The organism is Microbacterium sp. UBA1097 (genome assembly GCF_002313585.1).
Taxonomy (GTDB): domain Bacteria; phylum Actinomycetota; class Actinomycetes; order Actinomycetales; family Microbacteriaceae; genus Microbacterium.
In genome coordinates this window covers 1-43,976 of sequence record NZ_DCBW01000049.1, presented here as the reverse complement: position 1 = coordinate 43,976, position 43,976 = coordinate 1, and the positions used below count along the sequence as shown (strand labels likewise).

45 protein-coding genes and 1 pseudogene are annotated in these 43,976 nt (G+C 67.8%); 20 read left to right on the top strand and 26 right to left on the bottom strand.

Features of this window, described 5'->3' with window-relative positions; all coding sequences use genetic code 11:
- From B4F19_RS12510 to B4F19_RS12500, 3 genes are all read right to left on the bottom strand, one after another.
- Positions 1 to 454 (bottom strand): hypothetical protein (locus tag B4F19_RS12510; protein ID WP_292735409.1); only part of this gene is annotated, 454 nt, incomplete at its 3' end.
- A gap of 889 nt (positions 455 to 1,343) precedes the next feature.
- Positions 1,344 to 2,228, bottom strand: coding sequence for a DNA-processing protein DprA (locus tag B4F19_RS12505; protein ID WP_292735407.1), 885 nt, complete (start codon positions 2,226 to 2,228; stop codon positions 1,344 to 1,346).
- Between the two features lie 85 nt (positions 2,229 to 2,313).
- On the bottom strand, positions 2,314 to 4,002 hold the full coding sequence (locus B4F19_RS12500; RefSeq protein ID WP_292735404.1) for a ParB/RepB/Spo0J family partition protein: 1,689 nt from the start codon (positions 4,000 to 4,002) through the stop codon (positions 2,314 to 2,316).
- Between the two features lie 593 nt (positions 4,003 to 4,595).
- Between B4F19_RS12500 and B4F19_RS12495 the strand changes: the two genes are divergently transcribed.
- The 5 genes and pseudogenes from B4F19_RS12495 (at position 4,596) to B4F19_RS12475 (ending at position 7,455) form a co-directional block, all read left to right on the top strand.
- Complete coding sequence (locus B4F19_RS12495) at positions 4,596 to 5,684, top strand: ArdC-like ssDNA-binding domain-containing protein (protein WP_292735402.1); 1,089 nt, start codon at positions 4,596 to 4,598, stop codon at positions 5,682 to 5,684.
- Between the two features lie 32 nt (positions 5,685 to 5,716).
- Complete coding sequence (locus tag B4F19_RS12490; protein WP_292735400.1) at positions 5,717 to 6,442, top strand: DUF2637 domain-containing protein; 726 nt, start codon at positions 5,717 to 5,719, stop codon at positions 6,440 to 6,442.
- Entirely contained in the window at positions 6,439 to 6,873 is a 435-nt protein-coding gene (locus B4F19_RS12485; RefSeq protein ID WP_292735397.1) for a hypothetical protein, read from the top strand. Before B4F19_RS12490 ends, B4F19_RS12485 begins: the two co-directional genes overlap by 4 nt.
- A 74-nt stretch (positions 6,874 to 6,947) precedes the next feature.
- Positions 6,948 to 7,226 (top strand): annotated as a pseudogene (locus B4F19_RS12480) (zinc-binding dehydrogenase); the annotation flags it as partial.
- Between the two features lie 49 nt (positions 7,227 to 7,275).
- On the top strand, positions 7,276 to 7,455 hold the full coding sequence (locus B4F19_RS12475; RefSeq protein WP_292735422.1) for a hypothetical protein: 180 nt from the start codon (positions 7,276 to 7,278) through the stop codon (positions 7,453 to 7,455).
- A 96-nt stretch (positions 7,456 to 7,551) separates the two neighbouring features.
- Here B4F19_RS12475 and B4F19_RS12470 read toward each other — a convergent pair whose 3' ends face one another.
- Positions 7,552 to 7,881 (bottom strand): ArsR/SmtB family transcription factor, encoded by a 330-nt coding sequence (locus B4F19_RS12470; protein ID WP_292735394.1) that lies wholly within the window; start codon positions 7,879 to 7,881, stop codon positions 7,552 to 7,554.
- A 79-nt stretch (positions 7,882 to 7,960) separates the two neighbouring features.
- On the opposite strand from B4F19_RS12470, the gene B4F19_RS12465 reads away from it, so the two are divergent.
- The gene (locus tag B4F19_RS12465; protein WP_292735392.1) at positions 7,961 to 9,991 is read left to right on the top strand and encodes a heavy metal translocating P-type ATPase; all 2,031 of its coding nucleotides are present in this window, start codon (positions 7,961 to 7,963) and stop codon (positions 9,989 to 9,991) included.
- Between the two features lie 38 nt (positions 9,992 to 10,029).
- Here B4F19_RS12465 and B4F19_RS12460 read toward each other — a convergent pair whose 3' ends face one another.
- From B4F19_RS12460 to cmtR, 5 genes are all read right to left on the bottom strand, one after another.
- Positions 10,030 to 10,410: a hypothetical protein gene (locus B4F19_RS12460; protein ID WP_292735389.1), complete on the bottom strand. Its 381-nt coding sequence runs from the start codon at positions 10,408 to 10,410 to the stop codon at positions 10,030 to 10,032.
- Positions 10,411 to 10,425: 15 nt separating this feature from the next.
- The gene (locus B4F19_RS12455) at positions 10,426 to 11,706 is read right to left on the bottom strand and encodes an Nramp family divalent metal transporter (protein ID WP_292735420.1); all 1,281 of its coding nucleotides are present in this window, start codon (positions 11,704 to 11,706) and stop codon (positions 10,426 to 10,428) included.
- A gap of 87 nt (positions 11,707 to 11,793) precedes the next feature.
- Positions 11,794 to 12,450, bottom strand: coding sequence for a DsbA family protein (locus B4F19_RS12450; RefSeq protein ID WP_292735386.1), 657 nt, complete (start codon positions 12,448 to 12,450; stop codon positions 11,794 to 11,796).
- Between the two features lie 192 nt (positions 12,451 to 12,642).
- Positions 12,643 to 14,637, bottom strand: coding sequence for a heavy metal translocating P-type ATPase (locus B4F19_RS12445; RefSeq protein WP_414683165.1), 1,995 nt, complete (start codon positions 14,635 to 14,637; stop codon positions 12,643 to 12,645).
- 116 nt (positions 14,638 to 14,753) lie between these two features.
- Positions 14,754 to 15,131 carry a Cd(II)/Pb(II)-sensing metalloregulatory transcriptional regulator CmtR gene (gene cmtR / locus B4F19_RS12440; RefSeq protein WP_292735383.1) on the bottom strand — a complete coding sequence of 126 codons (378 nt, stop codon included), beginning with the start codon at positions 15,129 to 15,131 and terminating at the stop codon, positions 14,754 to 14,756.
- A 98-nt stretch (positions 15,132 to 15,229) separates the two neighbouring features.
- Between cmtR and B4F19_RS12435 the strand changes: the two genes are divergently transcribed.
- From B4F19_RS12435 to B4F19_RS12425, 3 genes are read left to right on the top strand one after another with little or no spacing between them, the layout of a single operon-like run.
- Positions 15,230 to 15,847: a DUF5134 domain-containing protein gene (locus B4F19_RS12435; RefSeq protein WP_292735380.1), complete on the top strand. Its 618-nt coding sequence runs from the start codon at positions 15,230 to 15,232 to the stop codon at positions 15,845 to 15,847.
- A gap of 59 nt (positions 15,848 to 15,906) precedes the next feature.
- Complete coding sequence (locus tag B4F19_RS12430) at positions 15,907 to 16,290, top strand: BlaI/MecI/CopY family transcriptional regulator (protein WP_292735377.1); 384 nt, start codon at positions 15,907 to 15,909, stop codon at positions 16,288 to 16,290.
- 4 nt (positions 16,291 to 16,294) lie between these two features.
- Positions 16,295 to 17,101: a M48 family metalloprotease gene (locus B4F19_RS12425; RefSeq protein WP_292735374.1), complete on the top strand. Its 807-nt coding sequence runs from the start codon at positions 16,295 to 16,297 to the stop codon at positions 17,099 to 17,101.
- A gap of 47 nt (positions 17,102 to 17,148) precedes the next feature.
- On the opposite strand, the gene B4F19_RS12420 is transcribed toward B4F19_RS12425, so the two are convergent.
- Positions 17,149 to 17,766, bottom strand: a complete 618-nt coding sequence (locus B4F19_RS12420; protein WP_292735371.1) for a methyltransferase family protein — start codon at positions 17,764 to 17,766, stop codon at positions 17,149 to 17,151.
- A gap of 156 nt (positions 17,767 to 17,922) precedes the next feature.
- Here B4F19_RS12420 and B4F19_RS12415 point away from each other — a divergent pair, with 156 nt between their 5' ends.
- The 3 genes from B4F19_RS12415 to B4F19_RS12405 are packed head-to-tail and all read left to right on the top strand — an operon-like array spanning position 17,923 to position 22,494.
- A complete protein-coding gene (locus B4F19_RS12415) occupies positions 17,923 to 18,150 on the top strand; it encodes a heavy-metal-associated domain-containing protein (protein WP_292735368.1) in 228 nt (75 codons plus the stop codon).
- Positions 18,143 to 20,206: a cytochrome c oxidase assembly protein gene (locus B4F19_RS12410; RefSeq protein ID WP_292735365.1), complete on the top strand. Its 2,064-nt coding sequence runs from the start codon at positions 18,143 to 18,145 to the stop codon at positions 20,204 to 20,206. Before B4F19_RS12415 ends, B4F19_RS12410 begins: the two co-directional genes overlap by 8 nt.
- Entirely contained in the window at positions 20,203 to 22,494 is a 2,292-nt protein-coding gene (locus B4F19_RS12405; protein ID WP_292735363.1) for a heavy metal translocating P-type ATPase, read from the top strand. The genes B4F19_RS12410 and B4F19_RS12405 overlap by 4 nt, the downstream gene beginning before the upstream one ends.
- A gap of 349 nt (positions 22,495 to 22,843) precedes the next feature.
- On the opposite strand, the gene B4F19_RS12400 is transcribed toward B4F19_RS12405, so the two are convergent.
- Positions 22,844 to 24,484: an acetolactate synthase large subunit gene (locus B4F19_RS12400; protein ID WP_292735360.1), complete on the bottom strand. Its 1,641-nt coding sequence runs from the start codon at positions 24,482 to 24,484 to the stop codon at positions 22,844 to 22,846.
- A 71-nt stretch (positions 24,485 to 24,555) separates the two neighbouring features.
- A complete protein-coding gene (locus tag B4F19_RS12395) occupies positions 24,556 to 25,500 on the bottom strand; it encodes a cation diffusion facilitator family transporter (RefSeq protein ID WP_292735357.1) in 945 nt (314 codons plus the stop codon).
- A gap of 176 nt (positions 25,501 to 25,676) precedes the next feature.
- On the opposite strand from B4F19_RS12395, the gene B4F19_RS12390 reads away from it, so the two are divergent.
- From B4F19_RS12390 to B4F19_RS12360, 7 genes are all read left to right on the top strand, one after another.
- Positions 25,677 to 26,060: an ArsR/SmtB family transcription factor gene (locus B4F19_RS12390; RefSeq protein WP_292735414.1), complete on the top strand. Its 384-nt coding sequence runs from the start codon at positions 25,677 to 25,679 to the stop codon at positions 26,058 to 26,060.
- Between the two features lie 251 nt (positions 26,061 to 26,311).
- A complete protein-coding gene (locus B4F19_RS12385) occupies positions 26,312 to 26,521 on the top strand; it encodes a heavy-metal-associated domain-containing protein (RefSeq protein ID WP_292735354.1) in 210 nt (69 codons plus the stop codon).
- Positions 26,521 to 27,138: a YdhK family protein gene (locus tag B4F19_RS12380; RefSeq protein ID WP_292735351.1), complete on the top strand. Its 618-nt coding sequence runs from the start codon at positions 26,521 to 26,523 to the stop codon at positions 27,136 to 27,138. Before B4F19_RS12385 ends, B4F19_RS12380 begins: the two co-directional genes overlap by 1 nt.
- Before the next feature lie 46 nt (positions 27,139 to 27,184).
- Positions 27,185 to 29,458: a heavy metal translocating P-type ATPase gene (locus tag B4F19_RS12375; protein ID WP_292735349.1), complete on the top strand. Its 2,274-nt coding sequence runs from the start codon at positions 27,185 to 27,187 to the stop codon at positions 29,456 to 29,458.
- 47 nt (positions 29,459 to 29,505) lie between these two features.
- Complete coding sequence (locus B4F19_RS12370; RefSeq protein WP_349675957.1) at positions 29,506 to 29,796, top strand: YHS domain-containing protein; 291 nt, start codon at positions 29,506 to 29,508, stop codon at positions 29,794 to 29,796.
- 43 nt (positions 29,797 to 29,839) lie between these two features.
- Positions 29,840 to 30,175 (top strand): metal-sensitive transcriptional regulator, encoded by a 336-nt coding sequence (locus B4F19_RS12365; RefSeq protein WP_292735346.1) that lies wholly within the window; start codon positions 29,840 to 29,842, stop codon positions 30,173 to 30,175.
- Positions 30,176 to 30,313: 138 nt separating this feature from the next.
- Positions 30,314 to 30,835, top strand: coding sequence for a hypothetical protein (locus B4F19_RS12360; protein ID WP_292735343.1), 522 nt, complete (start codon positions 30,314 to 30,316; stop codon positions 30,833 to 30,835).
- Positions 30,836 to 30,843: 8 nt separating this feature from the next.
- Here B4F19_RS12360 and B4F19_RS12355 read toward each other — a convergent pair whose 3' ends face one another.
- The 13 genes from B4F19_RS12355 to B4F19_RS12295 form a co-directional block, all read right to left on the bottom strand.
- Positions 30,844 to 31,221: a hypothetical protein gene (locus tag B4F19_RS12355; RefSeq protein ID WP_292735340.1), complete on the bottom strand. Its 378-nt coding sequence runs from the start codon at positions 31,219 to 31,221 to the stop codon at positions 30,844 to 30,846.
- Positions 31,222 to 31,281: 60 nt separating this feature from the next.
- A complete protein-coding gene (locus B4F19_RS12350; protein ID WP_292735337.1) occupies positions 31,282 to 32,184 on the bottom strand; it encodes a cytochrome c oxidase assembly protein in 903 nt (300 codons plus the stop codon).
- Positions 32,185 to 32,259: 75 nt separating this feature from the next.
- Positions 32,260 to 33,285 (bottom strand): c-type cytochrome biogenesis protein CcsB, encoded by a 1,026-nt coding sequence (gene ccsB, locus B4F19_RS12345; RefSeq protein WP_292735334.1) that lies wholly within the window; start codon positions 33,283 to 33,285, stop codon positions 32,260 to 32,262.
- 11 nt (positions 33,286 to 33,296) lie between these two features.
- Positions 33,297 to 34,877: an apolipoprotein N-acyltransferase gene (gene lnt, locus B4F19_RS12340; RefSeq protein WP_292735331.1), complete on the bottom strand. Its 1,581-nt coding sequence runs from the start codon at positions 34,875 to 34,877 to the stop codon at positions 33,297 to 33,299.
- Positions 34,878 to 34,880: 3 nt separating this feature from the next.
- On the bottom strand, positions 34,881 to 35,819 hold the full coding sequence (locus B4F19_RS12335; RefSeq protein WP_292735329.1) for a cytochrome c oxidase assembly protein: 939 nt from the start codon (positions 35,817 to 35,819) through the stop codon (positions 34,881 to 34,883).
- A 22-nt stretch (positions 35,820 to 35,841) separates the two neighbouring features.
- Positions 35,842 to 36,081 (bottom strand): zf-TFIIB domain-containing protein, encoded by a 240-nt coding sequence (locus B4F19_RS12330; protein ID WP_071644158.1) that lies wholly within the window; start codon positions 36,079 to 36,081, stop codon positions 35,842 to 35,844.
- Entirely contained in the window at positions 36,065 to 37,771 is a 1,707-nt protein-coding gene (gene resB / locus B4F19_RS12325) for a cytochrome c biogenesis protein ResB (RefSeq protein WP_292735324.1), read from the bottom strand. The genes B4F19_RS12330 and resB overlap by 17 nt, the downstream gene beginning before the upstream one ends.
- Positions 37,752 to 38,516 (bottom strand): cytochrome c biogenesis CcdA family protein, encoded by a 765-nt coding sequence (locus tag B4F19_RS12320; RefSeq protein WP_292735321.1) that lies wholly within the window; start codon positions 38,514 to 38,516, stop codon positions 37,752 to 37,754. The genes resB and B4F19_RS12320 overlap by 20 nt, the downstream gene beginning before the upstream one ends.
- A complete protein-coding gene (locus B4F19_RS12315; protein ID WP_292735318.1) occupies positions 38,513 to 39,109 on the bottom strand; it encodes a TlpA family protein disulfide reductase in 597 nt (198 codons plus the stop codon). Before B4F19_RS12315 ends, B4F19_RS12320 begins: the two co-directional genes overlap by 4 nt.
- Positions 39,106 to 39,441, bottom strand: coding sequence for a DUF6804 family protein (locus B4F19_RS12310; RefSeq protein ID WP_292735315.1), 336 nt, complete (start codon positions 39,439 to 39,441; stop codon positions 39,106 to 39,108). Before B4F19_RS12310 ends, B4F19_RS12315 begins: the two co-directional genes overlap by 4 nt.
- Positions 39,438 to 39,956, bottom strand: a complete 519-nt coding sequence (locus B4F19_RS12305) for a signal peptidase II (RefSeq protein WP_071644221.1) — start codon at positions 39,954 to 39,956, stop codon at positions 39,438 to 39,440. Before B4F19_RS12305 ends, B4F19_RS12310 begins: the two co-directional genes overlap by 4 nt.
- On the bottom strand, positions 39,946 to 40,662 hold the full coding sequence (locus tag B4F19_RS12300) for a copper resistance CopC family protein (RefSeq protein ID WP_292735308.1): 717 nt from the start codon (positions 40,660 to 40,662) through the stop codon (positions 39,946 to 39,948). Before B4F19_RS12300 ends, B4F19_RS12305 begins: the two co-directional genes overlap by 11 nt.
- 14 nt (positions 40,663 to 40,676) lie before the next feature.
- Complete coding sequence (locus B4F19_RS12295; protein ID WP_292735307.1) at positions 40,677 to 41,513, bottom strand: NAD(P)-binding domain-containing protein; 837 nt, start codon at positions 41,511 to 41,513, stop codon at positions 40,677 to 40,679.
- A gap of 154 nt (positions 41,514 to 41,667) precedes the next feature.
- On the opposite strand from B4F19_RS12295, the gene B4F19_RS12290 reads away from it, so the two are divergent.
- Entirely contained in the window at positions 41,668 to 42,840 is a 1,173-nt protein-coding gene (locus B4F19_RS12290; RefSeq protein WP_414683164.1) for an IS701 family transposase, read from the top strand.
- Between the two features lie 175 nt (positions 42,841 to 43,015).
- On the opposite strand, the gene B4F19_RS12285 is transcribed toward B4F19_RS12290, so the two are convergent.
- Positions 43,016 to 43,901 (bottom strand): IS5 family transposase gene (locus tag B4F19_RS12285; protein ID WP_292735304.1). Its coding sequence is split into 2 segments (ribosomal slippage): positions 43,016 to 43,549 and positions 43,551 to 43,901, totalling 885 coding nucleotides; the frame shifts between segments, so codons are not numbered across the junction.
- Between the last annotated feature and the right edge of the window lie 75 nt (positions 43,902 to 43,976).

Sequence of the window (43,976 nt, the reverse complement as noted above, 5' to 3'; positions counted from 1 at the left end):
AGAGGGCTACTACATACCGTCTAGCGTTGAGTTCTTCGCGGACTTCGCGCAGGACGCGACGACGGTCTGCACTGCTGTATTCGAGTGGTTCGATGCCTGCCTCTGCCACGGCTTGTTCTCGGTCTCGGATCGCGCGGCGAACTGCGAGGTTTTCGTGTGTGCGCGCTCCGAGAAGTCGGATGGCGGCGGTGATGCCATGGGCGATGAGTTTGAGGGCAGTCCACCAGCAGATGAGCATGCCGAGGTAAAGCCATTCGGTGTGGCCGAGTCTGACGGCTCCGTAGCAGGCCACGCCCGCGACGAAGTAGATCACGCCGAGAAGCGCCGCCGGGATCCCCCATCGGTGTCCGCGTCTAGTACGGAGGAGTGCGGTGAGGCGGTTGCTGGGGAGCCAGCGTTGGCACCAGTGGTAGACGGCGGCGGCGGGGCGCATGGCGAGGGAGATGAGAAACATGGTGGGCCTCCTTCAACGAGTCGAGCACGTGCGTGCTCGGTTGTGTTGTTGGTGGCTGAGCCCCTTCGCACCGGTGGTGCGTCCTGAAACGCCAATCGTGTATTGCTCGCCTGGTGAGTTCGATTTTACTTGGTGCTGCAGCATTCGTGAAGCCCCCTGTTGCACGGCTCCGAACGGGACTGTTGCAGCGCCTCAGCTGCTGTGTGCACGCGGCGCGCACTACTGTCCTGCCGGGTGGTGCAGCACGCTTCGCGCTGTTTCTGCAACGCTGGCGCGCTCCATCTGACCCATCGCTTCCTCGTTGCTTCAGAGGCAATGCTTGCATCTTCTGCGGGAATGCGGGTGATCGCGTCGGCTTGGACGTAGTGAGCCCTCCCCCGCGTCGGGTGGGCGCGGCCTGGGTCTCTCGAGTTTTGTACTCGTCGACCGTTCGCTTTTACTCTTCGACGGCTCGGGCAAGCGCAGATTACTCTTGCCGTCGCCTCCGCGTGTCCGGTGGCGGGCGCGCGAGGCATCGTGGCTCTTGCTCCGGTCGAAACGGTCCCGTGCTCTCCGGTTTCGGCGACGCATCTGGTGTGGTATTCGGGGTTTACGACCGCGCGGAGCGCGGGTGCCTGAGCGTACCCTTCGGGGCGGTCGCGCCGGGGGCACGGCGTGTAAATGCAAGACGTGTATCCGAATGTGAGAAGAACGGGTGCGGAGCGTGGTGGAGGAGGTTTGCGGCGCCGGTTTCGGGTCAAGAGGCGGCGGAGCAGGTACAGGTGGCTGCGGGCGTGGGCTGGTCGTGGTGCTGGGGTGAGGGTCGGGCGCAGGGCGCGGTGTGCGAGGGGTTTGGTCGATGCCGGCCGTGGATCGTGGTGTGGTCGGCACCGTCCGGGGGTGCTGGCGGTTACTCGTCCACCGTGAGCGCGAGGTCGTTCGCGCTGGTGATGAGGCGGGCGATGCCCGCTTGGATGAGGAGGTGGCATCCCGTGCTGGTGGTGCTGGTGATCGGGCCGGGCACTGCTCCCACCGTGCGCGCGAGGCGGTGCGCGGTGTGCGCGACGTGGGCTGCGCCCGAGCGTGCTCCGGCTTCCACGATCACGGTTGCAGCGGAGAGGGCTGCGAGAATGCGGGTGCGTGCAACGAACCGGGAGCGGGTCGGTGCAGCACTCGGCGGGGTCTCGGTGAGCACGAGTCCGTGCTCGGTGACCTGATGCAGCAGGCCGATGTTGCCTGCCGGGTAGGGGCGGTCGATGCCGGATGCGAGGACGACGATTGCATGCCCGGATGTGGTGAGGGTTGCGCGGGTTGCGGCGGCGTCGATCCCGTACGCGCCTCCGGTGACGATGCTGTGCCCGGTTCGGGTGAGGTCGTGGGCGAGTTCGGCGGCGGTGTAGTCGCCGTAGCTCGTGGCGGCTCTCGCGCCGGTGAGGGTGACGGTCTGGCCGGGGGCGCTGGCGAGGAGGGTGAGGTCTCCGACTGCCCAGAGTGCGACGGGTCGGTCAGGTCCGAGGTCGTCCAGACCGGTGGGCCATTGCGGGTCTCCGGGAATGATGACGGTGTGCGTGCCGTCCGCGACGCGCTCGATGGTCTCGATGACGGGTGTGTCCGCGAGGGGGTGCGGGGTTGTTTCAAGGATGTGCTGGACCACAGCCGGGCCGTTCGTGCCGGTCAGGCGCGCGGCGGGAGGATTGGGCTCCCCGGGAATGGTCAGGCAGGCCAGCGCGATGCGTGCGAAACGTTCCTGCTGGCCGGGGTCGGCGGTGATCTGGTCGAGGATCTGGGTGTTCATGATTGTGTGCTCCTATGAGGTGGGGAGGGGCGGGGTCGGTCACCGGTGATGCGATGACCGGCCCCGCCGTGGGTGGTGCGGTGGGTCAGGCCGCGTCGGCCGGCTCGTCCTCGACGGTCGGCTCATCGTCGCTGTCGTCGCTTGCGGCGTCGGCGTCGTCCGTCTCGCTGGGCGACTCCTCGGACACCTCGACCTCCTCGGCCTCGGCAGGGTTGTCGAGCGGGGCCTCCTCCTCCGGCTCCGGGTCGGGGCTGGTGGTGTCGGTCTCGTCCGCGCTCGTGTCCTCGCCGTTGACCTCCTCGCCGGTCTCCTCCTCGGTGGAGGCGTCCGCGTCGGCGGGGGTGTCGGCGTCGTTGGTGGTGTCCTCGGCTCGGTGGGCGCTGTCGGGGTCGGTGATGAGGGTTTCGACGTCGGAGAGGGTGTATCCCCAGGCGGCGAGTTGGTCGAGGTACGCGCGGGTCGCCTGGTCGGGGTTGCGCCAGCTGTTCTTGTTGGTTGCCGCTTCCAGAGCGCCGAGTGCGACGGCGAGCAGGGCGTGTCCTGCCTTGGTCGGGGTGGCCTGGGTCATCGCGGCGATGGGGTGCGGCTGTCCGTAGTGGCGCTGGCCGTCGAGGCTGAGGAGGGTCGCTGCCATGTCGTGCCCGTCGCTTGCGGCGCGCGCGACCTCGTGCCGGTTGTCTGCGATCACGGTTGCCGCGAATGCAAGTGCCTGGGAGGGCAGGCGTTTGCGTCCGAGCAACTTGGTCACCCATGCGCGGCGCACCTTTTCCGCGCTGACCCATGCCTTGTTGTTGGCGACGACGCGGCGGCGTTCGGCCTTCTCCTCCTCGGTCATCGACCCGGATCGGGTGTTGGGCTGGTTGTGTCGGATGGAGGTCAGGCCGTGCTCGCGCCAGTTCACGACGACGTGAGCGATGTCGATGCTCCCCCACCGCTCCCCGATAGCGATGGCGTGCCCGTCTTTGCCTGCGTAGTTCTCTTCGGTGACGCGCTCGCCGTCGGCGGTGAGCAGGTCGTGGAGGAAAGCCACGTCCTCGTCGCCCCATGCCGGGTAGTCCATGACGGTGTATCCGTCTGCTTCGTACTGGGCGCGCAGGGCCGCGATTTCTTCCTTGGTGGCCTTGTCGTCCAGGTGCCGCTGGGCGTAGTGGTCGAACGATTCCGGGTCGTGTGCGGCGATGCTGGTGAGTTCGGCCAGCGCGTCGGGGTCGTCCTCGAACTCTGTGAGGATGAGTGCTTGGTCGAGGGTGAGGGCGTGCTGGGTGACGGCGGTCTTGGCGATGTCGCTTTCGGCGACGGCGAGGCCGGTCTTGACGGTGGTGCGCTTGGTGCCGGTCTGTTTGGCGATGGCGGTGACGCTCATCCCGTCCAGCGCCAACTGCCGCCATGCCTCGGCCCGGTCGGTGTCGGTGAGTCCTGCGCGGTGTTCGTTGGTGATGTACTGCTGGATGATGCGGATGCGCTTCTCGTCGGAGGCGTCCACGACGTAGACGGGAACGTCCTCGGCGTCGGCCTCGCGGGCGGCGAGGGTGCGGCGCTGTCCGTCGCGGACGATGATGTTCCCGTTCTGGTCGGGGTGGGCGAGGATGGGCACGATCACGCCGTGGAGCTTGATCGAGTTGACGAATGCCCGGTCGAGGTCGACCTGTGAACGGATGTTGTCCTCCACGACGAGGGTGTGGGGGCTGATCCGGCGAACTTCCGGCCCCTGCACGGCCTCCTCGGCGGGGGTGAGGTCTGCGGCCTGGGTCGGGGTGGTGTCGATGATGGTCATGGCTTTCGGTTCCTTTCCTGAATCCCGGAGGGCGGTCACACCGGGTGGTGTGGCTGTTCCCTCCGTGCCATTGCCTTTCGGCACATGCCGAGAAAAGGGGCCAGGAATGAATGCGCAAGGCCGAAGAGTCAAAAAATCTCCTCCCGACACCAGGGGAAGGAGATCGACTATCGGGGAGAGTTTTTGCGTGCCTTGCGCAGAAGGGAATGGTCCCGCACAATCAAGCAGCCGAAAGGCAATCCGCAGGATTGCCCAACCAGTGCTGCCACCGCGTCAGCGGTGACCGCCTGACTATCCGTGCAGAAGCGGCGGCAGCGGCAGCCCGCAACTCGGGGAATGAAATCTGCGCGCGACGGCGACCAGGATGGGCCGTGCACGGTGGCAAGTAGGCGTGATGGCCCATGGCCCACGGAGCCAGCGGTGCGTTCTCGAGGACCTGTCCGGCACACCTGCGCTGGCGGCTAGGGAGTGACGCGCACGCGTGGCTACCTCCGGCACGGACTTGTGGGGTGTGACGCGCGCACCTGTCCTCACGAATAGCCGATCCGAGCGTGGTCGGTGCGGACGTGAAGGCGGTGGTCTGGGTGGCCCGAATGAGACGTTCCCCGGCCGAAGTACAGGCGGCGCGTGAAACCAAGCTCGACGAGATGGCGGAGAAGCTCGAGACTGCCGTCGCGGGGCTGACGACGGGTGAGGATTGGAAGCGGGCAATCGAGTTCGCAGCCCGGTTCAGATCGCGGAGTTTTCGGAACACCCTGCTGATCTACGCCCAGCATGCTGACGCATACGAGCAGGGGCGAGTGTCGACGCCGGTGCCGACGTACGTAGCGGGGTTCAACCAGTGGAAGCAACTTGACCGGTCGGTGGACAAGGGCCAGTCCGGGTACATGATCTACGCCCCGGTGATGGGGCGGTTCGCGTCGAAAGATCCTTCCGATCCGATGTCGTGGCGCCGATTGCAGGCTCGGGAGAAGCCTGCCGCGGGCGAGGTGGTGCGTTCGAAGATCGTCAACGTGAAGCCTGCGTACGTGTGGGATGTGACGCAGACCAGCGGGTCGGAGATCCCGGAGCGGCCAATGCCGCGGCTGCTGGAGGGAGAGGCGCCGGCTGGGCTGTGGGCGGGGCTCGCCGCGCAGGTCGCGACGGAGGGATTCGAGTTGCAGGACGCGGCGGATGCGTCTTCCATCTGGGGAGCGAATGGCGTGACGATCTACGACACGAAGGTTGTCGCGGTTCGCGCGGACATGGACGATGCAGCGCGGGTGAAGACGCTGGCGCACGAACTCGGGCACGTCCGTATGCACGATCCGGTTGAGGCCGTCACCCATCATCGCGGCATCCGAGAGGTGGAGGCGGAGTCGGTCGCGATGATGATCGGCGCGGCATACGGCATGGACACCAGCGACTACACGATTCCCTACGTCGCGACGTGGGCGCAGTCGGTGGCGGACAAGGAACCGGTGGACGTGGTGCGCGAGACCGGCGAGCGGGTGCGTCGCGTGGCATTGGATATCCTCGACAAGTTGCCGGATGCGGGCATCGGCGACGGTTACCCACCAGGGCTTGACCGCTCCGGCCCTGGCGCTGAACGCAAGACGTCGCAGGCCCGGACAGTCGAGTTGGGCGGGGCGGCACCCGTTCGATCGACGACGAGCATTGACGTGTCGGTTCCAGCGCTGTGACGACGTCAACGAGCACGTCCGTGGAACGGCGGATGGGCGCATGGGTGGTGGGCGCGTCCATCATCGGCACGGTGCTGCTGGGAGTGGGAGCGTTCTGGCTATCGTTCACCGCGCTCGCGGACCTCGCGTCCCGCGCGGGCACCGCGGTGGGGCTCGCGTGGGTATGGCCGTTGATCGTGGACGGGGTAATCGTCATCGCGACGATGTCGGTGGTCGCTTTGTCGCCGTATGGGCGGGCGGCGACCCGGTATCCATGGCTGCTGTTGGGCGGGGCGGCGCTAGTGTCGATCACGGCGAATATCACGCACGCGCTGGTCGCCGCCGACGAAACCGTGCCCGGCATAGTGGCGGCGCTCGTGGCATCGGTGCCACCGATCGTACTGCTTGCGGCCACGCACTTGACTGTGGAGCTGGGCCGCTACCGCCGCGCCATGCCGACCGTCGGTGAGGATGCCGATGTCGACCCGGCCACGACCCTGGTGCAGGAAGGAAGGTCCGAGCGTATGCCGGTTCAAGCGTTGATGTCCGGAACAGTGAGGACAGCAGTCGCGGCAGAGAACACGCACGCGGCATCATCTACGCCGAGCCGGGCCCGCGCGGATATGGGCAGGCCTGAAGACGCGATCCGATTGAGCATGCAGGGTCTGTCGAACAGACAGATCGCGCTTGAGCTCGGTGTCCATCCGACGACCGTCGGACGGTGGATGAAATCAGTCGCGAAGCGGTCCGAAACCACCGCGGAGAAGGAGGAATCATGAACACCGGTGACGACGAGCGGTACATCCCACTGGAGCGCGATGGCAGGGACACGGTAGTGACTGTGGCGTCGGAACGAAAGGCGGAGGCGGAGCATGTGGAGACGGCGCAAATGGATTCGGACGCGCTGGCTCGCTTGTCGGACCCGGCGTTGGCGGCGCGTCGGGAGCGCATCGCCGCCCAGGTGAAGGACCGGTCGCGGCTGACGTGGATGCCCGCATCGGAACTGATGCGACACAGCAGCCAACGTGTCGCGGACGCGATCAGTCACGGGCAGGAGAGACTGCACCGGGCTGCGCGGGACGCCACGGTAGCCGGTACAAGGAAGGTGGCGCAGGCCGTCGGCGAGCGGGTACGAGGGCTGGGCACGCCGCGCCCCGTCATCGGGCGACCGCAGCAGAGCGAACCTGTGGTGACTCGTCAGGGCATCTGAGCGGCATCGCTTTGGAGACCGAGCCTTGTGCGCTGGGCAGCGAAGAGCCGGTCGGTAGTGTGCGCTTAAACGCGATGAATGGAACCGTGGTCGCCCGCGCAGCCACGCTCATCGCCGTCGATGTCGCCGACAACAAGCTCGAGAAGGCCAAGCTATTCTGGGCCACACACACCATCAATTCGACCACCACCGATCCGGCCGCCGAGGTGCAGCGGATCACTGAACGCGGTGCGGTTGGCGCGTTCGATCCCGTCGGAATCCCCGCCGTCACCCAGGAGGTCGTAGGCATAGCTCGCCCGGGCGAAGGCCTATGCTGGGCCGCCCTCCTGGACCCCACCGCTACAGTGCCGATGCAGAGGATCGGCCTCATCGGCAAACAAATGTGCATCCCGGGGCGTCGACATGGGCTCTACAACGCCCAAGCACGACATCCCGCTTCACGCAAACCTGTACCTGCAGGGCCGCTTCCGACTCGACGAGCCCATCTCGAAGGAAATCGCTGTGGATGAAATCGACGCCGGTTGCGACGCACTGCAGGACCCCGCGGTCACCCGCGTGGTGATCACAGGCGAACTCGGCTGAGATCCATTCCTCAAAAGACGTGCAATGACGACCGACTAATGAGAATTAGCACACCCACCCAATGGCCCGCCGCCGTGTTCGGCTAATGTCAAGCGGTCAACGATCGCCGGGAAGGTGGCGGAGGTGTCCGATGGCTTCGTCGAGAAGATCTGCGACATGATCATCGAACAGCACATAGTGAATGTGCCGTCCGTCACGATCGCCGCGGACCACGCTGAGATTCCGGAGAAGCCGTAGGTGGTTGGAGAGCGTCGTCTGTCCGATGCCGAGCTGCATGCCGAGATCGGTCACCGTGCTGGGATGGATGCGCAGCACACTCAGGATGCGGAGCCGGACTGGTGATGCCAGCGCCCGCATGATCTCAGCTAGCCGCACGGCATCCCCCGCTGACAGCGGAGCGGACGCTGGTTCCACCGAACTGCTCATAGGCGAGTTCCTCTCTCATGAGCACGATTATCATTCACATACATCATAGTATCATGTTCTTGTGATGTATTGTTGAGGTATGACTACCTCGACTGCCACGAAATCTCCTGCCGTCATAGAGGAGCACGCGCACGGCTCCGCCCGATGGGAGCTGTGGTTCGCCATCGTGGCGGGCATCACCTACGCCGCGGGGATGATCGCAGAGTATGCGGTCGGCTTGCCGCTGATGGGTCTGCCCTTGGTCCTGTTCATCGCCACTTACTTCTTCGGTGGCTTCTTCACTGTCCGCACGGCGGTCGCATCGACATTGCGGGGCAAGTTCGAGGTCGACTTCCTCATGATCGTCGCCGCAATCGGCGCCGCCCTGATCGGGAAGTGGGCGGAGGGCGCAGTGCTGCTGTTCCTCTTCAGCCTCGGCCACGCTCTCGAGGAATACGCGATGAGCCGCGCCAGCAAGTCGATCGAAGCGCTGGCTGAGCTCGCACCACGGACCGCCCTGGTACGCCGCGGGGACGACGATCCCGTCGAGGTTCCGGTGGAGCAGATCGTGGTGGGTGATGTCGTGATGGTGCGCCCGAACTCGAGGATCCCGTCGGACGGGTTCGTGATCGCCGGGATCTCGGCCGTCGACCAGTCGGCGGTCACCGGTGAGTCGATGCCCATCGAGAAGGAGCCGGTCGCGGATCGCGAGCGGGCGATGCGCACCGTCGATACCCTTCCGGCCTCGAATCGCGTGTTCGCCGGCACGGTGAACGGCTCCGGGGTGCTCGAGGTCGTGGTGTCGGCGACAGCCGCGGACTCGACGCTGAGCAAAGTCGTCGAGCTGGTCCGCACGGCCGACCAGGCTGCGTCACCGACGCAGCAGTTCATCAACCGTTTCCAGCGGTGGTACGTGCCCGCGGTGATCCTCGGCGTGGCCGCCACCCTGGTGGTCGCGATGTCCGTGTTCTCGCAGCCGTTCACGGATGCCTTCTATCTCGCAATGACTGTCCTCGTGGCCGCGAGCCCGTGCGCACTGGCCATCGCGACGCCGGCGGCCGTTCTCGCTGGAGTCGCCCGAGCGGCCCGCGCCGGCGTGCTGGTCAAGGGCGGTGCTCCGCTGGAGACCCTGGGGCGCGTCAGGGCGATGGCCTTCGACAAGACCGGTACCCTCACCTGGGGCAACCCGCAGGTGACGTCGGTCACTCCCGTGGACGGCGTGGACGGGAGCCTCCTCGTCCCCATCCTGGTCGCCGTGGAGTCTCTCAGCGATCACCCGCTCGCAGCAGCGATCGTCCGCGACCTCGCAGGTCAGGTGTCCGAGGCGGAGCGCGTCGAGGCGTCGGACCTCAACGCCGTCGTCGGCCGCGGTGTACGTGCCACGGTCGACGGAGAGATCGTCGAGGTCGGCAACCTGCGGATGTTCGACGAGCAGGGCCTCACCCTCCCCTCGTCAGTCGAGATCGCTTACACGGAGGCGCGCGACTCCGGCCAGACGTTGATGATCGTCCGACGCGGTGATCGGTTCCTGGGAGTCGTCGGCGTGATGGACACCTCTCGCGCCGAGTCCGCGCAGGTGCTCCGCGTGTTGCGAAGCGCGAACGTCGGCCAGCTCGTGATGATCTCCGGCGACAACCAGCGCGTCGCGGATGCCGTCGGCCGCGAGGTCGGCGTCGACACCGCAATCGGTGAGCTGCTGCCGGAGGACAAGGTTGCGCACATCACTCGTCTTGCCGAGACGCATCGCCCCATCGCGATGGTCGGGGACGGCGTGAATGACGCGCCCGCGATGGCTCGCGCGGACATCGGCATCGCGATGGGGGCTGCCGGTTCCACCGTCGCACTGGAGACCTGTGACATCGCTCTCATGAGCGACGACCTGGGACGCGTCCCGTTCGCCGTGCGTCTGAGCCGCGCGACCAGCCGGATCATCCGTCAGAACCTCATCGCGAGCCTCGCGATCGTCGTCCTCCTGGTGATCGCCACCTTCATCGGGCTGAACATCGGTGCCGTGGTGCTCATCCACGAGGGCTCGACACTCATCGTCGTGGCCAACGCTCTTCGCCTCCTGGGCTTCGAGCGTGGCAAAGAGCACGCTGGTATCGACCACGAAGACCGCCCCTCCCACTGAGGCCGCGGGCGTCTGGCGGCCTAGGGCAGGATCGGGGATCAGCGGCCCGGTGGATCCGCTTCGGGCTTGCGTCCGATCCGTGCTGCGTAGCGTCGCAACCAGACGGACAGGATCATCAGGCCAGCGGCGCCGAGCAGGATGCTCCCTCCGATGATCGCCGCCAGCACTCCCCCGGTCGACGGATCCTCTGACCCGCCGGCAATCCTGTCCGTCGTGGCTGTCGGATCGGTGTGCGGCTCGATGCTCGCCACGGGCGGGTCGGCAGCGAGGGTCTCGGCCACGATCTCGGTCGCTGCGACGGGCGGAGGTGAAACCGAGACCTCCTGGGCGGCTACGGCGGGCAGGCATCCCGACCCCCATACTGACGCCACCAGGACGACACCGCCGAGGATGTGCCGGAACGCCGAAGACGGATTCATGAGAGAGAGCCCGCCTTACCTACCGGTCAAGATGAGCCACAGCAGCAGCGCATTCAGCACGACGAGGAAGGCCGATGCCGCGATCCCGGCCGCCGTCGTGATTCCGTGATTGCGGAATCTGCCGAGCAATCCCCTGTTCGCAGTCAGGACGACGAGGGGAATCAACGCGAACGGGATGCCGAAGGACAGCACGACCTGGCTCAGAACCAGCGCGAGTGTCGGATCGACGCCGAAGGCGAGGATCGCGAGAGCTGGGATGAGCGTGACCAGTCGCCGGGTGAGCAGCGGGACTCGGACGAGGAGGAGGCCACGCATGATCTCCGCGCCCGCATACGCTCCGACCGATGTGCTCGCCAGCCCGCTGGCGAGCAGGCCGACCGCGAAGAGCGTCGCGACGGCCGGGCCGATGCCGTCGTGAAGGGCGGCGTATGCGCCCTCGAGCGTGTCGGTTCCGCTCACACCTGCAAGGTTGGCCGCTGCCAGCAACAGGATGCAGAGGTTCACCGTGCCGGCGATCAGCATCGCGATCGTGACATCCCATCGGGTGGCGCGTAGCAGTCGAGAGGTCGAGATCCCGCGGAGGTTCTCCAGGGGCACCCCCCGTGACACCGTCGCGGCCGCTTTCGCTCCGTTCTGCGCCGAGACTGCAGTGAAGCGGTCTCGCGATAGCGCACTGTGAGCATAGATCGCGTGGGGCATGATCGTCGCCCCGAGGATCGATGCAGCCAGCAGGACTGAATCCGTGCCGTCGAACCGGATCATGAGACCGCTGGCCACTCCGGCGCCGTCGGGGGGTGCCACGAAGACTCCGTAGCCGAAACCGATCGCGATCACCGCAACGAGTCCCATGATGACGAACTCGAATGGCTTGGCGCCACCGCGCGACTGCACGATCAGCAGTGTCATCGACACCGCCCCTGTGATGAGACCTCCCCAGAGCAGTGGCACGCCGAAGAGCAGGTAGAGGGCGACGGCGCCGCCGATCACCTCGGCGATATCGGTAGCCATCGCGACGAGCTCCGCCTGCAGCCAGTACGCGCGCCGCCCCCACGGACTCCGGATTCTGTGGCCCAGCGCTTCTGGAAGGCTCTGACCGGTAACGACACCGAGCTTGGCCGAGAGGTACTGGATCAGCCACGCCATGACGTTGCCCAGGACGACGACCCATACGAGCAGGTAGCCGTATCGGGCGCCCGCGGTCATGTTGCTCGCGACGTTCCCAGGGTCGAGGTAGGCGACCCCTGCGACGAGTGCCGGCCCGATCAGCCATGCCAAGCGACGAGGCGACCGGCGGATCGTCGCCTCGTCAGCAACACGCCCAACAAGGGCATTTTTCGGCACACCGAAATCATACGTCGGCGGGGGCCGAGGAGGAGGGGAAAGCTAGTCGCCGATGGCCCGGTCGAGGGCGTCGGTAAGGTCGCTGAGCTGGGTCAGCTCGAGCCTCTCCCCGTCGAGGAAGAACGTCGGCGTGCCGGAGACGCCCATCGACTGGCCGTCGACCGAGTCCTCCTCGATCCGCTCCCTGGTGGCCGGGTCCGCGACGGCCGCGTCGTATGCGGCCATGTCGAGCCCCATCCCCTCGGCGAACGTTCGGAACAGGTCGGAGTGGTCGACCTGTTGGTCACCCCATCCCGACTGGCTCTGGAACATCATGTCGTACATCTCCTCAGCCTGGCCCTGCTGCGCCGCCGCCTCGACGGCGAGGGCAGCGTTCATCGAGTTCACATGGCTGGGGATCGGGAAGTATCGGAACGCATAGTTGATCTTTCCGTCGTACTGCTCCCGCACCTGCTCGATTGCGGGGTACACGGCTCCACAGGCTTCGCACTCGAAATCGAGGAATTCCACCAGTGTCGGCGCATCCGGGCCGGCCTGGTCCAGGACGTGCGTGTTGTTCCGGGTGCCCGGCAGCGCACCTTCGGCTCCGGCCGGGTCAGGGGCCTGCGGGCGGGTAGCGATCACGTAGATGGTCGCGGCGATCACGAGCACGAGCACCACGATGATCGAGATCATCGTGGCCCTCAGCGGAGTGCTCATGCGCTTCTTCGGCGGCGGGGTCGGGGCAGAACGGGGCTTCGTCCGGGTGCTCATCAGCGGGGGTGTCCTTCGGGCGAGAGGGTGGGCGGTCAGGGTTGTTCGTCCAGGCCATCCCGGATCACGAAGGAGAGGATGGATGCCGCTTTCAGGTGGCCGGTAGTGCAGCTGGCAACGAGGCCGCCTCGGTGCGATCTATGCATGCGTGAGCGCCGGCTGCAGTTCGGCCGGCTGCTGCAGTCGGGTCGATGCGGGGCGCCGGGCGGCGCTGACGCCGTTGAGGATCACAACTACCTCGGCGACCTCGTGGACGAGCACCACCCCGGCAAGTCCCAGGATGCCGAAGAGGGCGAGGGGGAACAGCACGACGATGATCGCCAGCGCGAGGCCGATGTTGACGGTCATGATGCGGCGTCCGCGGCGGGCGTGGGCGAGGGCGCCGGGGATGAGTCGGAGGTCATTGCCGGTGAAGGCGATGTCGGCGGACTCGATCGCGGCCGCCGATCCCTTCACGCCCATCGCGATCCCCACCGTGGCGGTCGCCAGGGCCGGGGCGTCGTTGATGCCGTCGCCGACCATCGCGGTGGGGCCTTCGGCGACGAGCGCGGCGATGGCGTCGGCCTTGTCCTTCGGGAGCTGCTCGGCGCGCACGTCTGTGACACCGGCCTGTGCGGCGAGGGCGCGGGCGGTGCGCTCGTTGTCGCCGGTGAGCATGACGGTGCGGATGCCCTGTGCGTTCAGCATCCGGATGGTCTCGGCCGCTTCCGGCCGCAGCTCGTCGCGGACGCCGATGAGTCCGGCGATCTGGCCGTCGGCTTCGACCACGACGACGGTCATCCCTGCGCCGGCCATGTCGTCGGCCCTGCTCTGCAGCGGGCCGGGGTTCAGCCAGCGCACGTTGCCGACCCGCAGGCGCGTGGCGCCGACACGGCCGATGATGCCGTGGCCGGCTTCCTCGACGACGTCCTCGCCTGGGGCGGTGCCGGGTGAGGCGGCGGTGATCGCCGCGGCGAGCGGGTGGGTGCTGGTCGCTTCGAGGGCTGCGGCGAGGGCGAGCACGTCTTCGCGCGTGCGGCCGGCGGCGGCTTCGATCTCGACGACCTGGGGCTCGTTGCGGGTGAGGGTGCCGGTCTTGTCGAGCGCGACGGTGCGGATCGTGCCGAACTGCTCGAAAGCTTCGCCGGACTTGATCACGACGCCGAACTTCGACGCCGACCCGATCGCGCTGATCACCGTCACGGGCACGGCGATGGCCAGCGCGCAGGGCGAGGCGGCGACGAGCACCACCAGGGCCCGCTCGATCCACAGGCCGGGGTCGCCGACGATGAATCCGAAGACGGCGACCAGCGCGGCGGCGATCAGCACGATCGGCACGAGGGGGCGGGCGATGCGGTCGGCCAGGCGAGCGCGTTCGCCCTTGCGGGCGTGGGCCTGCTCGACGAGCTCGACGATCTGGGTGAGCGAGTTGTCGCGGCCGTCCGCGGTGGCCTCGATCCGCAGGGTGGCCGAGCCGTTCACGGATCCGGCGGCTACCACGCTGCCGGGGCCGACCTCGACCGGGATCGACTCCCCCGTGATCGCCGAGGTGTCCAGGCTCGAGCGGCCCTCGACGACGACGCCGTCGGTGGCGACCCGCTCCCCCGCGCCGACGACGAGGATATCGAGCTCCCGGACCTCCGCGGCCGGGATCGTGACATCCCCGGCCAGGCGGGAGACACGCACCGAGTCCGGGATCAGCGCGAGCAGAGCCCGCAGCCCCTCCTTCGCCCGGTCCATCGCCCGGTCCTCGAGCGCCTCGGCCAGAGAGAACAGGAACGCCAGGGTCGCCGCCTCCCCGACGTGGCCGAGGGCGACCGCGCCGACGGCCGCGATCGTCATCAGCAGGCCGACGCCGAGGCGTCCGCGCAGCAGTCGGCGGATCGCGCCGGGCACGAACGTGTACGCGCCGGCGAGCAGCGCGATCCCCTGCAGCACCAGTGCCGGAACCGGCACTCCGGACCACTCGAAGAGGTATCCGGCCAGGAGCGTCACGCCGGCGATGGCGGACGGGAGCAGCGCCGGGTCACGCCACCAAGGCGGCCGCACCTCGTGCTCGACCTCGCCGTGCTCGTCATCGTGGCCGTGCGCCGCCTCATCCGGGCCGCAGCACGCGTCACCAGCGTCATGACGGGCGGGAGCCTTCCGCTGCACGGCATCAGGCTCGGGGCCGCAGCAGGCGTCTCCCGAGGGCGGCAGTGTGCGCAGCGGGATCCGCCGCACCGTCGCCACGGGCTTGCGAGGCTCGTCCGGGCCGCAGCACTCCTCGCTCACCGGTCCCCCTCCCCTGCTGCCTCGTCGACGGGCGCGCAGCACAGCGGCACGTCGCAGTGCTCGTCCATGCAGGGCTCGCCGTCGTCATAGGCGAGCACAGTGTCGACCAGCAGGGTGATGGCCTTGGTGAGGTGCGGGTCGGCGATCTCGTACCGGGTCTGCCGCCCCTCCGGCGTCGCCACGACGATCCCACACCCGCGCAGACACGCTAGATGGTTCGACACGTTCGTGCGGGTCAGCCCCAGGGTCTCCGACAGACGCGCGGGATACCCAGGTCCGGACAGCAGTTCGAGCAGGATCCGCGACCGGGTCGGGTCGGCCATCGCCCGACCCAGCCTGTTCATGACGTCGACGCGCGAAGCAATAGTCAGCATGCAATGACTATACATCGCCAGCTGAACAATGTGTCGACAAGGATGGCCATTCTCCGCGAGGCCGGATTATCTCTACATCTTGTAGTAGATTCTTCGGTGTGATCGGCTCCCCTTGGAATCTCATTCTCACGCTCGCGTTCGCCTTCACGGGCTTAGTCTGTGCGTTCGATCTGGCTGGTCGGCTGGGGCGGATTCGACGCAAGCAGGCTCGGTTCGGCGGGGAGATCCTGATCGACCTCAACCACCTACTGATGTCTGCCGCGATGATCTGGATGGCGTGGTCTATGGAGTCCGAGTTTGCCCTGTGGGCGCAGGCTGGCCTGTTCACCGTCCTGACGATCGCGCTCCTGCCGTCGATTCGCCGGGGGGAGACGGCAGCGCAGCGTGTCGACCTGGTCGGGCACGTCCTACTGAATGCGGCAATGGTCTGGATGCTCGCGGCGATGCCGCTGCTGATGGCAGGAATGGGCATGAGTCATGCACCGGAGGCGGGCATGACCACAGGGCATGAGACCGTGGCGGACGGCGGCCTCACCCTGATGAGCACCCCGGCGTGGGCTGACGCGATCAACGCGTGCTTCGTGGTTCTCAGCGTCGCTGCATTCGGGTGGTGGGCTTACCGCTTCATCGCCTCTCGCCATCACCGGCTGCATGTCGCCTGTCATGCGACGATGGCGGCGGGGATGGCGGCGATGTTGCTGTTGATGAACGGGTGACCCCCTGGAGCCTGATCCGGATATCCACATCTTGTAGAGTTTCCGCGAGGAGGCGATCGATGCCCGGTGAACGCACGCGTGAACGCGGCGAGCTCGAGTCGGAGATCATGCGCATCCTCTGGGGCTCCGCCCAGCCGGTGAGCGCGCGGGAGATCCAGGAACAGTTCACGGGTCACACGCCCGCGTACACCACGGTGATGACGACGCTGGAGCGGTTGCATCAGAAAGGGCAGGTCGTCCGCTCCGGGGACTCGCCCCGAAAGGTTCGCTTCCATGCGGCGCAGAGCGAGAATGAGCACGCCAGCGTGTCCATGATGACCGCCTTGGACGGTGCCGAGGATCGCCAGGCGGCGCTGCTGAGCTTCGCGGGCAACCTCGCGGCAGAGGACGTCGAGCTCCTTCGCGCGGCGATCACGTCGGGTTCCTCGCGGAAGCGTCGGTGACGCCGTGATCACCGCTGGCGCCCTTCTTGCCGCGTCCGTCTTGGTCCTCATGCTCGCTCCGCGCGTGCTGACCGTTGGGCACTGGCAGGTGCGGCATCCGCGGATCGCTCTGACGCTGTGGTTCGGGGCGTTCTTCGGCGGTGGCGTGCTGGTCCTCGGCTCCGTCGTCACGACGATCGCCGCGGCTCTGAACGCCGGAGCGGCACCCACTGCGGCCGAGGCGATCATGGTCACGATGGCCGCGTGGCTCGGGGTCGGTGCGATCGGTGCCGGGATCGCGTTCGTCGGCGTGTCGGCTGAGCCTCTGGCTCACTCCCACCAGCAGGCGCTCGCTCGTCTGGTCCCGATTGCGGTCGCGCGTGAGGAGCGCCGCGGGTTCACCTTGGTTTGGTTCGACGCCCCCTCCCCTGTGGCGTGCGCCGCGCCGGGGAGACCCGCGGAGATCCTGGTGTCCTCCGGTATGCGGGATCTGCTGACGGCGCCACAGCTGCAGGCGGTGATCGCGCACGAGTACGCCCATCTGCGTCTTCGCCATGGCTGGGCGATGCGCATCGCCGAGCTGAATGCCCTGTGCCTCCCTCGAGCACTGCGAGCGGGCCGCGGCCTCAAGCGCGCCACGAGCCTGCTGATCGAGCTGGTCGCGGATGACGCCGCGGCACGGCAGGCGGGAGCCGCGCACCTCGCCAACGCCCTGACCCGGCTCGCGGCCGCGACGGACGACCCCGGCCTGGCTGTCAGAGCCGAGCGCCTCACGCTCCGGCGCTGGCCGACGGCGGCGCGCCGCCGGCTGCCGGAGCCGATCCGGATCTGACACCGGAGAGGCCAGCATCCGGACGCGACCTTCCGCAGGCCTTCGCGTCAGGTGCGGGCGATCTTGCCGACGCCGGGGATGAACCGGCCGACCGTTTGCGCGTAGTCGAGATACGCGGTGCCGTGGGTGTCGATCAAGTAGGGCTCTTCGACGGCGCGCACTTGCAGTTCGATGGCGAGGATCAGGATGACAGCGGCAGCGATGGCGACCGGGTTCGGGGCGATCAGGGCGAGGCCGATCGCGGTGAGGATGACGGCGGTGAAGATCGGGTTGCGGACGATGGCGAACATGCCGTCTCGAACGAGCTCGGTGGTCTCATCGTGGTCGACGCCGACGCGCCATGACCGGCCCATCGCCTGCTGCGCGACCAGGGTGATCGCTGCTCCGACGAGGGTGACGACGATCCCCGCGATGAACACCGGAGTGCTGTCCAGGACGGCGATTGGTCGCATGGCGCCGGTCAGCTGCAGGATCGGTGCGGCGAGGCCGGTCAGGACGGCGACGGCGAACAGGACTCCGCCCCACCAGCCCGCTGATCCTGGCTGTTCGGTGAAGCCGTTGAATCCGGTGGTGCCGGTGCCTCGGTAGAGCAGCCATGCGCGCAGCCCGAACGTGACAAGCAGGTAGGCCAAGTACAGGCCCAGAGCGATTGCCGCGGCGATCATCACACCCCTCCCTCATTGGTCACCAGCCGATGTACGGTCAGTATAAGCTGACTATTGTTCGGGGCGTGAGGACAGTGAGTAAGCGGGGCTCGACCCCCGTAATCTCCACAACTACATGATGTAGAGTTGCGTGGATTGTCGCGGGAAGGGTGCGCAGTGGCGGAGCTTGAGTTCTGGGTGAACGGGATGACCTGCTCGCACTGCGAGAGTGCCATCACGGCTGAGCTCACGACCCTCCGCGGAGTCACCCGCGTGCAGGTCGAGAGCGCCTCGGGTCGCGTGCAGCTGGTCAGCGACAGCCCCGTGACGCGCACGGCCGTGCAGCGGGCGGTGGAGGATGCCGGTTTCGAGCTGAGGTCCTTTCCCGTCGGCGCTGATGTCTGACCTCGCCGTCGAGGGCGCCGCTGCGACTCCGGAGCGTTCTCGACCCCAGCCGTCCGTCCGTCGGGGTCTTGCTGCTCTCCTCCTCGTCGGCTTCCTGGTCCTCGCGGTCGCGGTGCCGGTGACCGTCTCGGTTCTGCTTGGCGAACGACCCTTTGACCAGATCCATCTGGGTTATCCGGGCGTGGATGTCGCCGTCGTCACGTCGGTGCTGAACGTCGTGGGCCAGGCCAGCAGCATGATCGCGATCGGGGCGCTCGTGCACATCCTGTTCCTTCGGGACGCGGCCGCGCGATCGGCATGGTCGATCCCGGAGGGGTTCGAGATCAAGGTGTTGCGCGTGTCCTCTGCCGTCTGGGCGGTGTGCGCGGCCGGCATGGTGGTGTTCGAGTCTCTTGATGCGAGCGGTTCTCCTCTTGCGCGGCTGATGATCCCTGGAGCGTTCGAGTTCCTGTATCAGACCAGCGATGCGCCGCGGGCCTGGACGATCAGTCTCGGTGCGGCGATGATCGTTTTCTTCGGCGCGTACTTCGCCGACCGCTGGACCGCGATGCTGATCCCGCTGTGGGCGGCGATCGTGGCGGTGCTCGCGCCGGTTGTGACCGGCCAGGTGCTCGTCGGCCCGGATCATGATTTCGGCGGCGACGCGGCGGTGTTCCAGACGCTGGCTGTGAACGTGTTCTTCGGGTCGGTGGTCGTGGCGGCGCTGCGGGTAGCCTCGGGTCGGCGTATCGCACCGGTCACGCTGCGGCGGCTGTTCGCCGTCGCCGTGGTCGCCCTGCCGGTGCTGCTGGTCTCCGATCTGATCATCGCCCTGTTCAAGCTCTCCGGTGGCGTCGTGACCGCCTCGTTGACGGGGTGGCTGATCATCGCCGGGGCCACCTGTCTGATCGTCGTTGTCGCGGCGGTGCTGTGGGCGTGGTCGCTGATGCGGCGCTCGCTCCTGCGCGCTCATCACATCACCGTGCTGATGACGGTCATGGCCTTGGCGGTCGCGGGATGGCTCGGGGTCGCGGTGGCGATGACCCGGCAGCCGCCGCCGCAGTATTTCGCCCCGTCCAGCATCACGAAGGTCTTCATGGGGTTCGACGTGCCCGATGCGCCGACTCCCGTGGTTCTGTTCACGCAGTGGCGCCCGAATCTGCTGTTCCTCGGTCTCGCGGCCACGGCGGTCACGGTCTACCTCCTTGCCGTGCGGGCGCTGCGTCGACGCGGCGACTCCTGGCCGGTCGGGCGCACGATCGCGTGGATCTCCGGGTGGGCGGTCGTCGTGTTCGCGACCAGCTCCGGCTTCGGGAAGTACTCTGCTCCCGACTTCGGGGTGCACATGATCGTGCATATGTCGCTGAACATGCTCGCCCCCGCCCTCCTCGTCCTCGGCGGTGTGGTCACGCTCTTGCTGCGCGCGACTCGCTCGGTCCGCGGCGCCCCGGCCGGCTGGCATGACTGGCTCACCTGGGTGCTCAACTGGCCGGTGCTGAAGTTCCTCTACAACCCGTTGCTGGTGTTCGTGCTGTTCGTCGGTTCGTACTACGGGCTGTACTTCACCGGCATCTTCGACACCCTGATGCGGTTCCACTGGGCGCACCAGATGATGAACGTGCACTTCCTCGTCATCGGCTACTTGTACTACAGCCTCGTGATCGGCGTGGACCGTCCTCCCCGGCCGCTGCCGCACATCGGCAAGCTCGGCTACGTGCTCGCCGCGATGCCCTTCCACGCGTTCTTCGGCGTCATCCTGATGACCGGGAACTTCATCATCGCCGAGGACTTCTACCTCAACCTCGCGCTCCCCTGGGCAGACCTGCCCGCGCAGCAATACTTCGCTGGCGGGGTCGCGTGGGCGGGCGGGGAGATTCCCCTGATGATCGTGATCACGATCCTCGCGATCCAGTGGGGACGGCAGGACGCTCGGGAGGCCCGCCGCAAGGACCGTCATCTCGACACCGGTCGCGATGACGAGTTCGACGTCTACAACCGGATGCTGCAACGTCTCAGCGACCGCGACACGGCAACCGCGCGACCCGAGCAGCCCCGCCCGGAGGATCCCGCACCATGACCCTCACCCCCACTGCGGCACCAGTCGTCGAGGCGCTCGAGCTCGACGTCTCCGGGATGACGTGCGCGGCCTGCGCCGGCCGCGTCGAGCGGGCCCTGAACAAGCTCGAGGGGGTGACCGCGACCGTCAACTACGCCACCGAACGCGCGGTGATCACCGGCCTGCCGCTGACCGAGGCGCCGCGCGCCATCCAGCAGGTTGAGAACGCCGGATACGGGGCGCATGTCCGCGAAGGCGCCGACGACACCTGGTCCGCACGCGCCACCGAGAACCGGATCACCTCGCTGCGTCGCCGCCTGGTGCTCGCCGCGCTGCTCACCGTGCCGCTGATGGACCTCACGATCGTGCTCGCCCTCGTTCCGGGCTGGCGGTTCCCGGGATGGGAATGGGTCTGCGTGCTGCTCGCGCTGCCGATCGTGACCTGGGCCGCCTGGCCCTTCCATCGGGCCACGCTCCGCAACCTCCGACACGGCATGGTCAGCATGGATACGCTCGTGTCCCTCGGTATCGCCGCCTCGTTCGGATGGGCCGTGGCGACGCTGCTGTTCGGCCTCGGCGACGACCAGGGCGGGTACTGGCTGGGCTTCGGCCTCACGCCCGCCGGGGCGAACTCGATCTACCTCGATGTCGCCGCCGGGATGACCACCTTCCAGCTCGCCGGCCGCTACTTCGAGACCCGCTCGCGCCGCAAGGCCGGCGACGTCCTCGGCGCCCTCAACGCCCTCGCCGCGACCCACGTCCGCGTCCTCCGCGACAGCGTCGAGACCATCGAGCCCGCGGGCACGCTCCGAACCGGAGACGTCTTCATCGTCCTCCCCGGTGAGACCATCCCCGCCGACGGCATCGTCCGCGGTGGGACCGCCGCCGTCGACGCCAGCATGATGACCGGCGAGCCCCTCCCCGCCGCGGTCGCCGCTGGCGACGACGTCACCGGCGGGACCATCAGCACCGACGGACGCCTCGAGATCACCGCCACCGCGGTCGGCGCGCACACCCGGCTCGCCCAGATGGCCGCGCTGACCGACCAGGCGCAGGCTCGCAAGGCCCGCGTCCAGACTCTCGTCGACCGCGTGGTGACCTGGTTCGTGCCCGTCGTCATCGTCCTCGCCGTGATCGTCGCCACCGCATGGGCGCTGGCCGGCACACCGCTGCAGCAGGCGTTCGGGATCGGCATCAGCGTGCTCATCATCGCCTGCCCCTGCGCCCTGGGGCTGGCCACGCCGACCGCGCTCATGGTCGGCATCGGTCGCGCCGCGTCCCTGGGCATCCTCATCAAGGGCCACGACGCGCTCGAAGCATCCGGCCGCGTCGACACGGTCGTCCTCGACAAGACCGGCACGCTCACCACCGGCCGGATGTCCGTCGAATCCGCCACCGCCTACGGCGTCCCCGAGCACGAGCTGTGGCGGATCGCCGCCTCCGTGGAACGAGGATCCGAGCACGCCATCGCCCGCGCCATCGAGAACGCCGCGACCCGTCACGTCACCGACCTGCTCCCCCTCGAGACATTCACCGCACTCCCCGGCCTCGGCGCCGAGGCGGACATCGCCGCGGCCCGCGTGCTCATCGGCAACGCCGAGCTGCTCCGCACGCGCGGCATCGACATCACCCGGGCGGACACAGACCTGGGCGCCGCAGCCGAGAACGGGCGCACGGTCGTGCTCGTCGCTCGCGACGGAGAGCTGATCGGTGCGTTCCAGCTCGCCGACACCCTCAAGCCCTACGCCGCCGAGACCATCACCGCCCTTCGCTCCCAAGGGCTCCACACCGTCCTGCTCACTGGGGACTCCCCAGCTGCGGGCAGACAGATCGCCGACACGCTCAGCATCGACCAGGTGCACGCCGGCGTTATGCCCACGACGAAAGCAGACGTCATCCGCGACCTGCAGGCGCAGGGAAGGCGCGTGGCCATGGTCGGCGACGGGATCAACGACGCCACCGCACTGGCCACTGCCGACCTTGGCCTCGCCCTCGTCGCCGGAACTGACATCGCGCTCAAAGCGGCCGACATCATCCTGGTCCGCGAGGATCTCCTGGTCGTCCCCGACGCGCTCACGATCTCCCGCAGAACCCTCCGGACGATCCGCACCAACCTGATCTGGGCGTTCGGCTACAACGTCGCTGCCATCCCCATCGCCGCCGCCGGCCTGCTCAACCCACTCATCGCCGCCGCCGCAATGTCGCTGTCCTCCGTCCTCGTCGTCTACAACAGCCTCCGCATCCAGCGGGTGCAGGGCAGCGGACGCGGAGAGCACTCCGCGGCGTCCACGCAGCCACGCCGAGGCTGATAGTCGCCCACACCGGCGCTGTCCCGCTGCCTGCTCAGTCACCGAGCGTCGCCGGGTCAGCCCTCCGCCCTGTCGTGCGGCCGTCGTCGTGCGGCCGCTGAGGGTGAGCAGCGCGAGGATCGCGGCGGTCAGGAGGACGGCGCTGCCGGCGGTCAACGCGGTGCCGTACCCGGCTACGACACTTCGTCGGTGGGCGATTCGGCGGGTCCTGTCTGCGTGGTGACGGTCACAGCGACACCGGCGGGCACCGGCCCCGGCACGGTCAGGGATGTCCGCTCAGCGGTGTGCGTTCTGGGACGCCTGCGTTACCGTCGGGATGCTCTCTCGCATCGTGCCCGTCTCGCCGTGCTCAGTTCGCCGTTCGTCGGTTCTGCAGCTCGTCGATCAGCACCCTGGTGTTCTCCGTGTAGTCGATGGGCACCACGACCAGGTGCACCCCACGGGCTGAGAAGGCCCCCTCCAGCACGTCGCCGAGGTCCGCGATGTCGTCGACCCGGTGTCCGGTCGCGCCGTACGCCTGCGCGTAGGCGACGAAGTCCGGGTTGCCGAAGGTCATCCCGTAGTCGGTCAGCTCCTCCGCCGCCTGCTTCCAGCGGATCATGCCGTAGGCGCTGTCCTCGATGATCATCACGACCAGGTCCAGGCCGAGGCGCACCGCGGTCTCGAGCTCCTGGCTGTTCATCATGAACCCGCCGTCGCCGCAGACGGCCATCACCCGGCGCTGCGGGTACAGCATCGCGGCGGTCATGGCCGAGGGCAGCCCGGCGCCCATCGTCGCCAGCGCGTTGTCCAGCAGCAGCGTGTTCGCCACGGTGGTGCGGTAGTTGCGGGCGAACCAGATCTTGTACATGCCGTTGTCGAGCGCGACGATGCCGTCCTGGGGCATGATCCGGCGCACCTCGTGCACGATGCGCTGCGGCGTGAACCGGTCCTCCGTGGCACGCTCGGCGATCTTCGCGAGGATCCCCTCCCGCAGCGGCAGCAGCGCCTGGGCGTGGGGCACGGTGCCATCCAGGAGGTCGCCGAGGGCCTGCAGGGTGGGCTCGATGTCGCCGACCACCTCCAGCTGCGGGAAGTACACCTGCTCGACGACGGCGGGCCGGAATCCGATGTGGATGACCGTCTTGGACGGGTCGCTCATCGCGAACGGGGGTTTCTCGCTCGTGTCGTGGCCGATCGTGACGATCACGTCCGCCTGCTCGATCGCGTCGTGCACGTAGTCGTCCTCGGTCAGCGCCGCGGTCCCCAGGTACAGGTCCGTGGCCCCGGAGACCGTCCCCTTGCCCATCTGGGTGGTGACGTACGGGATCTGCATCCGCGCGACGAAACCGGACAGGGCGTGACAGCATCGCGGCCGGGCGGCATCCGCGCCGAGCATGATCAGGGGCCGCTCAGCGCCCCTGACGACCTCCGCGGCGGCCGCAATCGCGGCCGGGCATCCCACCGGCTGCTCGGTGTGATGCGGCGGGATCAGGCGGATCTCCTCGACCGGCGCCGCGGCGATGTCCTCGGGGAGCTCGAGGTGCACCGGCCCGGGGCGTTCGGCCTGGGCGACGCGGAACGCCTCACGGATCATCGTCGGGATCATCGCGGGCGAGGCGATCTGCCTGGTCATCTTCGTCAGCGGTGTCATCGCCGCGACGGTGTCGACGATCTGGAACCGCGCCTGGGCGGCCGAGAGGATCCCCTTCTGCCCGGTGATCATCACCATCGGCATCCCCCCGAGCAGGGCGTAAGCGGCGCCCGTGGACAGATTGAGCGCACCCGGCCCGAGCGTGGTCAGGCACACCCCCGGGCGTCCCGTCAGGCGGCCGTGCGTCGCCGCCATGAACGCCGCGGCCTGCTCGTGTCGCGTCAGCACCAGCTCGATGCCCGAGCGGCGGATGGACTCGACCAGGTGCAGGTTCTCCTCCCCCGGCAGCCCGAAGATCCGCTCCACTCCCTCGTTCTCGAGTGCTCTGACCAGCGCGTCCGACGCTCTCAGGTCCATGGTCGCCTTTCGATGGTGCCGGCGTCCGCGGCGGTCGGCGGGCGCGCCCGGCCGATCGCGCGGTGCTGCGGTCAGGGATGTCTGATGGAGTCGGGCTCGTCGTCACTGAGGTGGGCGGTCTCGACCTGGAAGGTCGAGTGCCGGACGGAGACGTCGAAGTGCTCGGCGACGCAGGCTCTGATGTCGTGCAGAACCTCGGCGGCGTGGCCGTCGGTGAAGCACTCGTCCTCGACGACCACATGCGCGGTGATCGTCGGCAGCCCGGTGGCCACGGTGGAGGCGTGCAGGTCGTGGACGTCGGTGACGTGGTCGAGCTCCAGGATGTGCGCGCGGACCTGATCGAGATCGAGGCCCTTCGGCGTGAACTCCATCAGCACGCTGGTGGTCTCGCGCATCAGCTTGAACGCGCGCGGCACGATCAGCGCCGCGATGAACAGGCCGGCGATGGCGTCCGCCTGCTGGAACCCGGTGGTGGCGATCACGATCGCCGCGACGATCACGCCGAGTGAGCCGAGGGCGTCGTTGAGGACCTCCAGGAACGCCGCGCGCATGTTGAAGTTCGCGCCCCTGCTGGAGGAGAGGATCGTGATGGCGATGATGTTCGCGACCAGCCCGATGATCCCGAAGATCAGCAGTTCGGTGGAGGGCACCTCCGGCGGCTCGAACAGGCGGCGCACGCCCTCGATCGCGGTGTAAAACCCGACGACGATCAGCAGCGTCGCCTGCCCCAGCGCGGCGAGCACCTCGATGCGCCGGAACCCCCAGGTCCGCTTCGAGGTCGCCGGCCTGAGCATCAGGGTCGCCGCGATCAGGGCGACCAGCAGCCCGGTCGCGTCCGTGATCGCATGCGCGGTGTCGGTCAGCAGCGCGAGACTGCCGGTGACCACCGATCCGACGGCCTGGGCGGCGACGATCGTCGCGGTGATGCCGAAAGCGATCCCCAGCTTCTTGCGATAATCGCCTGGATGCCCGGCGGCTTGGTCCAGTGACGGTCCGTGGTCATGACCTGCGCCCATCAGAGGGGACTCCGTTCTCTTGGATCTCGATACCTGAACAAAATACGAATATCAACGATATCATCGCTCAACGACGATAATAGCGCATCCGGCATCCCCCGGAAAGTCAGGTTGGCCTTGGCAACCACGGACGGCCCCCATCCGGCGCCACTTCGGGATAACATCGAGATATGACGATGACATTCAAGGAACAGTCCGGCGGGGTTGTCGCGGAAGCCGACGCGGTGATCCCGGCTGCGTCGTTGTTCCACAGCTTCAGCGATCCCTCCCGACTGGTGATCCTGCAGCACCTGCAGCTGGGCGAGCACCGCGTCGTCGACCTGGTCAAACACCTCGGGCTCTCGCAGAGCACCGTCTCGAAGCACCTCGCCTGCCTGAAGGACGCCGGCATGGTGGAATCCCGACCGGAAGGCCGCGCCTCGGTCTACTCGCTCAACAACCCCGAGGCACTTGTCGATCTACTCTCCGCGGCCGAACGTCTACTCGCGCTGACCGGCGACGCCGTGACACTGTGCCCGCTCCACGGGGCGGACGCCCTGGCCCGACACTACGAGGAGTAGACGGAGCCATCCTCCGTCACGGCCGTCTACGACCCACCACCATGAGCACGCCGTTGTCGCCTGGCAGCTGTGTCCGGTGCTCGCCGAACGGTCCCACATAGGATCGCACCGCTTTGCTTCAGCCCAAACTCACTGACAGCGATGCTGACACCCAGGGCGCTTCGTCTTGACTTGGGAATACCCGGTAGGGGTATCCTTGTTGGCATCGTTTAGATACCCCTACCGGGTATCCTTACTGGGAAGGATCGACGATGGCTGCGAATGAGTACCAGGTGACCGGGATGACCTGCGGGCACTGCGAGAAGTCGGTGCGCGAGGAGGTCGGCGAGATCGCGGGCGTCACCGATATCCAGGTGAGCGCTCAGACCGGAAAGCTGGTCGTGACCGCCGATGGCGAGGTCGATGACGCGAAGGTGATCGCCGCCGTCGAGGAGGCCGGCTACCAGGCGGCGCGCGTCTGATGAATGCGGCAGGGAGGCTCGCGCTCTTCGGAGGCGGGTTGGTGGTGGCGTTCGGCGCGGCCTACGGCCTCGCCGGCGTCATCGTTCCCGACAGTTTCGTCCAGTCCTGGACGGAGAGGAGTGACATGAATGAGCACGGTGCCGATAGCGGCGACCACGCGGCTGGGTCCGGGCACTCCGCGCACGATCATCCGGCTGATGGCGGACCAGCGCCGGCGGGAATCCAGGACGCGATCGATCCGACTTATCCGGTGGGCAGCAGGGTGATCCTGTCGGCTGATCACATGCCGGGCATGGATGGCGCAGAGGCGACGGTCTCCGGGGCGTTCACCACGACTGCCTATGCGGTGAGCTACACGCCGACCACGGGTGGTGAGCCGGTGACTGACCATCGCTGGGTCGTTCACGAAGAGCTGGAGAATCCTGGCCGGGCGCCGCTCGCCGATGGGGCGCAGGCGGTGCTGCTGGCTGAGCACATGACGGGCATGAAGGGTGCGGATGCGGCGATCGACTACTCCACCGACGAGACGGTGTACATGGTCGATCTCGATGCCGACGGCATGCGGATGACGAACCACAAGTGGGTCGTCGAGAGCGAGATGCAGCCGGCGCACTGAGCGAGGTCGCCGGATCGCGGGATTGAAGAGGATCGAGGAACGAAGGATGAGCACCACGGCTGGACCTGACATCGAGCTGGAGATCGGCGGGATGACCTGTGCGTCCTGCGCGAACCGGATCGAGCGGAAGCTGAACAAGCTCGACGGTGTGCAGGCGACGGTCAACTATGCGACCGAGAAGGCCAAGGTCATCGCTCCTGAGGGCTTCGACCCGCAACTGCTGATCAAGGAGGTGGAGGGCGCGGGATACACGGCGGCCCTGCCGAAGCCGAAGAACCCGGGTCCGGCGGCGGGAGCCGATGGCGATGGGGATGCGCCGGATCTCGAGCTCGTGTCACTGCGGCAGCGTCTGATCGGGTCGATCGTGCTCACGGTGCCGGTGATCGCGATGGCGATGGTTCCTGCTTTCCAGTTCACGTACTGGCAGTGGATCAGCCTGGCGTTGGCCGCACCCGTCATCATCTGGGCGGCGTGGCCCTTCCACCGGGCGGCGTGGGCGAACCTCAAGCACGGCACCGCGACGATGGACACGCTCATCTCGATGGGTACCTCCGTCGCGCTGCTCTGGTCGCTGTACGCATTGCTGTTCGGTACCGCTGGTACGCCGGGCATGACCCACCCCTTCGAGTTCACGATCGCGCCGTCGGATGGGGCGGCCAACATCTATCTCGAGGTCGGTGCCGGGGTGACGATGTTCATCCTCGCCGGGCGCTACTTCGAGAAGCGCTCCAAGCGTCAGGCCGGTGCTGCGCTGCGCGCGCTGCTCGAGCTCGGGGCGAAGGAGGTCTCGGTGCTGCGCGACGGCCCTGATGGATCTCGGGTCGAGGTGAAGATCCCGACCGCCGAGCTGCAGGTGGGGGATGAGTTCGTCGTCAGACCGGGCGAGAAGATCGCGACCGATGGCGTGGTGGTCTCCGGCACCTCGGCGGTGGACGCCTCGATGCTGACCGGCGAGTCGGTGCCCGTGGAGGTGGCGGAGGGGGATCCCGTGACCGGTGCCACCGTGAACGCCGGCGGCCGGCTGGTCGTTCGCGCCACCCGCGTGGGATCGGATACGCAGCTGGCGCAGATGGCCAAGCTCGTGGAGGACGCGCAGACGGGCAAGGCGGAGGTGCAGCGTCTTGCTGACCGCATCTCCGGCGTCTTTGTGCCGATCGTGATCGTCATCGCTGTCGCGGCTCTCGGCGCATGGCTCGGGGCGGGCTTCCCGCCTGCAGCCGCATTCACCGCCGCGGTCGCGGTCCTCGTGATCGCGTGCCCCTGTGCCCTGGGCCTGGCGACCCCGACCGCGCTGCTGGTCGGCACCGGACGCGGCGCGCAGATGGGCATCCTCATCAAGGGACCAGAGGTGCTGGAGTCCACCCGCAAGGTCGACACCGTGGTGCTCGACAAGACCGGCACCGTGACCACCGGCAAGATGACCCTCGTCGACGCGGTCGCCGAACCAGGCGTCGAGCGGACCGACCTGCTGCGGCTCGCGGGTGCCCTCGAGGAGGCATCCGAGCATCCGATCGCGCAGGCCATCGCCAAGGGCGCGACGGCCGAGGTCGGGCAGCTGCCAGCGGTCGAGGGCTTCGCGAATGTTCCGGGCAAGGGCGTTCAGGGCGTCGTGGACGGAACCGCCGTGCTCGTCGGTCGCGAGTCGCTCTTGGCCGACTGGTCACAGCAGCTGAGTCCTGCCGTCGCCGATGCGAAGGCCGCCGCCGAGAGCGAGGGGAAGACGGTCGTCGCCGTCGGCTGGGACGGACAGGCCCGCGGCATTCTCGTCGTCGCCGACACGGTGAAGCCGACCAGCGCCGAGGCGATCTCGCAGTTGAAGCAGATCGGGCTCACCCCCGTGCTGCTCACCGGCGACAATGAGGCGGTCGCGCGCCAGATCGCCGCCGAGGTCGGCATCGATCAGGTGATCGCCGAGGTGCTGCCGCAGGACAAGGTCGACGTCATCGCCCGACTCCAGGGCGAGGGCAAGACGGTCGCGATGGTCGGCGACGGCGTCAACGACGCCCCCGCGCTCGCTCAGGCCGACCTGGGACTCGCCATGGGCACCGGCACGGATGTCGCCATCGAGGCATCCGACATCACCCTCGTGCGCGGTGACCTCCGCAGCGCGGTCGACGCGATCCGTCTGTCACGGAAGACCCTCGGCACGATCAAGACGAACCTGTTCTGGGCCTTCGCCTACAACGTCGCCGCGATTCCCGTCGCAGCGCTCGGCATGCTCAACCCCATGCTCGCCGGAGCTGCGATGGCCTTCTCCAGCGTATTCGTCGTCGGCAACAGCCTCCGCCTCCGCGGATTCACGAGCATCGCCAAGCACTAATCCGAACCAATCAACCGCAACCCCGATCGAAGAGGGAGAACAACATCATGAACGACACCCCTGCCGCAACCAGCTGCTGCAGTACCACCGCCTCAAAGGCCGCAACAGAGACGCCCGAGAACCTGCTCGCTGGAAGCAGTTGCTGCGGCGGAGCCGCCGCGGCCGACGAGGACATGACCACCTGCCCGGTCATGGTCGGCTCACCTGTCAGCAAGAAGAAGGCCATCGAGGCCGGTCTCTTTCGCGACTACGAAGGTGAGCGCTACTACTTCTGTTGCCCCGGCTGCGACCAGAAGTTCGACGTCGACCCCGCCAAGTACGCAGCGAACATGGTCTAGTCCCCGACCCAGACCGGGGACCCGAGATACTGGAGATACGCCCATGACTACTCAAATCACTGTTCCGGCAGCCGACGACCATCGCGAGACGCACGCGCACCACGGCTACATCTCCGAGAAGGAGAAGTACCGCAATCGGCTGAGCCGACTCGAAGGGCAGGTGCGGGGTATCGACCGCATGGTGGCGGACGAGCGGTATTGCATTGACATCCTCACCCAGATCTCCGCCGTGACCAAGGCGCTCGAGTCGGTGGCGCTCGGCCTGCTCGACGACCACATGAAGCACTGCGTCCTCGACGCGGCTAAGAACGGCGGCCCCGAAGCCGAGCAGAAACTAGCCGAAGCGTCACAAGCAATCGCACGACTCGTGCGATCGTAGAGCGACACGATCTCCCAATCGCGAGTGACTGCGCGCGGGGAAATACCGTTAAGAGGAGGTCGTGCTGATGCTGACCAGCATCCCGGTCAGCCGATTCCGCTACCGCATTCAGGATGGTGACGCACGCGGGAACCAGCTATGACGAGTCGACCCGGAGATCAAGACGCTTGGCCGCTCGCGTCGAGCGCGTCGCTCAGTGACGCGGCCGTAGCGACGGCGATGCGCGCCGTCGGCGGTGCAGCCGTCTTGGCCGGAGGGATCGTCGCAGCCGTCACTGGCCCGCTGGCACTTGCTCGAGGCAGCTGGCTGGCCGCGTATCTCGTGCTCGTCGTCGGCGTTGCGCAGTACAGCATGGGCGCCGCACGCCGATGCGGCCAAGGAGTCACCGGAGTCCCCCTGGGGTGGGTTCAGTTCGGCCTCTGGAATCTGGGGGGTCTCGCGGTGATGGTGGGCGCGCTCGCGAGGACCGTGATGGCGGTCTGGATCGGATCTGCGGCGCTTCTCGTCGCCGTGCTGCTGGCCTTTCTTGTAGACCGTCAGCCCGGCGATAGAGTGCATCCGCGAGGACCGCTCTGGACCGTTGCCTATCGGCTGCTGTTGGTAATCCTTGCTGTCAGCATCCCTGTCGGCATCGTTCTTTCCGTCGTGCGAAATAGCTGACAGGATGCTCAGTCAGTCGTTGCGTTGGCCTCGTCCTCTCGCCGTGCGGTGATGAACGCTCGGACCCCGAGGATGATGTAGACGATGAGCAGGACGAACGTCACGGTGCTGGCCACCACGGCCATCGGGCGCTCGGCTTCACCGGCGATGAGCTCGCCGAGTTTCAGGACGTTCATGCTGGTGCCGAGGACTCCTATGACGGCGATCACGAGTCCGATCGAGAGGCCGATCTTGCGGTTCTTGAGTGCGATGAGCCCGCAGATTTCGATGAGCAATCCGAGGAAGGCGGGGATCAGCGCCGTCCAGCTGGTGAAGCCGGTCGTGGCATAGGAGATGACTCCTACGGCGATAAGAGCGGCGGCGAAGGCGAGCGTTGTACGGGGCATTCTTCCTCCAGGGGTGGGTGAGCGAGTAGAGATGTTGGGAGTGTTGCGACGCACCGGGAGCTAGCTCCGATTCCGTCCACGGGAGAGGCTCGCGAGGTACTCGTTGTAGGAGTCGAGCTCGGCGTCCTCGACCTTCTGCCGCTGTCGCGAGGTGCGCACCTCGCGGGCACGCCAGCGGGAGAGGCAGACGATGAGCACCACGAACAGCGGCAGTTCCGCGTAGGTCCATACCAGGGCGCCGGCTATCGCCTGGTCCAGGATGGGGTCATGGCCGCCGGCGGGGTTGGCGTACGCGCTGAACAGGGGTGTGCTGGTGCGGAGCAGGATCAGGCCGAACACGGCGTGGATCTGGATCTCGACGGCGATGTCGACGAATCGCGCGGCGAAGGAAGGGACACGCGGCAGCGGGTCGGACGACCACAGGGGTGTCGCCGCGACGACGCCGAGGACGAGGACGATGAAGAGCAGGGCGTCGTGGCCGAAGGGGACGCGCATGACGACGCTGATGGCGTCGGTCAGGTAGAGGACCGGGTACAGCACCATCGCGGTGACGATGGCGACCACGGGGTGCAGCGCGGCGCTCCAGAACGGTGAGCGGAGTCCGGCGTGTGCTGCGCGGAGCACGAGACGTCCGAGGCCGGTGTGCGGTGTGCTGTGCAGGAGCAGCCGCCCCGGTGACCCGGCGATCAGGAGGGGCGGGACGACGGTCAGCAGGGTGATCTGCTGGAAGACCAGGGCTGTGATGGACTCCGTCGCGAGGCGGTTGACGCCGAACGTCGTGACGGCGAAGATCAGGGCACACCCGATCAGGAACGATGCCGTGCGGGCGATTGCCCAGCGGCGGCGGCGCCGCCACATCCGGATCGCTCCTCGCAGGTACAGCGCCGCGAGCAGCAGGGCGGCGATGGCGACCGGCGAGCCTGCGAGGGGCTCGAACACGACCCACTGGTCGATCGGCGGCATGGCGGATTTCCCTTCATCGAGGCGATCATGCGTCGGCGACTCCGGCCGCGGCGATGGCGCGGCCGGAGCGCGGGGTCAAGTGAGGCCGGAGTAGGAGTGCAGGCCCGGGAAGTACACGTTGACGACCGTGAAGTTGAACAGCACGGCGGCGAATCCGACGATGCACAGCCAGGCGGAGCGGTTGCCGCGCCAGCCGCGGGTGGCGCGGGCGTGGATGTAGCCGGCGTAGAGCACCCAGATCACGAAGGTCCAGACCTCTTTGGTGTCGAAGCCCCAGTAGCGTCCCCAGGAGTCGTTGGCCCAGATCGCTCCGGCGATCAGGGTGAACGTCCAGAACATGAAGCCGACGATCACGAACCGGTAGGCGAGCGTCTCGAGGACTTCGCCGGCGGGCAGCGTGCGCAGGAACCCGCCTCGGCGCCCTGCGGAATCGGGCGAGACGCTGGTGCGGCGTTCACGGCGGGATTGCAGCAGCTGAGTGACGGAGAGGCCACAGGCGAGGGCGAACAGGGCGGTGGCGAGGGAGGCGACGAAGACGTGGATGACGAGCCAGATGCTCTTGAGCGGATCCATCAGCGGGACGACTTCGACGTAGAAGCTGAGCGTGGCGCCGCCCAGCAGCAGGACGATCATGCCCACCAGGAACGCGCCGAGGAAGCGCAGGTCGTACCAGCGGAGGGCGAGGAGGTAGACGGCGACGATCAGGACCGTCCCGGTGAGAGCGAACTCGTACATGTTGGCCCACGGCACCCGCTCTGCGGCGATGCCGCGGGCGACGGTTCCGCCGAGCTGGAAGAGGAAGGCGAGCACGGTGAGCGCGGTGCCGATCCTCGCCCACAGCAGCCGGGGACGCTGCGAGGGCGGAGCATGGATGTCGTCCGGGTGCGCCTGGTCGGGCGGGGCCGGAGCGCTCGGAGACGCCTGGTCGACGGCGCCGACGAGGACCGGTGCGCGCTGCTGCTCCCGAACCGGGGCGGGGCGTGCGGAACGCTGTGCGAGATCGACGGTGTAGGCGACGAACGCCAGCGCGTAGGTGGCGATGGCCGTCCACACCAGTAGCAGTGAGAGGCCATCGAGGGAGAGCGTTTCTGTTCCGGGCATGGTGAGCTCCTTCATACGGACGAGTGGTTGCGGATGCGGTGGAGGATCCCGAGTGCGGTCAGGGCTCCGATGGCCCCGAGCGGGATCAGCGCGCTGATCCAGGGGCCGAGGATCGTGGCGGGTGTGAGGCCGGTGCGCAGTGGGACGGTGGTGATCGCCGCGGCGGCGGTGTCGATGGGGATGCTGGCGATGGTCGTACCGTCGGGGGCGATCACCTGGCTGGTGCCGGTCGTGGAGATGTTGACGACGGCGCGGCCGGTCTCGATCGCGCGCATGCGGGCGAAGGCGAGCTGCTGCAGGTTCTCGGCGGTGCCGCGGAAGTCGGCGTTGTTGGTCTGGAAGACGTACAGCTGCGCGCCCGCGCGGGCGCCGTCCCAGATGACCTGGTCGTAGATCACGTCGAAGCAGATCGCCAGGCCGACCCCGACGTCGTCGACGGTGACCAGGGGCGGGAGGGTGCCGGGGGTGTACTCGCGCTGGATCAGCCCGACCAGGTCGGGGACGATCATCTCGTACAGCCAGCGATCCGGCACGTACTCCCCGAACGGGACGGGATTGATCTTGTCGTGCCGCTGGCGTTCGTCGGGTTCCGGGGTCCAGAGCAGGGACGAGTTGAAGACGTCCGCTCCTCGTGCGGTCGCGGCGTTCATCAGCAGCGGAGCGTCGGCTTGGCGGACGATGCGGTCGAGCGTGGCGGCGGTGGCGGGGTCGGCGAGCGGATCGGAGTCCACTCCCCCTTCCGGCCAGGCCAGCAGATCCATCGGCTGTCCGAGCAGCGGAGCGGTCGCCTCCGCCTGTGCGGCGAGCACGTCGCCGCGTTCTCGGGTGTCGAAGTAGGCCGCCGGGCCGTTGCCCTGCACCCACCCGACCTCGAGCGTGCCCGCGGGCGATGTCGGGAACTGCGGGACGAGAAGCAGGAGGACCATCACGGCCAGGGCGGAGACGCCGCCACGCAGGAACCGCGGCCCGCCGGCGCGTGCCCATTGCACGACGCCGGCGCACATCGCAACGAAGAGGAAGGAGAGTCCCGTCACGCCCGTCCAGGATGCGACCTCGGACAGCGGGCCGTCGACGAGCGTCATCCCGATGCGCGCCCAGGGGAACCCGGTGTACGGCCACGAGCCGAGAACGACCTCCCTGCCCGCCCAGAGGCCGGCCACCAGGAGGGGAATCGCGACCAGCTGCGCCGTGCCCCGGTGCGGGAACCGCGCCGTCCACCGGTAGGCGAGCGTGATCAGGACGGCGCCGGTGCTGAACAGGATTGTCTCGAGGCCGGCGAGGGCGATCCACGGGAGGGGGCCGAGGAACTCCCCCACCCAGATCAGGTGGGTGAAGAAGAACACTCCCCCGAAGGCGGCGCCGACCAGCAGTGCCCCGCCGATGCTCCGGCCGACGAGGGTGATCAGCGCCAGAGTCACGCTGAGCAGCGCCAGCGGCCACCATCCGACTGGCGGCGAGGCGAGGCTCAGGGCGAGTCCTCCGATGATCGCGGCGGGGACCGCTGCCCAGAGCGGAAGCCCGCTCGGCGGGGAGGACGACGCCCCGCCGGCGGGCGTGGCGACGGCCGCGGCTGGTGTCAAGGTCGGGTGCATCGGTCAGGTGTCCTTCTTGCGGAGGGCATCGAGATAGGCGTTGTAGGCGTCGAGCTCGGGATCGCCGTGGGCGTCGGCGTACTTGTCGGCTTTGGCGGCACGGGCGGTGTCATCACGGAACCACCGGTGCATGACGTAGAGGAGCATGACCACGGTGGGGCCTTCTCCGTAGGACCAGGCCAGGGCGCCGGCGAGCCACTGATCGTCCAGCGGATCGATGCCCAGCGCCGTCGTGGGGCCGGCGAAGGTCTCGACGAACAGCGTCGGGCTCATCATCAGGAACACGCCGAAGAACGCGTGCAGAGCTGCTTCGGCGAACAGGTCCATCGCCCGGCCGGGGTACGTCATCCGCACCGGGAGCGGGTCGTTGGACAGGATCGGGATTGTGAATAGCACGCCGGCTGCCAGGAAGGCGATCTCGAGCAGCGGATGCCCGCCAGGGGTCTGCAGGATCGGGTCGGCGAGACCTCCAAGGTAGAAGCCGTAGAAGGACATCAGGAACAGCGGCATCGCGATCCAGGGGCTCAGCGCCCATCGTGCGATGCGGCTGCGCAGCCCGGCCAGGGCGAGGCGGAGGATCACTCGCCCGAGGCCGCGATGCGGGGTGGCGCGCAGCAGCAGTGTGCCTGGGGAGCCGAGCACGAGCAGCGGCGGGATGGCCATCATCAGGGTGAGCTGCTGGAACATGAAGACCGAGAACAGCAGGTACCCGTATCCCTCGACCGCCAGGCCGGTCACGGCGACCAGGACGATGCATCCGAGGAGGAAGCACACCGTGCGGGCGACCGACCACCGCCGTCCCTGACGCCAGAGCCGGATGGCGCCGGCCAGGTACATCACGGCCATGAGCAGACCGAGCACCGGCAGCACCGGAACCGGCGGCAGGATCGGCGTGAGGAACGCCTCCAGCGTCGGCGGTGTGTCGGAAATCCAGTCGTTCATGGCGTGTCATCGGTCGGCGGGCTCAGAAGTCGAAGAGATCGCCGAGGAAGCCCTCGCGTCGTCTCTTGCCGCCGCGGTCATGCCGGGAGCGGCGATGCTCGTCTTCGGGGTAGTCCGGGGCCTGGTAGCCGGATGAGCGGTCGATGATCTTGTCGAGCTCACCGCGGTCCAGCCACACGCCACGGCATTGCGGGCAGTAGTCGATCTCGACGCCGGAACGGTCGGTGACCAGGAGCGTCGTGCCGTCAACGGGGCAGTTCATCGGTTCTCTCCTTCTCTGGGGATGGGTCGGAGACGCCGGTGAGCGCCTCCGTGTGGGTGTCGGCGATGTCGACGACGGCTTTGCGGAGGGTGGGGTCTTCGCCGCGGGCCAGTCCCGCGTACTCGAGGCGGACGCCCTCGTCGGTCGGGTGGGCTTTGACCCAGACGCGGCGTCGGGGCACGAAGAGCCCGGCGAAGAGGCCGAGCATCGCGAGGATCGAGAAGGCCAGCACCCATCCGGCGGTCGGGTCGCGCTGGATCTGCAGCGACGCGAATCGCTTGACCGGATCCTCGGGCGACGCGATCTCCCAGGTGACGGTGCCCCATCCGTTCGGCAGCTCCGCGGTCTCCCCCGGCGTCAGCTCGATGGAGTCGACTCCGGTCTGACCGCCGGTGTGCTGGGTGAGGCCGTCGGTCTCGAGGGTGTACACCGATCGCGGGGTTCCGTCGTCGATGCCGAGGTCGCCGCTGTACACGTTGAAGGTGAGCAGCGGGTTGACGACGTCGCCGTAGATGGAGGTGTAGGCGCCGGAGTCCAGCACGCCCGCGGTGGGGTAGAAGAACCCGACCAGGCCGACCTGCTCGGGCAGCCCGTCGGGGATCTTGATGATCCCGAGGGAGGTCATGTTCGAGTCCTGCGGGAGGAACGGCTGCGACTCGGTGTACACGAGCTCGCCAGCCGCGTCGCGCACGGTGATCGTGGGGGCGTAGCCGTTGCCGAGCAGGTGGATGCGGTCGCCGGCGACGGAGATGGGATAGTTCACGATCACGCTCTCGGTCCGATCCTCCTCACCGGGGATGCGGACGGTGACGTCGGCGGAGAAGTCCCCTGCCTGCCCGGCCCCCGGCGTGCCCGGCCGCTGATACGTGACCTGGAACTCGTCGAGGGTGAGCGAGTACGGGGCGAGACCGGTCCCGTCGATGAACCGGCCGGCGTCGAACGAGGAGTAGTCGCTGAGGGCGTTGACGAAGGTGGTGCCCTCGACGACGACCCGCTGGCCCGTGTAGGAGAACCCGCCTCCCAGACCGACCGAGACGAGCACGCCGATCAGCGCCGTGTGGAAGACGAGATTGCCGGTCTCGCGCAGGTACCCGCGTTCGGCGGACACGGAGAGCCATCCGCGGCCGTCGTAGCGGTGCACCCGGTAGCCGGCACGGCGCAACTGCCGCTCGGCGACGTCGACGGCCTCTCGCGCCTGGCTCGCGGGGTCGGCGGCCGGGACGGTGCGCTCCTCGTAGTCATCGAGCCGGGACAGCCGCACCGGCGTGCGGGGCGGCTGGGATCGCAGGGCCTTGTAGTGGTGCTTCGTGCGCGGGGTAACGCATCCAATCAGCGAGGCGAACAGCAGCAGGTAGATCGCCGAGAACCACGGCGACAGGTATACGTCGAACAGCCCGATGGCATCCACGATGGGATAGGCCTCGGGGTTGTCACGCTGCCACTGGATCACCCCGTTGGGGTCGGCGCTGCGCTGCGGGAACAGCGATCCGGGCACGGCGGCGACTGCCAGCAGGAGCAACAGCAGCAGAGCGGTGCGCATGCTGGTCAGCTGACGCCACGCCCATCTCGCCCATCCCACGATCCCCAGCGCCGGCTGGGCGATACCGGAATCGTTGCCGTCGGCGTGGTCGTCGGGGCGCAGGGGGTCGACGGGCGCGTCGGTGGCGGTCTCAGAGCGGGAGGGGGACATTGATCACCACCTGCTGGAGGGCGGACATCAGCGCGGTCCACAGCCCGGTCACCATCAGGACGCCGAGGAGCACGAGCACTCCCCCGCCGACGATGTTCAGGGTGCGGATGTGGCGGCGCAGGAACGCGACCGACCGGGACGCCCACCCCCAGCCGAGGGCGAGCACGAGGAAGGGCAGACCGAGCCCGAGCGAATAGGCCAGGCCCAGCAGGCCCGCACGGGCCGGGTCGCCGAGGTTCCAGGAGACCGACAGGATCGCCGCGAGCGTCGGGCCGATGCACGGTGTCCACCCGACGCCGAGCGCGAACCCGAGCAGCGGCGCGCCGAGCAGCCCGGCACGGGACTGCATGCGCGGACGGACGGTGCGCTGCGCGACGCCGAAGAACCCGATGAACACCAGGCCGAGGATGATCACCACGACGCCGAACACACGGGTCAGGACGTTCGCGTACTGCAGCAGCAACAACCCGAACGTTCCGCCCAGGATCGTCACGGTGACGAACACGACGGTGAACCCGGCGATGAAAAGCGTCACTCCCAGCAGCAGCCGCGTGCGCTCCGCCGTCGCCGTGCGGGTCGAGGCGCCCCCGACCGCGGTGGCGCTCGAGGCGCCGCCCAGATATCCGAGGTATCCGGGCACCAGCGGCAGCACGCACGGGGACACGAAGGAGATCAGCCCCGCAAGGACCGCGATGGGGATCGCGACCCACAGCGCCCCGTCGGCGACGAGATCGCCGGGGTTCATGGCAATTCCCCGAGAGCGTCGCGGACGAGGGTCGACAGGATGGATGCGCTCTGCAGCTGCCCGATGATGCGCGCGGCGACCCGCCCCTCCTTGTCGACCACGAGCGTTGTCGGAGTCGCCTGGATCGGGGTGACCTGCGCGAATGCCAGCTTGACCTTGCCGTCGTTGACGTCGATCACGCTGGGGTAGGTGACGTTGTTGTCCCGAGCGAAGGAGAGCGCCGTGGCGGGCTGATCGTAGGTGTTCACTCCGAGGAACGACACGCCCTGGTCCTGGTACTCCTGCCACACCTCCTCGAGCAGCGGCGCTTCGACGATGCACGGCCCGCAGGCGGCGTACCAGAAGTTCACCACCAGCACCTCGCCGCGGTAGTCGTCGCTGGAGACCGTCTCCCCGGTCTCGGTGACGCCCTCGAAGACGACCGGGTCGCCCCGCTCCCCCGCCGCGATCTCCACGACGCGGAAGTCTCCGGCGATGTACCCCTTCTCGTTCCCCTCCTGATATTGCTGCGCCAGGGAGTCGTTCGCGGAGCACCCCGTCAGGGCGACGCCCAGGAGCACTGCTGTGGCTGCGGCGATCATCCGGCGGATCATGTGCGACGCACCTTGATCAGTGCCCCCGCGACCAGGAAGACGATGGCTGCGGCCGGCTGCGCCGCCGCCCAGACCGGCCCCGTGAACGGGAAGGGCACGACCGGGTTCCACAGTACGAGGACCGCGACGAATACCGGGATCCACCACCATTGGCGCGCCTGCCCCGCGAACCAGGCCACGATCGCCGCGAGGATCGCTGTGACGAACAGCACCACCTGGAACAGGCCGGCCCCGGTCCACAACGGAGCGGTGAAGAGCACCGCTGCCGCGAGCAGCCCCGGTGCGAGCGCGTTGCGCTGGAAGGTGGACGGCGTGCGTTGTTTCGCGCTCATGCGGCACCTGCTTCCACTCGTGCCGAAGGAGCCAGCTCGACCTTGCGCCGCCGGGTCCAGGTGATGCCGAGAAGGAGGATGACGCCGATGCCGAGCGCGACGTCGGCGAGGTTCCCGATGAACAGGGTCCCGTAGGCGAGGAAGTCGGTGACGTGCCCGACCCCGAAGCCGGGCGGTGAGAACAGCCGGTCGATCAGGTTCCCGAGCGCCCCGCCCAGGATGAACCCGAACGCCACCGCGAGCCCAGCCGTGCGTGCACGGAGCGCGGCGATGATCAGCCAGACCACCGCACCCGCTCCGACCAGGGTGAGCACACCGGTGAATCCGGACCCGAGGGAGAGGATCGCCCCCGGATTGAACGCGAGCTGGAGACCGAACAGGTCGCCCAGGAGCGGGATCCGCGTCTCCTCGCTCAACGTCGCGAGTGCGGCCGCCTTCGTGGCCTGATCGATCACCACGATCCCCGCCGCCACAATGGCGGCGACCGCGAGGTGTCTTGGCCGGTTAGGACTCATCGGCATTCTCCTTCTTCTGCTGTGCCGCCCGATCCCGACGGCGCCGATCGCGACCGGCCATGAACATCAGGAGTGCTGCGCTGCCCAGGAGCGCCGCTCCCCCGGCGACGACCAGGATGGGAAGCGCATCGAGATCCGTGCTCGGTTGGCTGTGGATGTCGCCGTAGCCGGACTCGGCGGTCGGCGTCGCGGCCGGCGCCGTGGTCTCCGTGTTCTCCTCCGATGGGGATGGGCTGCTCGTCGGCGTGGGGCTGCTCGTCGGCGTCCCCGTCGTCTCCACCGTGAACGTGTACTCGTCGCTGATCGGGTGTCCGTCACTGGACACCACCCGCCACCTCACCGTGACCTCTCCGACGACCAGCTGGTCGGACAGGTTCTGCGTGACCGTCGCCTCGAGGACCTCGGGAGCGCCGTCGACGAGGCTGCTGCCGTCTTCTGCGATGACCTCGATCACCGTGGCACCCTCGAGCGTCTGTAGCTCGCCCGTGAAGGTGAGGGAGATCTCCGCCGGGGCGCCAGGTACGGTCGCGGATGCCTCGGGGTAGGTGGAGAGCAGCTCATCGTGAGCAGCGGCGGGACTCGCCGTGCCGAGAACGGCTCCGCCGATGACCAGCAGAGCAGACAGGCTGGCGGACGCGGCGAAACCACGGCGCCGCTTGCTCGACGTTCGAGAGGCCGAGAGCCTTCGGCGGCGGATGGATGTCATGAGTTCTGCTTTCTTCACGGGCGTTCGATGATGCGGCGGGCGATGGCCGTGGCATCCCGCCAGACCCCCGCGATGGTGTCGGAGCCCCTGCCGCCGTACTGGGGGATCCCGGCGACGAACAAGCCCGGTATCCCGGTCATGGCCCGCTGGGGAGGATCGATCCGGGCGCTGTCCGGCAGCCAATCGTCTCCGGGATCGAATCCGGTGGCGAGGATCACGGAGCTCGGAGTCGTCACTGTTCCGTCGACGAAGGTGACGCTGCTCTTCCCGGCCTTTGCCACTGCAGGGCAGATCCTCACCCCAGCGTCACGCAGCTGCTCGTAGCTATCCTCGAACACCGGCTCCGGTCGCGGACCTCGAGCAAGGAACTGTCTGCGCAGGTAGCGCGCTGCCGGCTGGTGCCGGCGAGGCGTGCGCACAGCCAGGGTCACCGCGTGCGAAGGCGCGAGTTCGCGAGCCAACTGAACACCGCTGTTTCCGCCGCCGACGATCAGCACATCGCTCGTAAGTACCTGACGCGGATACAAGTACTCGCTGCTATGCAACACGACTCCGGGCACCCGAAGATCCGCTACCCATGTCGGGATGCGCGGATGCGCGGATGCGCCGGTCGCACACACGACGTTGCGAGTCTGCACCTCACCTTCCGTGGTCGACAAGTGCAGGACCGAGCCGGACCCGCGCCGCTCCACGCCTGCCGCGCGCACACCCCAGACGGTCTTCACGCCGAGATCGCCTTCGACGTAGCTCAGGTACTCGATCATCTCGTCGACACGCGGCCGACGCCGTTGGTCGCCCAGGAAGGGCAGGCTCGGCAGAGCGCTGTGACGGGCGTCGCTGAGAAGCACCATCGAATGCCACCGAGAAGTCCAGCTGCGCAGACCTGGAGACGCCCCGTCGATGACAACGAAGTCCTGCTGTGGCCTTAGTACTACAGTCGCGTTTATTTCGCGTGGTGCGGCGCGTTGGCGCCGTTGTGGGTGATGATCGTGTTAACCCTTGGCGGTGGGTGACGATATTGGTGTGGCGGATGTGCGGGAGTGGGCGGCGGAGCTGGATGAGGTCGCTGGTCTGATCGGGCCGCGGTTCGCTCGTTCGGAGCCGCGCCGGAACGCTGTCGCGTATGTGCGAGGGCTGCTGTCGGAGCAGGAGCGGAAGAACTCGTGGACGCTGTCGGAGCACGCCGGTCAGGTGACGCCGGATCCGATGCAGCGGCTGTTGTCGACCACGGACTGGGATCCCGACCTGGTCCGTGACGATCTCCGCTCCTACGTGGTCGAGCACCTCGGCGACCGTGCCGGAATCCTGATCGTCGATGAGACCGGGTTCTTGAAGAAGGGTGACCGGTCCGCGGGCGTGGCCAGGCAGTACACGGGCACGGCGGGACGGATCGAGAATGCGCAGGTCGGCGTCTTCCTGACGTACTCGACACCCACGGGCCGGACGTTCCTGGATCGGGAGCTGTATCTGCCGAAGACGTGGACCGAGGACCGTGCCCGCTGCGCCCGCGCCGGTGTCCCGAAGGAGCGCGGGTTTCAGACGAAGCCGGAGCTCGCGATGGGCATGCTGGCCCGCGCGATCGATGCCGACGTCCCCGCATCATGGGTGACTGGCGACGCCGTCTACGGCCAGTACTACCGGCTCCGCAAGGCGCTCGAGGATCGCGGGATGTCGTACGTGCTCGCCGTGCCGTCCAGCCAGCGGGTGATCGCGAAGACCACCGTGTCGATCCTCGGGAAGGAGTACCGCGCCGACGCGCTCATCGGCGAGCTCCCAGCCACGGCGTGGCGGACCAGGTCCGCCGGCGCGGGCTTGAAAGGCGACCGCCGATACGCGTGGGCACGCGCCCGGATCAACGGGGAACGCGACCCGGATGCCGAGTACTGGCTCCTCGCCCGCCGCAGCCTCACCGACCCGTCAGAGCTCGCGTACTACCTCTGCCACGGCCCCAAGCGCGTCGCCTTGGGCGAGCTGGTCCGCGTCGCCGGCGCGAGATGGGCGATCGAGGAGACCTTCCAAACGGCGAAAGGGCAGACCGGGCTGGACCACTACCAAGTCCGGCAGTACACCGGCTGGTACCGGCACATCACGCTCTCCATGCTCGCCCACGCCTTCCTCACCGTCACCCGGTCAAAAAGGGGGCTCGAGGAGACAAAGACGGAGACCTCGTCGAGCTGAGCCTGCCCGAGATCCGACACCTCATCGCCGCGCTCGTGCTGAATGCGCCCGCCGACCCCGCGCGAGTGCTCCACCGGTCACGCTGGCGCCGAAAACACCAACACACCGCCCGACGACACCATTATCTACGCCGCGGACACACGCCATAAACGCGACTGTAGTATTAGGGCGTGTCTCATAAACATCGTTGGCTCCAGGCGATCACCGCGTTGAGCACCACCGCGGCGCGGAAGACAACCGCGAGCTTGTCGTAGCGGGTCGCCAGCCCCCGCCATTGCTTGACGTCGCAGAAGCGCCGCTCCACGACGTTACGTCCCTTGTAGTCGACCGCGTCGAATCCAGGCGGTCGCCCTCCGCGCGACCCGCGTCGTTTCCGGTGCGCCTGCTGGTCGCGCGGTTGCGGGATCACGGCGCGGATGCCGCGGTCGCGCAAGTGACTGCGGATCGCTCGTGAGGAATACGCCTTGTCGCCACGGACCGCGTCCGGGCGCGTGCGCGGACGCCCGACCGGCCGCGCGACCCGAAGCCTGGACAACAGCGGCAGCAACGCGGGCGCGTCGCCAGACTGGCCGGGTGCGACCGCGATCACCAGGGGGAGGCCGTGGTCGTCGACGAGCTGGTGGATCTTCGTCGACAGTCCGCCGCGGGAGCGTCCGATCGCGTGATCAGGCGGCTCGACGGCCGGATTCGTGTAATTCGATCCAGCCCCCTGTGAGGCGCGTGAGGTTGGTCGCGTGCTGATGCGCACGAGCAATCGTGGAGTCCACCGATACCGTCCAGCCGATCTTCCCGTCCTGGTCTGCCGCAGCGAGCAGTCTCTGATGGATCCGGTCCCAGGTGCCGTCGCCGGCGAGGTTGCGATGCCATCGCCACACCGTCTGCCAGGGGCCGAACTCCCGCGGCAGATCGCGCCACGCGATCCCGCACCGATACCGATAGATGATGCCCTCCACGATCATCCTCGCGTCCGAGAACGGGCGACCCTGGCGGCCCGTCCGGGACGGGAGGAACGGCGCGATCAACGCCCACTGATCATCCGAGAGGAGCTGGAAACGCGACACCCCTTCAGAGTTTCAGCCAGACCACTCAGCCTTTATGAGACACGCCCTAGATGTGATGTCCAGGCAGGTTGTTTT

Excerpts from the sequence above, each read along its gene's own strand:
- B4F19_RS12330 (WP_071644158.1), bottom strand. The coding sequence starts at position 36,081 with ATGAACTGCCCCGTTGACGGCACGACGCTCCTGGTCACCGACCGTTCC.
- B4F19_RS12470 (WP_292735394.1), bottom strand. The coding sequence starts at position 7,881 with ATGAGCAGTTCGGTGGAACCAGCGTCCGCTCCGCTGTCAGCGGGGGAT.
- B4F19_RS12380 (WP_292735351.1), top strand. The coding sequence starts at position 26,521 with ATGAATGCGGCAGGGAGGCTCGCGCTCTTCGGAGGCGGGTTGGTGGTG.
- B4F19_RS12495 (WP_292735402.1), top strand. The coding sequence starts at position 4,596 with ATGAGACGTTCCCCGGCCGAAGTACAGGCGGCGCGTGAAACCAAGCTC.
- B4F19_RS12420 (WP_292735371.1), bottom strand. The coding sequence starts at position 17,766 with ATGATCGCCGCGGCAATCGCTCTGGGCCTGTACTTGGCCTACCTGCTT.
- B4F19_RS12505 (WP_292735407.1), bottom strand. The coding sequence starts at position 2,228 with ATGAACACCCAGATCCTCGACCAGATCACCGCCGACCCCGGCCAGCAG.
- B4F19_RS12430 (WP_292735377.1), top strand. The coding sequence starts at position 15,907 with ATGCCCGGTGAACGCACGCGTGAACGCGGCGAGCTCGAGTCGGAGATC.
- B4F19_RS12385 (WP_292735354.1), top strand. The coding sequence starts at position 26,312 with ATGGCTGCGAATGAGTACCAGGTGACCGGGATGACCTGCGGGCACTGC.
- B4F19_RS12390 (WP_292735414.1), top strand. The coding sequence starts at position 25,677 with ATGACATTCAAGGAACAGTCCGGCGGGGTTGTCGCGGAAGCCGACGCG.
- B4F19_RS12295 (WP_292735307.1), bottom strand. The coding sequence starts at position 41,513 with ATGGTGCTTCTCAGCGACGCCCGTCACAGCGCTCTGCCGAGCCTGCCC.
- B4F19_RS12310 (WP_292735315.1), bottom strand. The coding sequence starts at position 39,441 with ATGAGCGCGAAACAACGCACGCCGTCCACCTTCCAGCGCAACGCGCTC.
- B4F19_RS12315 (WP_292735318.1), bottom strand. The coding sequence starts at position 39,109 with ATGATCCGCCGGATGATCGCCGCAGCCACAGCAGTGCTCCTGGGCGTC.
- B4F19_RS12365 (WP_292735346.1), top strand. The coding sequence starts at position 29,840 with ATGACTACTCAAATCACTGTTCCGGCAGCCGACGACCATCGCGAGACG.
- ccsB (WP_292735334.1), bottom strand. The coding sequence starts at position 33,285 with ATGCCCGGAACAGAAACGCTCTCCCTCGATGGCCTCTCACTGCTACTG.
- B4F19_RS12320 (WP_292735321.1), bottom strand. The coding sequence starts at position 38,516 with ATGAACCCCGGCGATCTCGTCGCCGACGGGGCGCTGTGGGTCGCGATC.
- B4F19_RS12410 (WP_292735365.1), top strand. The coding sequence starts at position 18,143 with ATGTCTGACCTCGCCGTCGAGGGCGCCGCTGCGACTCCGGAGCGTTCT.
- B4F19_RS12475 (WP_292735422.1), top strand. The coding sequence starts at position 7,276 with ATGGGCTCTACAACGCCCAAGCACGACATCCCGCTTCACGCAAACCTG.
- lnt (WP_292735331.1), bottom strand. The coding sequence starts at position 34,877 with ATGCACCCGACCTTGACACCAGCCGCGGCCGTCGCCACGCCCGCCGGC.
- B4F19_RS12370 (WP_349675957.1), top strand. The coding sequence starts at position 29,506 with ATGAACGACACCCCTGCCGCAACCAGCTGCTGCAGTACCACCGCCTCA.
- B4F19_RS12305 (WP_071644221.1), bottom strand. The coding sequence starts at position 39,956 with ATGAGTCCTAACCGGCCAAGACACCTCGCGGTCGCCGCCATTGTGGCG.
- B4F19_RS12355 (WP_292735340.1), bottom strand. The coding sequence starts at position 31,221 with ATGCCCCGTACAACGCTCGCCTTCGCCGCCGCTCTTATCGCCGTAGGA.
- B4F19_RS12395 (WP_292735357.1), bottom strand. The coding sequence starts at position 25,500 with ATGGGCGCAGGTCATGACCACGGACCGTCACTGGACCAAGCCGCCGGG.
- B4F19_RS12360 (WP_292735343.1), top strand. The coding sequence starts at position 30,314 with ATGACGAGTCGACCCGGAGATCAAGACGCTTGGCCGCTCGCGTCGAGC.
- B4F19_RS12500 (WP_292735404.1), bottom strand. The coding sequence starts at position 4,002 with ATGACCATCATCGACACCACCCCGACCCAGGCCGCAGACCTCACCCCC.
- B4F19_RS12405 (WP_292735363.1), top strand. The coding sequence starts at position 20,203 with ATGACCCTCACCCCCACTGCGGCACCAGTCGTCGAGGCGCTCGAGCTC.
- B4F19_RS12375 (WP_292735349.1), top strand. The coding sequence starts at position 27,185 with ATGAGCACCACGGCTGGACCTGACATCGAGCTGGAGATCGGCGGGATG.
- B4F19_RS12460 (WP_292735389.1), bottom strand. The coding sequence starts at position 10,410 with ATGAATCCGTCTTCGGCGTTCCGGCACATCCTCGGCGGTGTCGTCCTG.
- B4F19_RS12400 (WP_292735360.1), bottom strand. The coding sequence starts at position 24,484 with ATGGACCTGAGAGCGTCGGACGCGCTGGTCAGAGCACTCGAGAACGAG.
- B4F19_RS12335 (WP_292735329.1), bottom strand. The coding sequence starts at position 35,819 with ATGAACGACTGGATTTCCGACACACCGCCGACGCTGGAGGCGTTCCTC.
- B4F19_RS12485 (WP_292735397.1), top strand. The coding sequence starts at position 6,439 with ATGAACACCGGTGACGACGAGCGGTACATCCCACTGGAGCGCGATGGC.
- B4F19_RS12490 (WP_292735400.1), top strand. The coding sequence starts at position 5,717 with ATGGGCGCATGGGTGGTGGGCGCGTCCATCATCGGCACGGTGCTGCTG.
- resB (WP_292735324.1), bottom strand. The coding sequence starts at position 37,771 with ATGTCCCCCTCCCGCTCTGAGACCGCCACCGACGCGCCCGTCGACCCC.
- B4F19_RS12465 (WP_292735392.1), top strand. The coding sequence starts at position 7,961 with ATGACTACCTCGACTGCCACGAAATCTCCTGCCGTCATAGAGGAGCAC.
- cmtR (WP_292735383.1), bottom strand. The coding sequence starts at position 15,131 with ATGCTGACTATTGCTTCGCGCGTCGACGTCATGAACAGGCTGGGTCGG.
- B4F19_RS12350 (WP_292735337.1), bottom strand. The coding sequence starts at position 32,184 with ATGCCGCCGATCGACCAGTGGGTCGTGTTCGAGCCCCTCGCAGGCTCG.
- B4F19_RS12300 (WP_292735308.1), bottom strand. The coding sequence starts at position 40,662 with ATGACATCCATCCGCCGCCGAAGGCTCTCGGCCTCTCGAACGTCGAGC.
- B4F19_RS12450 (WP_292735386.1), bottom strand. The coding sequence starts at position 12,450 with ATGAGCACTCCGCTGAGGGCCACGATGATCTCGATCATCGTGGTGCTC.